At 65.2% G+C, this 55,956-nt stretch carries 51 protein-coding genes, 1 pseudogene and 1 riboswitch (2 of these 53 only partly in view); of the genes and pseudogenes, 19 read left to right on the top strand and 33 right to left on the bottom strand.

What is annotated here, in order from left to right; genetic code table 11:
• Together ACQ4MJ_RS00535 and ACQ4MJ_RS00530 are read left to right on the top strand one after the other, a co-directional pair.
• Positions 1-607: the 3' portion of a TetR/AcrR family transcriptional regulator gene (locus tag ACQ4MJ_RS00535; RefSeq protein ID WP_056743877.1), read on the top strand. 74 nt of this gene lie to the left of the window's left edge; the window shows 607 of its 681 coding nt (coding positions 75-681); its start codon lies beyond the left edge, outside the window; it ends in the stop codon at positions 605-607.
• The gene (locus tag ACQ4MJ_RS00530) at positions 604-792 is read left to right on the top strand and encodes a hypothetical protein (protein ID WP_146191287.1); all 189 of its coding nucleotides are present in this window, start codon (positions 604-606) and stop codon (positions 790-792) included. Before ACQ4MJ_RS00535 ends, ACQ4MJ_RS00530 begins: the two co-directional genes overlap by 4 nt.
• A gap of 268 nt (positions 793-1,060) precedes the next feature.
• Here ACQ4MJ_RS00530 and istB read toward each other — a convergent pair whose 3' ends face one another.
• From istB to ACQ4MJ_RS00515, 3 genes and pseudogenes are all read right to left on the bottom strand, one after another.
• Positions 1,061-1,846 carry an IS21-like element helper ATPase IstB gene (gene istB, locus ACQ4MJ_RS00525; RefSeq protein WP_024815605.1) on the bottom strand — a complete coding sequence of 262 codons (786 nt, stop codon included), beginning with the start codon at positions 1,844-1,846 and terminating at the stop codon, positions 1,061-1,063.
• Positions 1,839-3,365, bottom strand: coding sequence for an IS21 family transposase (gene istA / locus ACQ4MJ_RS00520; protein ID WP_056637686.1), 1,527 nt, complete (start codon positions 3,363-3,365; stop codon positions 1,839-1,841). The genes istB and istA overlap by 8 nt, the downstream gene beginning before the upstream one ends.
• 117 nt (positions 3,366-3,482) lie before the next feature.
• Positions 3,483-3,728 (bottom strand): annotated as a pseudogene (locus ACQ4MJ_RS00515) (transposase); the annotation flags it as partial.
• A 236-nt stretch (positions 3,729-3,964) separates the two neighbouring features.
• Here ACQ4MJ_RS00515 and ACQ4MJ_RS00510 point away from each other — a divergent pair.
• The gene (locus ACQ4MJ_RS00510; protein ID WP_056638830.1) at positions 3,965-4,249 is read left to right on the top strand and encodes an antitoxin; all 285 of its coding nucleotides are present in this window, start codon (positions 3,965-3,967) and stop codon (positions 4,247-4,249) included.
• 234 nt (positions 4,250-4,483) lie between these two features.
• Here the strand turns inward: ACQ4MJ_RS00510 and glmS are convergent, their stop codons facing one another.
• The gene (gene glmS, locus ACQ4MJ_RS00505) at positions 4,484-6,397 is read right to left on the bottom strand and encodes a glutamine--fructose-6-phosphate transaminase (isomerizing) (protein WP_431150771.1); all 1,914 of its coding nucleotides are present in this window, start codon (positions 6,395-6,397) and stop codon (positions 4,484-4,486) included.
• Positions 6,398-6,536: 139 nt separating this feature from the next.
• Here glmS and ACQ4MJ_RS00500 point away from each other — a divergent pair, with 139 nt between their 5' ends.
• From ACQ4MJ_RS00500 to ACQ4MJ_RS00480, 5 genes are all read left to right on the top strand, one after another.
• On the top strand, positions 6,537-7,046 hold the full coding sequence (locus tag ACQ4MJ_RS00500) for an Lrp/AsnC family transcriptional regulator (protein WP_431150772.1): 510 nt from the start codon (positions 6,537-6,539) through the stop codon (positions 7,044-7,046).
• A gap of 104 nt (positions 7,047-7,150) precedes the next feature.
• Positions 7,151-8,146, top strand: coding sequence for a DnaJ C-terminal domain-containing protein (locus tag ACQ4MJ_RS00495; RefSeq protein WP_431150773.1), 996 nt, complete (start codon positions 7,151-7,153; stop codon positions 8,144-8,146).
• Positions 8,143-8,469 carry a MerR family transcriptional regulator gene (locus ACQ4MJ_RS00490; RefSeq protein ID WP_431150774.1) on the top strand — a complete coding sequence of 109 codons (327 nt, stop codon included), beginning with the start codon at positions 8,143-8,145 and terminating at the stop codon, positions 8,467-8,469. Before ACQ4MJ_RS00495 ends, ACQ4MJ_RS00490 begins: the two co-directional genes overlap by 4 nt.
• A 156-nt stretch (positions 8,470-8,625) precedes the next feature.
• Positions 8,626-9,678, top strand: a complete 1,053-nt coding sequence (locus ACQ4MJ_RS00485; RefSeq protein WP_431150776.1) for a diguanylate cyclase — start codon at positions 8,626-8,628, stop codon at positions 9,676-9,678.
• A 48-nt stretch (positions 9,679-9,726) separates the two neighbouring features.
• Positions 9,727-10,857, top strand: coding sequence for a diguanylate cyclase (locus tag ACQ4MJ_RS00480; RefSeq protein ID WP_431150778.1), 1,131 nt, complete (start codon positions 9,727-9,729; stop codon positions 10,855-10,857).
• Between the two features lie 144 nt (positions 10,858-11,001).
• Here ACQ4MJ_RS00480 and ACQ4MJ_RS00475 read toward each other — a convergent pair whose 3' ends face one another.
• The 3 genes from ACQ4MJ_RS00475 to ACQ4MJ_RS00465 form a co-directional block, all read right to left on the bottom strand.
• Positions 11,002-11,796, bottom strand: coding sequence for a sensor histidine kinase (locus tag ACQ4MJ_RS00475; RefSeq protein WP_431150779.1), 795 nt, complete (start codon positions 11,794-11,796; stop codon positions 11,002-11,004).
• Complete coding sequence (glmU, locus tag ACQ4MJ_RS00470) at positions 11,793-13,223, bottom strand: bifunctional UDP-N-acetylglucosamine diphosphorylase/glucosamine-1-phosphate N-acetyltransferase GlmU (RefSeq protein WP_431150780.1); 1,431 nt, start codon at positions 13,221-13,223, stop codon at positions 11,793-11,795. Before glmU ends, ACQ4MJ_RS00475 begins: the two co-directional genes overlap by 4 nt.
• 167 nt (positions 13,224-13,390) lie before the next feature.
• Positions 13,391-14,146: a Crp/Fnr family transcriptional regulator gene (locus tag ACQ4MJ_RS00465; RefSeq protein ID WP_121421217.1), complete on the bottom strand. Its 756-nt coding sequence runs from the start codon at positions 14,144-14,146 to the stop codon at positions 13,391-13,393.
• Positions 14,147-14,272: 126 nt separating this feature from the next.
• On the opposite strand from ACQ4MJ_RS00465, the gene ACQ4MJ_RS00460 reads away from it, so the two are divergent.
• Positions 14,273-14,671, top strand: coding sequence for a BLUF domain-containing protein (locus tag ACQ4MJ_RS00460; RefSeq protein ID WP_055394662.1), 399 nt, complete (start codon positions 14,273-14,275; stop codon positions 14,669-14,671).
• 37 nt (positions 14,672-14,708) lie between these two features.
• Here the strand turns inward: ACQ4MJ_RS00460 and fabF are convergent, their stop codons facing one another.
• Positions 14,709-15,983: a beta-ketoacyl-ACP synthase II gene (fabF, locus tag ACQ4MJ_RS00455; RefSeq protein ID WP_431150781.1), complete on the bottom strand. Its 1,275-nt coding sequence runs from the start codon at positions 15,981-15,983 to the stop codon at positions 14,709-14,711.
• Positions 15,984-16,213: 230 nt separating this feature from the next.
• Between fabF and ACQ4MJ_RS00450 the strand changes: the two genes are divergently transcribed.
• Entirely contained in the window at positions 16,214-16,822 is a 609-nt protein-coding gene (locus ACQ4MJ_RS00450; RefSeq protein ID WP_431150782.1) for a TetR/AcrR family transcriptional regulator, read from the top strand.
• Between the two features lie 124 nt (positions 16,823-16,946).
• Here ACQ4MJ_RS00450 and ACQ4MJ_RS00445 read toward each other — a convergent pair whose 3' ends face one another.
• Positions 16,947-17,324: a DUF2917 domain-containing protein gene (locus ACQ4MJ_RS00445; RefSeq protein ID WP_121421219.1), complete on the bottom strand. Its 378-nt coding sequence runs from the start codon at positions 17,322-17,324 to the stop codon at positions 16,947-16,949.
• A 105-nt stretch (positions 17,325-17,429) separates the two neighbouring features.
• Positions 17,430-17,969 carry a DUF2917 domain-containing protein gene (locus ACQ4MJ_RS00440; protein WP_431150783.1) on the bottom strand — a complete coding sequence of 180 codons (540 nt, stop codon included), beginning with the start codon at positions 17,967-17,969 and terminating at the stop codon, positions 17,430-17,432.
• A gap of 134 nt (positions 17,970-18,103) precedes the next feature.
• Between ACQ4MJ_RS00440 and ACQ4MJ_RS00435 the strand changes: the two genes are divergently transcribed.
• Positions 18,104-19,102 (top strand): LysR substrate-binding domain-containing protein, encoded by a 999-nt coding sequence (locus ACQ4MJ_RS00435; RefSeq protein ID WP_431150784.1) that lies wholly within the window; start codon positions 18,104-18,106, stop codon positions 19,100-19,102.
• 95 nt (positions 19,103-19,197) lie between these two features.
• Here the strand turns inward: ACQ4MJ_RS00435 and tyrS are convergent, their stop codons facing one another.
• On the bottom strand, positions 19,198-20,430 hold the full coding sequence (gene tyrS / locus ACQ4MJ_RS00430; RefSeq protein ID WP_431150785.1) for a tyrosine--tRNA ligase: 1,233 nt from the start codon (positions 20,428-20,430) through the stop codon (positions 19,198-19,200).
• Positions 20,431-20,635: 205 nt separating this feature from the next.
• Between tyrS and ACQ4MJ_RS00425 the strand changes: the two genes are divergently transcribed.
• Together ACQ4MJ_RS00425 and ACQ4MJ_RS00420 are read left to right on the top strand one after the other, a co-directional pair.
• A complete protein-coding gene (locus ACQ4MJ_RS00425) occupies positions 20,636-21,997 on the top strand; it encodes a peptidoglycan DD-metalloendopeptidase family protein (RefSeq protein ID WP_431150787.1) in 1,362 nt (453 codons plus the stop codon).
• A 198-nt stretch (positions 21,998-22,195) separates the two neighbouring features.
• Positions 22,196-23,311 carry an anhydro-N-acetylmuramic acid kinase gene (locus ACQ4MJ_RS00420; RefSeq protein ID WP_431173687.1) on the top strand — a complete coding sequence of 372 codons (1,116 nt, stop codon included), beginning with the start codon at positions 22,196-22,198 and terminating at the stop codon, positions 23,309-23,311.
• Between the two features lie 88 nt (positions 23,312-23,399).
• Here ACQ4MJ_RS00420 and erpA read toward each other — a convergent pair whose 3' ends face one another.
• The 6 genes from erpA to ACQ4MJ_RS00390 form a co-directional block, all read right to left on the bottom strand.
• The gene (erpA, locus tag ACQ4MJ_RS00415; protein ID WP_008907234.1) at positions 23,400-23,765 is read right to left on the bottom strand and encodes an iron-sulfur cluster insertion protein ErpA; all 366 of its coding nucleotides are present in this window, start codon (positions 23,763-23,765) and stop codon (positions 23,400-23,402) included.
• A 60-nt stretch (positions 23,766-23,825) separates the two neighbouring features.
• On the bottom strand, positions 23,826-24,224 hold the full coding sequence (locus ACQ4MJ_RS00410) for a bactofilin family protein (protein ID WP_055394679.1): 399 nt from the start codon (positions 24,222-24,224) through the stop codon (positions 23,826-23,828).
• Positions 24,225-24,430: 206 nt separating this feature from the next.
• Positions 24,431-25,141 (bottom strand): DUF6776 family protein, encoded by a 711-nt coding sequence (locus tag ACQ4MJ_RS00405; protein WP_055394671.1) that lies wholly within the window; start codon positions 25,139-25,141, stop codon positions 24,431-24,433.
• A gap of 164 nt (positions 25,142-25,305) precedes the next feature.
• Positions 25,306-25,698 carry a 30S ribosomal protein S9 gene (rpsI, locus tag ACQ4MJ_RS00400; protein WP_005798582.1) on the bottom strand — a complete coding sequence of 131 codons (393 nt, stop codon included), beginning with the start codon at positions 25,696-25,698 and terminating at the stop codon, positions 25,306-25,308.
• A gap of 11 nt (positions 25,699-25,709) precedes the next feature.
• Positions 25,710-26,141: a 50S ribosomal protein L13 gene (rplM, locus tag ACQ4MJ_RS00395; RefSeq protein ID WP_008907237.1), complete on the bottom strand. Its 432-nt coding sequence runs from the start codon at positions 26,139-26,141 to the stop codon at positions 25,710-25,712.
• A 194-nt stretch (positions 26,142-26,335) separates the two neighbouring features.
• Entirely contained in the window at positions 26,336-28,285 is a 1,950-nt protein-coding gene (locus tag ACQ4MJ_RS00390; RefSeq protein WP_431150790.1) for a serine/threonine protein kinase, read from the bottom strand.
• A gap of 311 nt (positions 28,286-28,596) precedes the next feature.
• Here ACQ4MJ_RS00390 and ACQ4MJ_RS00385 point away from each other — a divergent pair, with 311 nt between their 5' ends.
• Positions 28,597-29,484, top strand: coding sequence for a 23S rRNA (adenine(2030)-N(6))-methyltransferase RlmJ (locus tag ACQ4MJ_RS00385; RefSeq protein WP_121508503.1), 888 nt, complete (start codon positions 28,597-28,599; stop codon positions 29,482-29,484).
• Between the two features lie 48 nt (positions 29,485-29,532).
• Here ACQ4MJ_RS00385 and ACQ4MJ_RS00380 read toward each other — a convergent pair whose 3' ends face one another.
• The 5 genes from ACQ4MJ_RS00380 to ahcY all read right to left on the bottom strand — a co-directional run bounded on the left by ACQ4MJ_RS00380 (position 29,533) and on the right by ahcY (position 34,176).
• Positions 29,533-29,964, bottom strand: coding sequence for a septal ring lytic transglycosylase RlpA family protein (locus tag ACQ4MJ_RS00380; protein WP_373692631.1), 432 nt, complete (start codon positions 29,962-29,964; stop codon positions 29,533-29,535).
• A gap of 109 nt (positions 29,965-30,073) precedes the next feature.
• Positions 30,074-30,637, bottom strand: coding sequence for a hypothetical protein (locus tag ACQ4MJ_RS00375; protein ID WP_121422876.1), 564 nt, complete (start codon positions 30,635-30,637; stop codon positions 30,074-30,076).
• A 110-nt stretch (positions 30,638-30,747) separates the two neighbouring features.
• Positions 30,748-31,599, bottom strand: coding sequence for a methylenetetrahydrofolate reductase [NAD(P)H] (gene metF / locus ACQ4MJ_RS00370; RefSeq protein WP_121421226.1), 852 nt, complete (start codon positions 31,597-31,599; stop codon positions 30,748-30,750).
• A complete protein-coding gene (locus ACQ4MJ_RS00365) occupies positions 31,596-32,594 on the bottom strand; it encodes a TlyA family RNA methyltransferase (protein WP_431150792.1) in 999 nt (332 codons plus the stop codon). Before ACQ4MJ_RS00365 ends, metF begins: the two co-directional genes overlap by 4 nt.
• 148 nt (positions 32,595-32,742) lie before the next feature.
• A complete protein-coding gene (ahcY, locus tag ACQ4MJ_RS00360) occupies positions 32,743-34,176 on the bottom strand; it encodes an adenosylhomocysteinase (RefSeq protein WP_121422878.1) in 1,434 nt (477 codons plus the stop codon).
• Between the two features lie 70 nt (positions 34,177-34,246).
• Positions 34,247-34,326: riboswitch (S-adenosyl-L-homocysteine riboswitch) on the bottom strand.
• 176 nt (positions 34,327-34,502) lie between these two features.
• Between ahcY and ACQ4MJ_RS00355 the strand changes: the two genes are divergently transcribed.
• From ACQ4MJ_RS00355 to ACQ4MJ_RS00345, 3 genes are all read left to right on the top strand, one after another.
• Positions 34,503-36,128, top strand: coding sequence for a peptide chain release factor 3 (locus ACQ4MJ_RS00355; protein WP_055393087.1), 1,626 nt, complete (start codon positions 34,503-34,505; stop codon positions 36,126-36,128).
• A 663-nt stretch (positions 36,129-36,791) separates the two neighbouring features.
• A complete protein-coding gene (locus ACQ4MJ_RS00350) occupies positions 36,792-37,961 on the top strand; it encodes a hypothetical protein (RefSeq protein ID WP_431173686.1) in 1,170 nt (389 codons plus the stop codon).
• Positions 37,962-38,068: 107 nt separating this feature from the next.
• Complete coding sequence (locus tag ACQ4MJ_RS00345; protein ID WP_431153134.1) at positions 38,069-38,872, top strand: HAD-IIB family hydrolase; 804 nt, start codon at positions 38,069-38,071, stop codon at positions 38,870-38,872.
• A 112-nt stretch (positions 38,873-38,984) separates the two neighbouring features.
• Here the strand turns inward: ACQ4MJ_RS00345 and ACQ4MJ_RS00340 are convergent, their stop codons facing one another.
• The 5 genes from ACQ4MJ_RS00340 to ACQ4MJ_RS00320 form a co-directional block, all read right to left on the bottom strand.
• Positions 38,985-40,226: an ROK family transcriptional regulator gene (locus ACQ4MJ_RS00340; RefSeq protein WP_431150795.1), complete on the bottom strand. Its 1,242-nt coding sequence runs from the start codon at positions 40,224-40,226 to the stop codon at positions 38,985-38,987.
• A gap of 13 nt (positions 40,227-40,239) precedes the next feature.
• Positions 40,240-40,692: an RbsD/FucU family protein gene (locus tag ACQ4MJ_RS00335; RefSeq protein ID WP_057270393.1), complete on the bottom strand. Its 453-nt coding sequence runs from the start codon at positions 40,690-40,692 to the stop codon at positions 40,240-40,242.
• Positions 40,693-40,695: 3 nt separating this feature from the next.
• A complete protein-coding gene (locus ACQ4MJ_RS00330) occupies positions 40,696-41,502 on the bottom strand; it encodes an ATP-binding cassette domain-containing protein (protein ID WP_055393072.1) in 807 nt (268 codons plus the stop codon).
• 2 nt (positions 41,503-41,504) lie between these two features.
• Complete coding sequence (locus ACQ4MJ_RS00325; RefSeq protein WP_057270395.1) at positions 41,505-42,464, bottom strand: ABC transporter permease; 960 nt, start codon at positions 42,462-42,464, stop codon at positions 41,505-41,507.
• Between the two features lie 81 nt (positions 42,465-42,545).
• Positions 42,546-43,559, bottom strand: coding sequence for a sugar ABC transporter substrate-binding protein (locus ACQ4MJ_RS00320; protein ID WP_431150796.1), 1,014 nt, complete (start codon positions 43,557-43,559; stop codon positions 42,546-42,548).
• Between the two features lie 136 nt (positions 43,560-43,695).
• Here ACQ4MJ_RS00320 and ACQ4MJ_RS00315 point away from each other — a divergent pair, with 136 nt between their 5' ends.
• Entirely contained in the window at positions 43,696-44,733 is a 1,038-nt protein-coding gene (locus ACQ4MJ_RS00315) for a PfkB family carbohydrate kinase (protein ID WP_431150798.1), read from the top strand.
• A 24-nt stretch (positions 44,734-44,757) separates the two neighbouring features.
• Here ACQ4MJ_RS00315 and ACQ4MJ_RS00310 read toward each other — a convergent pair whose 3' ends face one another.
• From ACQ4MJ_RS00310 to uvrA, 6 genes are all read right to left on the bottom strand, one after another.
• On the bottom strand, positions 44,758-46,239 hold the full coding sequence (locus tag ACQ4MJ_RS00310) for an NYN domain-containing protein (protein WP_431150799.1): 1,482 nt from the start codon (positions 46,237-46,239) through the stop codon (positions 44,758-44,760).
• Between the two features lie 71 nt (positions 46,240-46,310).
• Positions 46,311-47,273 (bottom strand): Bug family tripartite tricarboxylate transporter substrate binding protein, encoded by a 963-nt coding sequence (locus ACQ4MJ_RS00305; RefSeq protein WP_055393058.1) that lies wholly within the window; start codon positions 47,271-47,273, stop codon positions 46,311-46,313.
• Between the two features lie 165 nt (positions 47,274-47,438).
• Positions 47,439-47,870, bottom strand: coding sequence for an Lrp/AsnC family transcriptional regulator (locus ACQ4MJ_RS00300; RefSeq protein ID WP_055393104.1), 432 nt, complete (start codon positions 47,868-47,870; stop codon positions 47,439-47,441).
• Between the two features lie 178 nt (positions 47,871-48,048).
• Positions 48,049-48,405 carry a hypothetical protein gene (locus ACQ4MJ_RS00295; protein ID WP_121421235.1) on the bottom strand — a complete coding sequence of 119 codons (357 nt, stop codon included), beginning with the start codon at positions 48,403-48,405 and terminating at the stop codon, positions 48,049-48,051.
• A gap of 201 nt (positions 48,406-48,606) precedes the next feature.
• A complete protein-coding gene (locus ACQ4MJ_RS00290; RefSeq protein WP_055393055.1) occupies positions 48,607-49,113 on the bottom strand; it encodes a hypothetical protein in 507 nt (168 codons plus the stop codon).
• A gap of 194 nt (positions 49,114-49,307) precedes the next feature.
• Positions 49,308-55,181 carry an excinuclease ABC subunit UvrA gene (uvrA, locus tag ACQ4MJ_RS00285; protein WP_431150802.1) on the bottom strand — a complete coding sequence of 1,958 codons (5,874 nt, stop codon included), beginning with the start codon at positions 55,179-55,181 and terminating at the stop codon, positions 49,308-49,310.
• 183 nt (positions 55,182-55,364) lie between these two features.
• Between uvrA and ACQ4MJ_RS00280 the strand changes: the two genes are divergently transcribed.
• On the top strand, positions 55,365-55,956 hold the 5' portion of the coding sequence (locus ACQ4MJ_RS00280; protein WP_431150803.1) for an ABC transporter substrate-binding protein. The gene runs 524 nt beyond the window's last position; only the first 592 of its 1,116 coding nucleotides appear in the window; its start codon is at positions 55,365-55,367; its stop codon lies off the right edge, out of view.

Genomic DNA, 55,956 nt, shown 5'->3' with positions numbered 1-55,956 from the left:
ATGGAACAATGCGGTCAGCGGCGCGGATGAGCAGTACCAGCTCAAAAAGCAAGCTGTCATTGCGGAAGCTTCGCGCGCATTTGGCCGCCATGGGTACAAGAATGTGTCCTTGGACGAGATTGCAAAAACGCTCAACGTCACCAAGCCTGCCCTCTACTACTACTTCAAGAACAAGCAGGAACTTGTCTACGAATGCCACGAGCTCGCCATGCATTTGGGAGATCGCGTCTTGCAAGACGCGATCGCTTCGGAAAATACTGGTTTCGGTCGGATCTCGGTCTTCATTAAGAACTACATCTCGTTGCTAACGGATGAAATGGGCGCACCGGCGATCCTCCAGGATTTCTCCGGTATGACTGTGGCGGATCAGAAAAAAATCACTTTGCGTCGGCGAAAGTTTGATCAAGAGCTGCGCAAAGTGCTCGAGGGGGGTGTTCAGGATGGTTCCATTGCCCCGTGCAACGTGAAATTGGCGGTGTTCTGGTTCATGGGCGCTGTTAGCTCGATTACCCAATGGATGCATATCGATGGCAGCCTTGGAAGCGACGAAGTGGCCGATATTTTTATCGGTTTTCTTGCGCATGGTATTCGTCCCAGTCAAGCGTGAATCTGGCGCAACAGGCTTGGGCTTCCGGTTGTGTTCTTCGCAGTGAGGCAATTCTGGCGGACATCGTCGTGCATGGCGGAAACCGGTGCTGGAATCAGGTCTTCAGGCTTGATCAGGATGGCAAGGTGGTCGAGTTCTTCGAGGCAGCCAATGCGAGTCTTTCTGCTTCGACGATGGGATGCTGAGAAGCTGGTCGGCCCACACGGGAATCCAAGGCGGCTTTCAAGGCGTGTGCGATGGCCCAATGAATTAGTGTGTTGGCGCCGATTCAAAATTGAGCCACCGTGCCGATTGAATTTTGAGCCAGGGCTAATGGCCAACCTGTGAAGGTCGGCTGTGGATAAGTGTAGTGCCTTGGGTCGGTTTTGGTCTCCTTGGTGATCGAGCTCGGTGGTCGTCCGTTGAGGGTAAGCCGCGCAGGGCGAAGCCCGTAGCGGCTTGCCCTTGAGCCGCTCAGAACGGCTCAGCCTTCTTGGCCTGTTCGCGTGCCTTGATGCGTTTCTTGGCCACGGCTGTGCTGTGCATGAACCTGTGGGACTCGTTGCCCGTCTCGACGATGTGGCAGTGGTGCGTGAGTCGATCCAGCAGTGCCGTGGTCATCTTGGCATCGCCGAACACGCTGGACCATTCCTTGAAGTCCAGGTTGGTGGTGATCATCACGCTGGTCTGCTCGTAGAGCTTGCTCAGCAGGTGGAACAGCAAGGCGCCGCCTGCCTGGCTGAAGGGCAGGTAGCCCAGCTCATCAAGGATGACCAGGTCCATGCGCTGCAAGCTCGCTGCGATGCGGCCTGCCTTGCCTTGGGCCTTCTCCTGCTCCAGTGCGTTGACCAGGTCCACCGTGGAGTAAAACCGCACGCGTGAGCCATGGCGCGTGATGCCCGCCACGCCGATGGCCGTGGCCAGATGCGTCTTGCCCGTGCCGGGGCCACCCACCAGCACCACGTTGTGCGCCTGCTCGGTGAACGCCATGCTGGCCAACTGCTCGATGAGCTTTTTGTCCACGGGCGAGCATTCGAAGTCGAAGCCCGCCAGGTCGCGGTGCACGGGGAACTTCGCCGTGTGCATCTGGTAGCTCACTGAGCGCATGGCTCTGTCCGTGACTTCCGCTTGCAGCAGGTGCTCCAGCAGCCAGCGCGAGCTCTCCAGCGTGGCGTGGCCGCCTTGCTTGACCAGGTCCTCCCAGGCCCCGGCCATGCCGTACAGGCGCAGCTCTTTGAACTCCTTGTCCAGCTCACGCATGATCGGCCTCCTGCATGTCGCTGCCAGCGCGCAGGCTGTCATAGCGCGCCGTGTCGGCCAGGGGTGTCTGGCTCACTTGCAGGTTGGTCGCAACCGTCTCGGGCAGGGGCTGCGCTTGCAGGCGGCCGAGCACGTTGATGACGTGCTCGGTGCTCACCCGCCCCGATGGCGGCGCACTCTCCAGGGCCAACTCCACCGCCACCAGCACGGCGTCCAGCCCTTGCTTGGGCACCTCGGCCAGTACCTGCGCCATCACCCTGTCGCCCCCCTCCTGGTGCAGCAAGCCTTTGCGCATGCGCTGCAATGGCTCGGGCAGGTCTGCAAAGGGCGCGCCGTTGCGCAGCGCGCCCGGCTTGCGCTCGATCAGCGGCACGTAATGCTGCCAGTCGTAGCGGGTCTGGTTGCGATCGCTCAGGCGCTCGTGCGTGGCCACCATAGCATCGCCGGCCACCACCACGATCTGCGCCGGGTACAGGTGTGTGCTGACCATTTGCCCCGCCCATTCGCAGGGCACCGAGTAGCGGTTGCGCGCCACCGTCACCAGGCAGGTGCTGCTCACCTTGGCCGGGTTCTCAACATAGCCATCAAAGGCCACCGGCATCGGCATCAGGTGGCTTTGCTCCAGCTCCAGCATCTCGGCGATGCTGAACGCTTTGTGCTGCGGGTGGCGCAGCTCTCGCCACAGAGCCCGGCAGCGCTCGCCCAGCCACGCATTGAGCTCGGTAAAGCTGCCAAAGCGCCGTTGCCCCGCCTCCACCCAGATGCGACGGCGGCTGTCTTGCACATCCTTCTCCACGCGCCCCTTCTCCCAGCCGCTGGCACGGTTGCAAAAATCAGGGTCGAACAGATAGTGCGCGCACATGGCTGCAAAGCGCGCATTGACCACGCGGCCTTTGCCCTTCTTGACTTTGTCGACCGCCGTCTTCATGTTGTCGTAGATGCCACGGCGTGCCACGCCACCCAGCGCTGCAAAGCTGCGGGTGTGCGCATCGAACAGCATCTCGTGGCCTTGGCTGGGGTAGGCCACCAGCCAGAAGGCCCCACTGGCACACAGCTTCATGTGCGAGACCTGCATGCGGTAGTACACCCCGCCCACCAGCAAGCCGTCTTCGCTCCAGTCGAACTGGAAGGCCTCGCCAAGCTCGAAAGTCAATGGCACGAAGGCCTTGCAGGCCGCCTGTTGGCCTTCACCTTGGCGCCACTTGCGGATGAAGTCCGTCACCCGCGTGTAGCCACCTTCGTAGCCCGCTGCCTTGATCTGCGTGAACAAGGCCTTGGCCGTGCGCCGCTCCTTCTTGGGCCGCTTGGCATCGGCCTTCAAGGCTTGCTTGAGCTCCGCCTCGTGCGCCGACAGCTTGGTCGCCTTCGCCGCCTCCCGGCGGTACTTGGGCTCGACCGGCTGCGCCTCGTCCAGCCACTTGGCCACCGTGTTGCGCGACAGGCCCGTGGCCCTCGATATCTCCCGCTTCGTCTTCTTGTCCCGGCGGTGCATCCGCCGTATCTTGCCAATCATGTCCATGGTGATCACCCTCTTCATTCCCTTGCTGCACAAAACAGCAGGGTAGGTAAAACACCTGGCTCAGTTTTAGGTCGGCATCACACCAAAAAGTGGCTCAGTTTTCGGTCGGCGTCAACAGATCGGGGTGTCAAAGAGGGCTTCTTCCATCGCCAGATCCGACAAGGTAAACCACTGCTGCATGCAGTGGATGCGCAGCATGGTCTCCAGGGCAAAGGGTGGGCGGCCGTTCTTGCCCTCGGGGTAGTACGGGGCAATGACATCGATCAATGCAGCCCAGGGAACCACCCGATCCATCTGGACCAGCAGTTCCTGTTTGCGGGTCTTCTTGGTGCTCAGATTCAGGTCAAGGCTGCTTTGCTTCATGGCCTGTGAGGATGCCATTGCATGCTGACATGTACCAAACACTGCGGGGGGTTTTGCAGGATTTCCCTAGATGCTTGTTTACGACTTTAATTGCGTGTTTACGACTTTAATTACCCAGAATACCGACGATGGGCCGCTATCTCCTGCGCAGATATCGGTGCTTCAGGCAGTGGCCAATGAGGATCTGCCGAAGGGGGCAGTTGTTCGCATAAGCAGTCTTTTTGCTGGAGGATGACATGCCGAAAAAGCACACCACCAACCCTTTGCTGATAGCCCGCGTCGGCTGGAGCAATGGCTCCCAGACGGTAGTGTTGCCGCCCGGATTCAGGTTTGCCGATTCCGTCCGTGAGGTGTTCATCCGCCGCGATGGCGAGAGGCTGGTGTTGACCCCGCGTCCAACCGATTGGTCTGACTTCTTTGCTTCGGGGGTGAAGACCTCGGCCGACTTCATGGCGGTGCGCGAACGCTTGCCAAATTCAGGAACGTGTGGTTTGACGTCCAGCCTGTTGAGCCCGAGGTAGTGCGTGGATTCACGACTCCTTGTCGTTCATGCGTCCGTCCGAACCGCTTCCGGTGACAGGTACCCTTGGGGCTTTATCTACAGGCTGCAGAGCTATCTTTACGACCCACAGTGCATGAGTCAAATTTGTAGAAAATTCCCACAATCGAAAAATAATTGTTGAAATCTAATTTTTATACATGAAAAAGTCCATAACTTTAGTCAATTAAGGAAGGAGTCACCCCCAGCCAGCGTGTCACTCCACTGTGACACTCTTGGCCAGGTTCCTGGGCTTATCCACATCCGTCCCCCGCGCACACGCGGTGTGGTACGCCAGCAGCTGCAGCGGCACCACGTGCAGCAGCGGGCTCAAGGGGCCGTAGTGCTCGGGCATGCGGATGACATGGATGCCCTCGCTGCTTTCGATGCGGGTATCGGCGTCGGCCAGCACGTAGAGCACGCCAGCGCGCGCGCGCACTTCCTGCATGTTGCTCTTGAGCTTTTCGAGCAAGGTGTCATTGGGCGCCACGGTGACCACGGGCATGGCACTGGTCACCAGGGCCAGGGGACCGTGCTTGAGTTCACCGGCCGGGTAGGCCTCGGCGTGGATGTAGCTGATTTCCTTGAGCTTCAAGGCGCCTTCCAGCGCAATGGGGTAGTGCAGCCCCCGGCCCAAAAAGAGAGCGTTTTCCATCCGGGCAAAGTCTTCGGCCCAGCTGATGATTTGTGGCTCCAGCGCCAGCACGGCCTGCAAGGCCACGGGCAGGTGGCGCATGGTTTTGAGGTGGGCGGCTTCTTGCTCGTCGCTCAAACGGCCTTTGGATTGGGCCAGCGCCAGCGTCAGTAAAAACAAGCCTGCCAGCTGGGTGGTGAAGGCCTTGGTGCTGGCCACACCGATCTCGACACCGGCGCGCGTGATGTACGCCAGCTTGCATTCGCGCACCATGGCGCTGGTGGCCACATTGCAGATGGTCAGCGTGTGCTGCATGCCCAGGCTCTGCGCGTGGCGCAACGCGGCCAGGGTGTCAGCGGTCTCGCCAGACTGGCTGATGGTGACAACCAGGGTGCGTGGGTTGGGCACGCTGGTGCGGTAGCGGTATTCGCTGGCCACTTCGACTTGCGTGGGGATGCCCGCGATGTCTTCGAGCCAGTATTTGGCGGTGCAGCCGCTGTAGTAGCTGGTGCCGCAGGCCAGGATCAACACGCTGTCGATTTCCTTGAACACACGCCAGGCGGCGGCGTCAGGTTCGCCATGCTGGCCCGCGCCGTCGAACAGCTCGGGCACGATGCCTGCCAGACCTTCGAGCGTGTCGGCGATGGCACGCGGTTGCTCGAAGATTTCCTTTTGCATGTAGTGGCGGTAGGGGCCCAGCTCGGCCGCGCCGCTGTGGGCCAGCACGGTGCGCACGGGGCGCTGTTCGGGCGTGAGTGCGGCACCGTCCTTGCGCACGATCCAGTAGCGGCCCAGCTGCAGGTCCACCAGGTCACCCTCTTCCAGATAAACGATCTGGTCAGTGACGCCCGCCAGGGCCATGGCATCGCTGGCCAGAAAGTGCTCTGCGCCCCCGTTTCCAACCCCCAGGATCAGCGGCGAACCAGCGCGTGCACCCACCACGCGGTGCGGTTCGTCCTTGTGCATCACGGCGATGGCGTAGGCGCCGTGCAGTTCGGCCACGGTGGCCTGCACGGCTTCAAACAGGTCGCCGCTGTAGTGGCTGTCCACCAGGTGGGCGATGACTTCGGTGTCGGTCTGGCTCACAAACACATAGCCGCGTGCCTGCAGCGCCTTGCGCAGTTCTTCGTGGTTTTCAATGATGCCGTTGTGCACCAAGGCTACTCGGCCTGCGCTTTGGGCCTGCGCGTCTGCGCCAGTGCCGTGGCTGAAGTGCGGGTGGGCGTTGTGCACGGCGGGCGCGCCATGGGTGGCCCAGCGGGTGTGGGCAATGCCGGTGGCACCGTCGATGTGTTCGGTGGTCACCTGCTCCAGCAACTCAGCCACGCGGGCGGTGCTGCGGGCGCGCTGCAGGCCTGCCGGGCGCGCTGCATCGAGGCTGGAGGCATGTACCGCCACGCCGCAGGAGTCATAGCCCCGGTATTCAAGCCGCTGCAGGCCCTGGACGAGGATGGGAACGATGTTGCGCGTAGAGACCGCGCCGACGATGCCGCACATGGTGTTTGCCCTTGGGTTGGATTCGATGGGCGGATCGTACGCAGCGTCGAGAAAAATTATCGATTGATATTTCAATGAAATTGAACTTAAATTTCATCAAACGCAATGTATGAAATTTTTATTCAATTTATAGAAAATCATGGAATCCATATCACTCGACAGCACAGACTTGCAGCTGCTCAACCTGCTGCAAACCGACGCGGCGCAGAGCAACCAATCCCTGGCCGAACAGGTGCATGTCTCCCCGCCCACCTGTCTGCGCCGCGTCAAGCGCCTGCACGATGCCGGTCTGATCGAGCGCCAGGTGGCCATCCTGCAGCCCGACCGGCTGGCGGCCATTCAGGGCCACGGGCTGGCCTGCATCGTCGAGGTGTCGCTGGACCGCCAAGGCGCCGAACAGCTTGACGCGTTCGAAGCCCGCGCCGTGGCCGACGACGCCGTGCAGCAATGCTGGCGCGTATCGCCCGGGCCGGACTTTGTGCTGGTGGTGCACACACGGGACATGCCGGGATACCTGGCGCTGTCGCAGCGCCTGTTCACGGGCGATGCCAATGTGCGCAACGTGAAGGCCTTCTTTGCAACCCGCAGGGCGAAATTTGGCACAAAAGTGCCTCTAGCGCTTGATCAGAAAGCGCAAACAGCTATTTAATTTATAGCAAATGGTTGACAGCCCCTTTGCATGCCGTTGTCCCAGTCCTCTTGCCTTCCCGCCGCATCGGCATAGAGTGGTTGGACACACAGGAGCCACGCCGCATGGAGTTCAAGGACTACTACCAGACGCTGGGGGTCAGCCCCACCGCCACGGCCGACGAGATCAAGAAGGCCTACCGCAAGCTGGCGCGCAAATACCACCCCGACGTGAGCAAGGAGCCCGACGCCGTGGCGCGCATGACGGCGGTGAACGAGGCCAACGCCGTGCTCTCCGACCCGGAAAAACGCGCCGCCTACGACCGCCTTGCGCAAGAACCGCGCATGCAGCCGGGGCAGGACTTCCGCCCGCCCCCGCACTGGGATGCGGGGTTCGAGTTTTCGGACGGCGCGGGCACCCATGGCGGCCCAGGTGGTGCGCCGGGCGACTACAGCGACTTTTTTGAACAGCTGTTTGGCCGTGCCGCCCGGGCGCGTGGCGCCGGGCGCAGCGAACACACCAGCGGAAGACCGCCCCCCACCCAGCGCGGCGCAGACCACCACGCCCGCATCGAGCTGGACCTGACCGACGCCTACCAGGGCGCCGAACGCACCCTCACGCTGCAAAGCGCGCACCAGGCCGATGACGGATCGCTGGCACGCGACGAGCGCCACCTGGCCGTCAAGATCCCGCAGGGCGTGCGCGAAGGCCAGCTCATCCGCCTGGCTGGCCAGGGCAGCCCGGGCTGGGGTGGCGCACCGGCGGGCGATTTGTTTCTGGAGGTGCTGTTCAAGCCCGACCCGCGCTGGCGCGCGGAGGGCCGCGATGTCTACCAGCCGCTGGTAGTGGCCCCCTGGGAGGCAGCCCTGGGCGCCTCGGTCGAGGTGGGCACGCCGGGCGGCTCGGTCATCGAGGTGGCGGTGCCCGCAGGCTGGAAGGCGGGGCGCAAGCTGCGCCTCAAAGGCCGGGGCATCCCGGGCACACCACCGGGCGACCTCTATCTGGAACTGCACATGGCCCTGCCACCGGCCACCACCGATGCCGAACGCGCTGCGTACGCCGCGCTGGCCCAGGCCTTTCCCCACTACAACCCGCGCGCTGCGCAAGGAGCCCAGCCATGAGCGCCCACTCCCCCACGCCCCCCGCAGAACTCCTCGACGATAGCAACGCCGCCCTCACGCTGGACGCCCTGGCCCGCGCCTGCCGCATGGATGCCGACTGGGTGGCAGCGCGGCTGCAGGAGGGGCTGCTGCAGGCTGGCACCGAAGGCGAAGGCGACCGCTCGGCCTGGCGCTTCAGCGGGGCCACCGTGGTGCGCGCCCGGCGCATTGCCCACCTGGAACTCACCTTCGACGCCGATCCGCACCTGGCCGCGCTCACGGCCGACCTGATCGAAGAAGTCACCGCCCTGCGTCAGCAGCTGCGGCACCTGAAAGGCCATTGAACGCGGCTGAGCACGACGGAACACTGGGGGGCCACGCCGCAGCACCTGGTCATTTCATGCTGGCATCGCCCCACAGGGGCATGTAAGCTCCCCCCAGCCCTTTCGCGAGCCCGCCCCCACCAGAGCGCAGCACGAGCGGCATCACCCTATCCATCCATGCCCACACACCGCCGCCAGATGCCCCGCCGCATCTACCCCCTGCGCATTCTGGGCATGGGGCTCGGTGGCATGGTGGTGGGCGTGGTGCTGTGGGAGCGCCACGCCAGCGTCACCGCCTGGCTGGCCATGGTGCTGCCTGCTTTTGTGTGGCCCCATGTGGCCTACCTGATCACACGGCACAGCGCCGACCCCTACCGCGCTGAAACCCGCAACCTGCTCATTGACTCCGCACTGGCCGCCAGCTTTGTGCCGTTGATGCACTTCAACCTGCTGCCCAGCGTGTTGCTGCTGACACTGACCATGGTGGACAAGATCACCACCGGCATCCGCGGGCTGTGGGCGCGTGCGCTGCCCGCCATGCTGGTCGGAGGGCTGGCGGGCGTGGCGCTGGCCGGCCTGCACTGGGCGCCGGAAACCTCCATGCGGGTCATGGTTGCCTGCCTGCCGGTGATGGCGCTGCACACGCTGTCGGTCAGCATGGTCAGCTACCAGCTCATCCGCCAGTCGGCACGGCACAACCAGATGCTGGACGAACTGCGGCGCGTGGATGCGCTCACGGGCCTGTTCGGGCGCGGCCACTGGCAAGAGCAGGCCGAGGCGGCGCTGCGCCGCCACCACGCCAGCAACGAACCCGCCTGCATGCTGATGCTGGACATTGACCATTTCAAGGAAATCAACGACGCCCATGGCCACACCGTGGGTGACGAGGTGATCCGCGCGCTGGCCCATGTGGTGCGCGGCAACGTGCGCGCGGGCGACTGCGCGGGGCGCTACGGCGGCGATGAATTTGCCATCGTGCTGCCGGGCATGCTCGCCAAGGACGCGCTGGCCATTGCCCACCGCATCCGCGAGCAAACCGAAGGCGTGCGCCTGCGCAGCCTGCCCGGCGTGCGCATCACCAGCAGCATCGGCGTAGCCCCCGCCGACCACCGCCACAGCAACCTGCGCGCCTGGATCGACGCCGCCGACGCCGCGCTGTATGCCGCCAAAAACGGTGGGCGCAACCGCGTGGCGGGGTGCATGGAGCCAGCGCTGGCGCCTGCGGTGTAGCAGCCCAGAACCGGTTCCAGAACACCACATTCGCCGCCCCGTGCCAGCATGACCCCCGCGAACGATCCGCAGCCTGCTTCTTACCGCCGCCACGGTGGCATCGGCCCCGCGTCGGAGCGGCTGACCTACCGCCGCATCTACCCGTTGCGCATGCTGGGCATGGGCCTGGGTGCCGTGTTGCTGGGCAGTGTTCTGCACGACAACCAGTCTCCGGCGTGGATGTGGTGGTTGCTGGGGGTCACCGCGCTGGTCTGGCCCCAGCTGGCCTACCTGCTGGCCCGGCACAGCGCCGATCCCTACCGGGCCGAAGTGCGCAATCTGCTGATCGACTCGGCCATCGCTGGCATGTGGGTGCCGCTGCTGCACTTCAACCTGCTGCCCTGCGTGGTGATGGTCCTCATCACCACCTACGACAAGTTCAGCACCGGCATCAAACGCCTGTGGCTGCACTCCCTGCCCGGCATGGCGGGCATGTGCCTGCTGATGACCTTGCTGCTGCGGCCCGAGCCACGACTGGAAAGCTCACTGCTGGTGGTGGTGTGCACCCTGCCCCTGCTCATCGTGCATGGGTTGGCGGTCAGCACGTCCAGCTACCGGCTGATCCGCACGGTGGCGCGGCAAAACCGCGAGCTGGAGAGCCTGCGCCGCACCGACGCCCAGACCGGCCTGGTGGCCCGCAGCCACTGGCAGGACCAGGCCAAGCTCAGCCTGGAGCGGTTTCACGCCAGCGGCAGCCCCGCCTGCCTGCTGATGATCGACATCGACCACTTCAAGTCCATCAACGACCTGCACGGCCACACCGTGGGGGACGAAGTGATCCACGCCGTGGGCCAGGTGATCCTGGACTGCGTGCGCGCACACGACCACGCAGGCCGCTATGGCGGGGACGAATTTGCAGTGGTGCTCAGCGGCACCCGCGCAGCCGATGCGCTGGCCATCGCCGAGCGCATTCGCAGCCGCATCGCGGCCCTGCACCTGCGCGACCAGCCTGGTTTGCACCTCACCAGCAGCATCGGCCTGGCACAAGCCGCGCCCCACCAGGCGGGCCTGCGCGAGTGGATCAACGACGCCGACGCCGCCCTGTACCGCGCCAAAAACGCCGGGCGCAACCAGGTGGCAGACCATGAAGCGCAGACATCCCACGCGGCACCACCTACCCAGGTGGTGCAGACCCATTGAACCCGGAGGGGGTTTGCTGCACCTGCTGAGCCCGGGGCGCTGACAACGCCGCGGGCCCCAGGAATCAGCATAATAATTGCCGCCAGCGCTTACCCACCAAGCGCAAACAGCTATATTTTTAATAGCAAATCATCAAATCCTTGCTCACCCCGGCCAGCACACACGCACCGTGCAGCCACCGCCCGGCACCGCCGCGGCACTGATCTGCGCGCCATGGCGCTGCGCCACCGCGCGACACAGCGCCAGCCCCGCTCCCACGCCGTCAAACTCCGTCTCGCGGTGCAGGCGCTGGAACACGCCGAACAAGCTGCCCGCGCGCGCGGGGTCAAAGCCCACGCCGTTGTCTTGCACCGTAAAAGCCACCTGGCCTGCGGGTGCAGCATCCGCCGACACCGTGATGCACGCGTGCGCCACAGGGCGGGTGAACTTCAGGGCATTGCCCAACACTTGCACCAGCAGCTCCTGCAGCAGCGTGGGGTCGGCCTGCAGAGTGGGCAAATCCGACGCAATGCGCCACTCCACCGCCCGCCCGGCCTCCGCAGCGGCCAGCGCGGCGCGCGCCTGGGGGATGGCACCACCCAGCGGCACCGGCTGCAGGCGCAGCGGCGCGCGGCTGGCGCGCACCAGGGCTTGCAGGCCGTCGATCATCAGCCCCATGCGCCGGGCAGACTGGTCCATCGTGGCCAGAAAACCCAGCGCCTCCTGCACCTCGGCACCCTGCACCACCTCGGGCGGCAGGTCGCTCAGCACCTCGCGTACCAGCGTGCCGTACGACGTCACATGCCGCAGCGGCGCGCGCAGGTCGTGCGACACGGCACGCAAGAACTCCTCTTGCGCAGCGGCCATGTCGGCCACCTGCTGCTGGCTGCGGGCCAGCGCGGCGCGCAATCCCTGCAATTGCTGCAGCTCGTCCCCGGCGCTGGCGTCTGGCGCGCTCATGGCTTGGGTTGTTTGGCGGGCCTCGCCCAGTTGGCAATGCTCACCTGCTTGCCCCGCGCCACACTCAGCGCCCCCGGCGCCGTGCTCTTGGTAATCGTGCTGCCACCACCCACCGTGCCGCCCGCACCAATGGTCACGGGCGCCACCAGCACGCAGTTGCTGCCCACATGCACATCGGCCTCGATCACCGTGCGATGCTTGTTGGCGCCGTCGTAGTTGGCGGTGATGCTGCCTGCGCCGTAGTTCACGCGTTCGCCCACCGTGGCGTCCCCTAGGTAGGCCAGGTGGTTGGCCTTGGCACCATCAGCCAGGGTGGAATTCTTCACTTCCACAAAGTTGCCGATGTGCACCTCGCGGCCCAGTTGGGCGCCGGGGCGCAGGCGGGCAAACGGGCCGATCAGCGCGCCCTCGCCCACGGTGGCGCCCAGCTTTTCGCCGTCGATGTGGGTGTAGGGGTGGATCACCGCGCCTGCTGCGATGCGTGCGTTGGCAATGCAGCAGTTCGCGCCAATGCTCACGCCCTCGCCCAGCTCCACACGGCCGGTGAAGACGCAGTTCACATCAATCTCCACATCCTGCCCGCAGACCAGCTCGCCACGCACGCCGGTGCGGGTGTCGTCGCGCACATCGAACCGGGCCGGGTCGGCCAGGCGCACGCCCTGCTCCATCAGCGCCCGCGCCTGGCGCAGTTGGTGCGCACGCTCCAGCTCGGCCAGTTGCAGCGGACTGTTGACGCCTGCCACCTGCAGCGCATCGCTGATGCGGTGGGCCACCACCGGCACGCCGTCAGCCACGGCCATGGCGACGATGTCGGTGAGGTAGTACTCGCCCTGCGCGTTGTTGTTGGTCAGCCGCGCCAGCCAGGGCGTGAGCAACCGCGCGGGCACGGCCATGATGCCGCTGTAGATCTCGGTGATGGCGCGCTGGGCGTCGCTCGCGTCCTTGTGTTCGACGATGCCTTGCACGGCATCCGATGTATTGCGCACGATGCGGCCATAGCCCGTGGGATCGGGCAGGGTCACCGTGAGCAGCGCCAGCCGCTCGCCACCGCTGGCAGCCACCAGGGCGCGCAGGGTGTCGGCCTGGGTCAGGGGCACATCGCCCGAGAGCACCACCACCGTGCCGTCTTCGCGCAGGTGCGGCACGGCCTGCAACACGGCATGACCCGTGCCCAGTTGGGGTTCCTGGCGCACGAATTTGAGGTCAAAAGAGGCGCCATCGCCTGCTGCACCTGCGGTAGCCGCTTCTACTTCTGTAGCGCCATGGCCGGTGATGACGATGGCGCTGCGGGCCTGCAGGTGCGCGGCCTGGTCCAGCACATGGTGCAGCAGCGGGCGGCCAGCAAGGCGCTGCAGGACCTTGGGCAGGCGGCTTTTCATGCGCGTGCCTTTGCCGGCCGCCATGATGAGGATGTCGAGTGAGGTCATGAAAGGGGAGATGGGTGGGCGCTGCAAAAGCCCGGCGCGCGGGCATGGCGTGGATTATCGGCTGCAGCCAGCTGGGCGCAAAAAGCTATTAAAGCAATAGCTATTCGCGCTTATCTATCAAGCGCTAGAGGCCATTTCTCTCAGATTTCTGCCGCAGCGGACAGCGTTTACAGCAGCGGCATCAGCCGGGGCGGCGTGTCGTAGTACTCGGCGATGCGCGCAAGAGCCCGGGTGTTGAGCAGGCGCAGGCGGCCGTTCTTCAGCTCGTGCAGGCCCAGCAGCGACAGGCGCCGCAGCGTCTTGTTGGTGTGCACCAGCGACAGCCCCAGGGCGTCGGCAATGTGCTGCTGGTTGAGCGGGAACGCCACTGTGCCGTCCTCCACCAGCCCGATGCGGTCAAGCCGTCGGTACAGGTGCATGAGCAGCATGGCCACGCGCTCGGTGGCGTTGCGGCGGCCGGCGGTAAGCAGGTTGTCGTCCACATGGCCTTCTTCGTGAGCCGACAGCCAGGTGATGTCGTAGCCCAGGCGCGGGTGCTCGCGAAACAGCGCCCACAGGCTGTCGTTCTGGAACACACACAGCGAACAATCGGTCAGCGCCTCGATGCCATGGGTGGAGACATCGCCAAACTCCTGCTGCAGGCCCACCAAGTCGCCAGGCAACAAAAAATTGAGGATCTGGCGGCGCCCGTCGCTCATGGTCTTGTAGCGAAAGGCCCAGCCCGAATACAGCGTGAACAGCTTGGCGTTGGTCTGGTTTTCGCGCACCAGCGCGCCGCCTGCTTCCACGGCCAGGCTGTCGGTGCGAAAGCCTTCAATGAAGTCCAGCACCTCGGGCTTCACGGCGGTGAAGGCGCCGGTCTTGCGCAATCTGCAATCGTGGCACGTTGGGGGGCAGACATGGGCGGGCAGGGTGGCGTTCATGGTGGCGCAATTCTCATCGATTCACATTTGGCGACAGCACCACAACGCGCCGGGTGGCGCAGCAGTTACATCTATGTCTTTTGACATTGTGCAACCGCCGTGTGCCCCCTACATTGGGCCTCACTTATGAACGTATCCCCCGCCCTTTACGAGGTCCTCTACGTGAGCACCCTCGCCCCCGAGCAACCGCTGAGCGTGGTGGCCGAGATTGCCGGGCGAGCGCGCCAGGTCAACGCGGAGCTGGACGTGACGGGATTGCTGATTTTTGACGGCCAGCGTTTTTGCCAGCAGCTCGAAGGTCCGCAGAAGGCGGTGCTCAAACTCATCGAACGCATCCGCAACGACCCCCGCCATGTCAACGTCGAGGTGCTGCACCACGGCCCGCTGGCGGGCCGGCGTTTTCAACACTTCAGTCTGGCATTCAGCACCGTGGAAGACGAGGATGCACTCGCCCGCATGGAGAAATTGGATGGGGATGCAGCCCTGGCCGCCTTCGAAGCCGTGCGGGGCGAACTCGTCCACTGAGACCGCCCCCCCCACAGCACGGGGCAGACACCAGACGTCAAGCGGCTACCGGCCAGCGCCGCAGGACCAGCGTGGCGTTCACGCCGCCAAAACCAAACCCGTTGAGCATGGCGTGGGAGAGCGCCATGGGCCGGGGCCGCAGCGCCACCAGGTCCAGCCCCTCGGCCAACGCATCGGGCGTGTGCAGGTTCAGCGTGCCCGGCACCACCTGGTCGCGCAGCGCCAACGTCGTGAAGATGGCGGCCACCGCGCCCGCCGCCCCCAGCAGATGGCCCGTGGCCGACTTGGTGGAGCTGATGGCCACCTGTGACCCCGCGCCAAACACACGGCGAATGGCGGCCAGCTCGCCCCGGTCGCCCACCCCGGTGGACGTGGCGTGGGCGTTCAGATGCTGCACGTCCTGCGCCGTGAGGCCTGCCTGCGCCAGCGCTGCCAGCATGCTGCGCGCTGCGCCGTCACCGTCTTCGGGGCCGGAGGTGATGTGGTACGCGTCGGCCGACGTGCCGTAGCCCACCAGCTCGGCCAGCGGCGTGGCTCCGCGCGCGAGGGCATGGTCCAGCGCCTCGATCACCAGCATGCCCGCGCCCTCGCCCATCACAAAGCCGTCGCGCTGCGCATCGAAGGGGCGCGATGCCTGCTCGGGGGTGTCATTGAACGCCGTGCCGAGCGCCTTGGCCGCTGCAAAGCCGCCCAGGCTCACGCGGTCAATGGCCGCCTCGCTACCGCCGCACAGGGCCACATCGGCCTCGCCGCTGCGGATCAGGCGCGCGGCGTCGCCAATCGCCTGCACGCTGGCGGCGCAGGCGGTGACCGGCGCCCCCAGCGGCCCCTTGAGGCCATGGCGAATCGACACCTGCCCTGCGGCCAGATTGACGAGGAAGGAGGGCACCGTGAACGGCGACAGGCGCTGCGGGCCGCGCGTGTCGGTGGTGCGCACCGCCTCGGCAATCGCGCCAAAGCCGCCAATGCCCGAACCGATCACCGTGGCCGTGCGCTCGCGCGCACGCTCATCGGCGGGCGGCCAGCCGGCCTGCGCCAGCGCCTGCTGCGCCGCGCCCAGCGCAAAGGGAATGAAGCGGTCCATCTTGCGCTGGTCCTTGGACGAGACGATGGCGTCCACATCCCAGCCACCTTCGGGGTCTTGCGCCACATCCGGCACCTGCCCCGCCACCTTGGCGGCAATGCCGTCCGTGACCGCGTCCGGCAGGCGTGACAGGCCCGAGCGCCCGGCCAGCAGGCGCTGCCAGACCAGTTCCACGCCGCAGCCCAGCGGCGACACCAGGCCCATGCCCGTGACCACAACGCGCCGCATCAGGCCACCGCCTTGTCGCGGCACAAACCACTCCACACCTGGGCACCACGGCCGCCAGGGATCATTTTTTTCATGCATTCACCTCGTCAGACAAATTGGGCGCAGCACCAAGAACCGGTTCTGGGGCGCTGCAGCGATGCGCGGAAAGGGCCCGCGCCTTTATGATTGCAGTCATCATCATAAAGGCACAACCGCTTTTTGCGTACGCTCGCAATCAATAAGAGGCTCCCATGAAGGTTTCCAAAGCACAGGCCGCAGAGAACCGGCAGGGCATCCTGGATGCAGCCTCCCGCCTGTACCGCGAGCGGGGGCTGACCGGCGTGGGCGTGGCCGACATCACGCGCGACGCCGGGCTCACCCACGGCGGGCTGTACCGGCATTTCGCCTCCAAGGACGCGCTGGTGCAGGAGGCGTGTGCGCGGGCGTTTGACTGGTCGATGACCCCGCTGGAAGGCGCCACACCCCACACCACCGTGGGCGAGCGCATCCAGCGCTACCTCTCGCCCCAGCACCGCGACGCGCCGGGCACCGGCTGCCCCGTCGCCGCGCTGGCGGTGGACGCCGCACGGGCGGGCGGTGGGCTGTCGGAAGTGTTTGCCGAGGGCATCGAGCGCAACATCCAGCGGTTTGCCCAGTTGTTGGTCGACAGCAGGGCCGAGGCAGGCAGCGCAACCGTGCGGTCACAAGACCGGGAGCGCGCGATGCAAGTGCTGGCCACCATGGTCGGCGGGCTGGTGCTGGCCCGAGCCACCGCTGCGGCGCAGCCCGCGTTGTCGGATGAACTGCTGACGACGCTGCAGACCCAGCTGATTGGGCTGTTGGGCGAAGAGCCGCGCTGACGGTCTGGTGCTTGCCCCGTTCGCTATTAAAAAAAGAGCTGCTACCGCTTGATGGACAAGCGGTAGCAGCTCTTTTGACTCTAACCCCACACCCAACCGAGGCGACCGAGCGCCTCAGATCAGGTCAGGCGCAGCAGGCATCGCCCCAGGCGGGAGCCCCGTTGCCAACGGACGCACGGCGCCACCAGGATGCGGGGCGGGCACTGGCGGCATCGCCATCCACCCAGCGGTACTGCAGACGGCGGCCGTTCAGCGGCTCGACCACCACAGACTGGCCCGCAGCCACGGGCAGCGACTGCCCTGCGCACAGGAACACGTCGCTGCTGTCGCCCAGGCCCTTGCCCAGCGTGACCCAGGCCTGGCCTTCGGCAATGCGCAAAGTCATTGCAACCTTGGGTGCCAGCGTGACAGCAGCGCCCGCTGCCACGTTGCCGGTGCTACCAGCGACCGCGCCCAGCGCGCGGGAAGATGCAAACAGATGAAGAGCGTGAGAGGTTGTCATGGTGTTCTCCGGGTAAACCCTAATAAGACCGTATGGTGCGCGGCTTGCAGAACAACGTCCAATGAAAAGCACGGCACCTATTGATGCTTTTCCTGCATATACGCTTCAAGCGGGCTTGCGCTGTAGCGGTGCTGCTATCCGATGCAGAGCAAACCGGGCCAGACCGGCGGCGAACCGGCCGCCTGCACCCGTCACATCGGCCAGCGCCGCACCCAGGGCGCGCCCGCTTTGGCCCAGTGCCTGCACCAGGTCGCGCAGCGGCTGCACCACGCCACATTCCCAGTCGCGGGCGGCCAGGCTGGCGGGCTGCGCCGTGGCGGGTGCCACCACGCTGTCCCAACGGAAAGCCACGGCCTCAGCGTTGCCCCGGGGGTTCCAGGCTTCCATCACCACATGCTGGCCCGGCGCAATGGTCAATTGCTCCCCAGCCCGCAGCACATGATCGGCCGCCGCACCCGGCAAATCCGCCAAAGACCCGCTCAGGGTGAGCCAGACCTGCCCCTGCGCAATCTGCAATACACCATGGGTGTGCGGCCGCAGCGACAAGGCCCGGCCTGTGGCCAGTTTCCAGCAACCGGCCGCACGACGGCCAGCCAGGGCGGCGTGGACGGATTGTTGCGATTCCAGAACGTTGCGGGCGGACATGACAGGCTCCTTGGCTTCAGTAAAACGTGTTGAGGAGCCTGTATGGTGCGCCTTGCACCGTACACAGTCCAATGAAAACGCGGTACGCTATTCATTCCGTCAACGCATGAATCATCCTTTACGGGAATGCCACCATGACCGCCGAATACTCTCCCGCCGTCTTGCGCACCCGGCCCGTAGCCACCGGGCACTGGCGCGCCTTTCTGGCCGTGGCCAAACACCTCAACTTCCGCGCCGCCGCCGACGAACTGGCGCTCACTCAGTCGGCCGTTAGCCGCCAGATCCAGGCGCTGGAGGAAGAAGTGGGCGTGCCCCTGTTTCTGCGCCACACCCGCGCGGTGGAGCTGACCAGCGCGGGCGCGCAGTTGCAGCGCGCGGTGGGCCCGGCGCTGGAGCGCATGGACGCCGCCGTGCGCCTGGTGCGCCAGACCGCCGGGCGACGCAGTGTGGCCATCACCACGTGGGCCAGCTTTGCATCGATGTGGCTGATCCCGCGCATGGAGGAGTTCCAGCGCGACAACCCGGGCATCGACATCCGCATTGATGCAAGCGATGTGCAGGTGGACCTGGACACTTCGGACGTGGACCTGGCCCTGCGCTACGCCATGCCCGCCGGGGCCACGCAGGGCGGCATCCGCCTGTTTGGCGAACAACTGGCCGTGGTGGCCAGCCCCTGGCTGCTCAAAAGCGGCAAACCGCTGCGCACGCCGGCCGACGTGGCGCAGTTCACCCTGATCGAGGCGGGCGACGCCCACCGCACGCACCACCTGGAGTACCTGAGCTGGCGCCGCTGGTTCGACACGCGCGACCTGACCATGCTGCAACCCCAGCGTTGGCTGTACTTCAACTACGCCCACCAGATCGTGCAGGCCGCGCTGGCCGGCCAGGGCCTGGCGCTGGCACGCATGCCGCTGATTGCCGATGCGCTGGCCGCTGGCGACCTGGTGGAGGTGCTGCCCGGCCACCGCATCGACTCGCCGCTGGCCTATTGGCTCATGGTGGGGCCACGCAGCGCGCAGCGGCCGGAAATCAAGGCGTTTTGCGCCTGGCTGCAGGTGCAGGCCGAGGCCACCCGCCAGGCAATTGGCGATGTGCCCGACCCGGATTTAAACGACAACCTGGACGGGGCCTGATGAAGAAAGCGCTGGGCCTTGCGGCTTCAGCGCTTTTATTTTGATAGCTGCCAGCGCTTATTTGACAAGCGCTGGCGGCCAATCTGATATAAAAATCAGGACAAAGTCACTCTTGCGAACTTGCGCTTGCCCACCTGCACCACGTAGGTGCCCGCAGCCAGCTTCAAGCCCTTGTCGCTGACCACGCTGCCATCCACACGCACGCCGCCGCCGTCGATCAGGCGGTTGGCCTCGCTGCCCGAGGGCGCCAGGTTGGCCTGCTTGAGCAAGGCGCCGATGCCCAGCGGCGCACCGGAGAGCGCCACCTCGGGAATGTCTTCGGGCACGCCGCCCTTGCTGCGGTTGATGAAATCCTGCTCGGCCGCATCGGCCGCCGCCGCGCTGTGGAAGCGCGTGGTGATCTCCTTGGCCAGCATCACCTTGGCATCCTTGGGGTTGCGCCCGCCCTCCACCTCGGCCTTGAGTGCGGCGATCTCGGCCAGGCTCTTGAACGACAGCAGCGTGTACCAGTCCCACATCAGGGTGTCGCTGATGGACAGCACCTTGGCGAACATGGTGTTGGCGTCTTCGGCAATGCCGATGTAGTTGTTTTTGGACTTGGACATCTTGTCCACGCCATCGAGCCCCACCAGCAGCGGCATGGTGAGCACACACTGCGGCTCCTGGCCGTATTCCTGCTGTAGATGGCGGCCCATGAGCAGGTTGAACTTCTGGTCCGTGCCGCCCAGCTCCAGGTCGCTCTTGAGCGCCACCGAGTCGTAGCCCTGCATCAGCGGGTACAGGAACTCGTGCACCGCAATGGATTGGCCGGAGTTGAAGCGCTTGTGGAAGTCGTCGCGCTCCATCATGCGCGCCACGGTGTAGCGCGAGGCGAGCTGGATCATGCCGCTGGCGCCCAGGGGTTCGCTCCACTCGCTGTTGTAGCGAATCTCGGTCTTGGCCGGGTCCAGCACCATGCTGGCCTGCTTGTAATAAGTCTCGGCGTTTACCTTGATCTGCTCGGGCGTGAGCGGGGGGCGGGTGCTGTTGCGGCCCGAGGGGTCGCCGATCAGGCTGGTGAAGTCACCGATCAGGAAAATCACCTGGTGGCCCAGATCTTGCAATTGCCGCATCTTGTTCAACACCACGGTGTGACCGATGTGGATGTCTGGCGCCGTGGGGTCGAGCCCCAGTTTGATGCGCAGCGGCTGGCCAGTGGCCTCTGAACGCGCTAGTTTTTTGACCCATTCGTCCTGCGGCAGCAGCTCTTGCACGCCGCGCAGCGAGATTTCGAGGGCCTGTCTTACACCATCAGAGACCGGGGTTGTTGTAACAGCAGATTGATTCATAAGGGTTTTTTGGGATGTCTAGACAGCATGCACCGCTATACTTCAGCCCACATTGCTTGAGGCGGATTCTAGTGGGACCGCTGTTTCGACTTGTTTTTGACCATTCTGTCGAACGGCTGCAGCCTGACAGTCTGTGCTCCATGCCTTGCCCCGCGCCAGCGCCGGGGAAGTGTCACGGATTCACTCTCACCCTGGGGATAGACCATTGATTCACGGCTTGACCACCGCCAGCTCGGCTTTGCTTGACCGGCTGTCCCGCACGATCCAACAACATCCCAAACGCATCACCGCCACCGTCGCAGCCATCCTGCTGACGGGTGGTGGCGGCGCATTCGCTGTGGCGTCCTTTGCGCCGGACCCGGCCGAGCTGCCGGTGCGCATGGTGAGCTACCCCGTTGAATCGCTGGCAGAAAACCTCGTGCTGGGCGAGCTGGAAGCTCCGGGCTTTTCGCTGTTCCGCTCCGAACAGGTGCGCAGCAGCGACACCCCCGAGTCGCTGCTGCAGCGCATGGGCGTGGCCGACCCGGCCGCCGCTGCATTCATGCGTGGTGACACTCCTGTGCGACAAAATGTGCTGGGCCGCACCGGCCGCATCGTGTCGGCAGAAACCACGGACGACCACCGCCTGATTCGCCTGACGGTGCGCTGGGTGCCGGACGACAGTGGCAACTTCCGCCGCCTGATCGTCGAGCGCACGGGCGACAACAAGTTTGCGACGCGCATCGAAACCGCCAAGATGACGACCAACAGTCGGCTGGCGGGCGGCATCATCCACAGTTCGCTGTTTGCCGCCACCGATGCGTCCAACATCCCCGACGCCGTGGCCGTGCAGATGGCCGAGCTGTTCTCGGGCAACATCGACTTTCGCCGCTCCCTGCGCAAGGGCGACCGCTTCTCGGTGGTGTACGAAACGCTGGAAGCCGATGGCGAGCCCCTGTCCAGTGGCCGCGTTCTGAGCGCCGAGTTCGTGAATAACGGCAAGACCCATGAGGCCGTCTGGTTCCAGGAACCCGGTGCCGCCAAGGGCGCCTACTACACGCTGGACGGCGAAAGCATGCGCCGCGCGTACCTCACCTCGCCGGTGGAGTTCTCGCGCGTGACCAGTGGCTTCAAGATGCGCCTGCACCCCATCCTGAAGACCTGGCGCGCCCACCTGGGCACCGACTTCGCCGCGCCCACCGGCACCGCAGTGCGCACCGTGGGCGATGGCGTGGTGGAGTTTGCAGGCGTGCAGAACGGTTTTGGCAATGTGGTCTTCGTCAAGCACCGCAACCAGCACGTCACCGTGTATGCCCACCTGAGCCGCATCGACGTGCGCCAGGGACAGTCGGTCGAACAAGGCCAGACCCTGGGCGCCGTGGGTGCCACAGGCTGGGCCACCGGCCCGCACCTGCACTTTGAGTTCCGCGTCAACGGCGTACACCAGGATCCGCAGACCATCGTGGCCCAGAGCGAGGCCGCAGCGCCAGTCTCAGCGGCTTCGCGCCCTGCGTTTGACCGCCTGGCTGCCAACATGCGCATCCAGCTGTCGGCCGCTGCACAGATCGAACAAGCCAGCGCAGAGTGAAGTGAAGTCCCCCCTGAGTCGCTTCGCGCCGTCCCCCCACGGGGGGATGCCGCAAGCGCACGCAAGCGAAGCGCCGCATACGCGGCGCGGCGGCCCATGCGCGGCAGCCATTGGCCTCGGCCGCGCCGCTCGCCTGGGCCTTGGTGCCCCTGGACCTGAGGCTCTTCCGTCCACGCCTTCACAGTCCACACGGCTCCTGTGAGCGCATCCGAGCTGTACATCGGCCTGATGTCGGGCACCTCGCTCGATGGCATCGACGGGGTGCTGGCCGATTTTTCCGGCTCGCACTGCGTGGTCACCCACCATGCCAGCGCGCCCTTCGCGCCCGAACTGCGGGCAGAACTGATGGCCCTCAATACGTCGGGCACTGACGAACTGCACCGCGCCGCGCTGGCGGGCAACGCCCTGTCGCGGGCCTACGCGCAGATTGTGCAAACGCTGCTCAAGCGCAGCGGGCAGCCAGCATCCTCCATCCGCGCCATCGGCGCCCACGGGCAGACGGTGCGCCACCGCCCCCAGGAATTTGATGGCACGGGCTATACCCTGCAGCTGGGCAACCCAGCCCTGCTGGCGGAGCGCACCGGCATCACCGTGGTGGCCGATTTCCGCAGCCGCGATGTAGCGGCAGGTGGACAGGGTGCACCCCTGGTGCCAGCGTTTCACCAGGGGGTTTTTGGCCGCGCAGGTGAAACCGTGCTGGTGCTCAACATCGGCGGCATCTCCAACCTCAGCGTGCTGGGCGCCGACGGCAGTGTGCTGGGCTTTGACTGCGGCCCCGGCAACGCGCTGGTGGACTACTGGTGCCAACGGCACACCGGCCAGGCTTTCGACGCAGGAGGCGCGTGGGCTGCCAGCGGAAAGGTGCTGCCGGAGTTGCTGGCATCGTTGCTGGACGAACCCTTTTTGCGCAAGCCCCCCCCCAAGAGCACGGGGCGCGATCTGTTCAACCCCGCATGGCTCGCCCACCACCTGGCGCCGTTCGCACAGGCAAACCCTGCCGACGTACAGGCGACCCTGACCGAATACACCGCCCGCGCATGTGCAATAGGCGCAAACAGCTACAAAAAAAATAGCAAAACGATGGCAGTGTGCGGCGGTGGCGCACTCAATGCCTACTTGATGGCACGGCTGCAGGCAGCCTGCCCTGGCGTGCAGGTCACCGCCACCGATACCCTAGGCCTGCCCGCATTACAGGTGGAGGCGGCGGCCTTTGCCTGGCTGGCACGGCAGGCGCTGCACGGACGGCCCGGGAACCTGGCCAGTGTGACCGGCGCTGCGGGAGCCCGTGTGCTGGGCGCTGTTTACCCAGCCTGAAAAAACAAAAGCCGCCCATGCGGGCGGCTACGTGGTCAGAGGTCAGGTACAGAGCGGTGTGCACCACCTGACCCCTACCCTCTCCGTGTCAGGCAGAGAAGCTGGAGCCACAGCCGCAGGTGGTTGTGGCATTGGGGTTCTTGATAACGAACTGAGCCCCTTGCAGGTCTTCCTTGTAGTCGATCTCGGCGCCGACAAGGTATTGGTAGCTCATGGCATCGATCAACAGCGACACACCGTTCTTCGTCATGGTGGTGTCGTCTTCATTGGTGATTTCATCAAAGGTGAAGCCATACTGAAAACCCGAGCAACCGCCACCTTGCACAAAAACGCGCAGTTTCAGGTCAGGGTTGCCCTCTTCGGCAATCAGGTCCGCCACCTTGGCCGCCGCGCTGTCCGTAAACAGGATGGGGGCAGGCATTTCGGTCTGGATGTTTTCGGCAACAGCGCTCATTGGGTACTCCGGGTTCAAAGTTTGCGGTGAATAGTACTGCAGTCTTCTCGGGAATTCAGTTCACTGCCCGTTTGACGCTAACTTCAGTGGGGGCTTTTCCTCCACCAGCACAGCCACCGGGCACATCTGCCCGGCAATCACGGCGCCCTGGTGCATCTCCAGCGCCTTGTAGTGCACATTGCCGGTGATCTTCGCCTTGGGCTGCAGCTCCAGCAGTTCGGCAGCGTGCACAGGCCCCACCACCTGGCCATTGACGATCACATGGTCGGCATGCACCGCCCCCTCCACGCGCGCCGTCTCGGAAATCACCAGGATGCTGGGCTGCTCCGAACCCGCACGGATGTCCCCCACCACCTCGCCATCAATGCGCATGCCTTCGGCAAAGTGCACATCTCCCTCGATCCGGGTGCCCTGGGCGATCAGGCTTTTGATCGGCGGCTGCTTCTTGCGGGAAAACATGGGTGAAAACTCCTCAATGCGCATGCTCCAACCCGGAGCATACAAACGGAAAACGACGGGGCAGAAAGCCCACGGAAAACGGCTACGGCGCGAAGCCCCGCACACATCACCCCTGCCTGCCACAACGACCGGCGCAGGGCTGCATGGGGCCTTGCAGCAGGCTGGATGAGGCTCCCCGGAGGGGCCTTCCCAACCCTGCCGCCGGACTAGTCGATGGTCATCGCCTGCACGGCGCGAACCGCAGAGCCCTCCAGCACGCGCGCGGTCACGGTTTTTACCACGGCGCTGGGGGGCAGATCGAGCACACCCTCAATGCGCCGGTACTGCTTGACCTGCAGCGGCTGTCCCTGGGCTGGCTGGGTCTGGGTCCAGGGCTTGCCATCCTGGGTGCCCGTCAGCACCAGTTCCAGCCGGCCATTGAATTCGGGGGCATTGCGCGTCGCCTGGATCACCAGGACCTGCCAGCGCAGCTGCATTCCCCCCAGCACCTCGGCCTGCAGACTACGGATCGCCAGCCCTTCGGCCTTTGCGGCGGGAATCAGCTTTTCAAAGAACCCCAGGTCTTCGCGCAGCGTGCGGTTATCGGTCTCCAGCTGCCGAACCTGCGCCATCAGGCTTTCCTTGGCAGCCCGCTCGGCCACCAGAAGACTCTCGGCCGTATGGGCTACCGTCTGTTGCTCTTGCCCCTCAGCCCGCAGGCGATCCACTTCCGCCCGCAATTGCAGGAGTTCGTCACGGGAGACGGTATCTAGCCCTGCGATGGACTTTCCAAACTCAAAGGCCCAGAGGGCTACTGCCGCACAGAAACCAAAAACCACGGCCAGGGCCAGCCAGCGAAGGGGCCAGGGCAAGGCACTGCGGATGGCCACCCTTGGGGCGCTGATCGTCAGTCGGCGGCGCAGAAGGCGAAGGCGCATGGTGAGAAGGGGTGAAACATCAGGATGGCTCGGAGAAAAGAGCGCACCTTAAACGAAAAAACCGCCCGAAGGCGGTTTTTTGTTCTGTAAAGCAGTCCGAGGAAAGCTTCGCAGGGAGAAGGATGCCAGCCCGAAAGCCGCCATCCCTCCAGAGCCCAACCAGCTTAACGCTTGGAGAACTGCTTGGCGCGGCGTGCGGAATGCAGACCGACCTTCTTACGCTCGACTTCACGGGCATCACGCGTCACGAAGCCAGCTTGGCTCAGGACGGGCTTGAGGGATGCGTCGTAGTCGATCAAAGCACGGGTGATACCGTGGCGGGCAGCGCCAGCCTGGCCGGATTCACCACCACCGTGCACGTTGATCTGGATGTCGAAGGTTTCGACATGGTTGGTCAACGCCAGGGGTTGCTTGGCAATCATGATCGAGGTTTCGCGGCCGAAGTAGGACTGGATGTCCTTGCCGTTCACCGTGATCTTGCCGGAGCCTTTTTTCAGAAACACGCGGGCGACGCTGGACTTGCGACGGCCGGTGCCATTGTTCCATTCACCAATCATCTCAAGGCTCCTTAGATTTCCAGCACTTTGGGCTGCTGGGCGGTGTGGGGATGCTCAGCACCACCGTACACCTTGAGTTTCTTGATCATCGCGTAGCCAAGGGGGCCCTTGGGCAGCATGCCCTTGACAGCCTTTTCCAGCGCGCGGCCGGGGTGCTTGGCTTGCATGTCGCGGAAGTTCGTGGCCGTGATACCGCCGGGGTAACCCGAGTGGCGGTAGTACACCTTGTCCAGGGACTTGGTGCCGGTGACCTTGAGCTGGGCGGCGTTGATGATGACGATGAAGTCACCGGTATCGACGTGAGGCGTGTAAATGGCCTTGTGTTTGCCGCGCAAACGGAGAGCAACTTCGCTGGCTACTCGTCCGAGGACCTTGTCGGTCGCGTCAATCACAAACCACTCGTGCACAACCTCAGCGGGCTTTGCGCTGAAAGTAGTAGTCATGAGTTTTCTCTTCAAAAGAGGGTTTGGCGGGTCCTTTTCCACGGTCGGTGCTTCTCTGAAGGAAGCCTCTTAGGTGGCGTAAAGTCTTCGCCGCGGGACCACAAAAGCGCTGCGAAGCCTGCCATTATACGAATTTGCAGGCCTGTGGCGCAAGCCCGTGGCCGGAAAGCAGCCCACGGCCCCCTCGCCCACGGCTAATTGGGGGTCTGCCGGCGGCGCTGCTCGTCAGCTTCGTAGCGGCGGCGGTTCTCCACGCAGATGGGCTGGTTGGCCTGGGATGGCTTCTGGCATTCCTGGTGGATGCACATGGGGCGTGCGAGGAAATTGGCATCTGCACAGGCCTCTTGCGGGCTGGGCACACGCGGTGGTGGCGGGCGGGGCTTGGGCTCGGCCACCACGGGGGGCGGTGGCGGGGGCGGCTCCTCATGCACCACGATCGGGGTCGGAGCCGGCTCAGGGGCGGTCCGTCGCGCACGAGTGGGGGCGCGCGGAGCAGAAGCAGGGACAAGTGCTGGCGCAGGCATGGATGCAGCAGCCACCGTATCGCTCGCAGCGCCGTCCACAGCAGCAGAGGCCGCTGCGGCCGGGTCCTGCAGCGCCGTCTCCATCACTGCAGGCGGCGGCGCTACGGGCGGCTCTGCCATCTCGGTGATGATGTCGTCCTGCGGCGCCTTGCTGCTCTGGGCCCAGCGCAGGCCGGCGGCAGAAACCACCACGGCCACCACAGCCACCCCGAGCCACACCAGAACCGGCGAGCGCCGCGTGGTTTTCACCGCCTTGCCGTGGGGGCGGGCGATCTCCCGCTCCAATGGCTGTGGCCGATGGTCGGACGCATGGCGGGTGGTGTTCCCCGGCTTGTGGCTGCCCGCGGGATCGTCGTAGCGGGAGTCATCGACCACCACCGTGTCTCCTGCGTCGATGAAGACCGTATCACCCGCATCGGCAGCCACAGTGTCCGGGCCGCCCAGCATCACGGTGTCTCCGCCAACATTCGCTTCGCCCGCGGGAGTGGCACGCCCTCCGGCATCGTGGGCCACTCCGTTCCCGGTGGCGCGTTGCGCCTGGGCGTGCATCTCTGCCACGATGCTGGGTGCTGAGGTCACATCCACCGTAGGCGTTACCAAGCCCGGGCCCGGCTGATCGGCAGGCTCCACCCAGATATCCCCCAGGTCGTTCCGGAAGTCGAAGTGCTCGCTCCCCTCCGGCGCGGACGTCATCTCCATGAGCTGCAGGAACGCGTCGATGCTCTGCGGCCGGTCCTCCGGCTTGAGCGCCAGCGACTGCGCGATCGCCGCCACGAAAGGCGAGGAATACTCCACGCCAAACTGGCGCTTGACAGTTCTGGCCACGCGGGAGAACGACACCATGCGATCGCGGATGGAGCGCAACGTGGCAGGCAGCGGCGTGTCGTTGCACAAGCAGCCATGCACCACCGCAGCCAGGGAATACAGGTCGCTCCACGGGCCCTGGCGCAAATCCTCGTCGCCATCGGAATATTGCTCTATGGGCGCGTAGTTGACCTTGAGGACGGCGGTGTGTTTGCGGTCTTGGTCGTTGATCGCGTGCCGGGCAGCGCCCAGGTCGAGCAGCACCGGGGGGCCGATGTCCTGGAGAAAAATGTTGTCGGGCGAAATATCCCGATGCAGGGTCTTACCGTCATGGAGCACCCGCAGGGCACCCAGCACTGACCACAGCACCTTGCGCAGCCAGATCTCGGGCGGCGGGGTGCGCATCTGGGCACGGGCCTGCTTGAAGGTCATACCGCTGTAGAGGGGCATGACCATGTAGGCGGTGTTATTCGCCTCCCAGAAGCGGAACACCTTGACCAGCGAAGGGTGGTCAAACTGCGCCAGCAGGCGCGCCTCACCCACAAAAGAGGCCAGCCCGGCCTGGAACGTTTGCTGGTCCGACGAGGATCTCACCCAAAGCGACTGACCCTGCGCACGCCCCGCCAGCGCCGAAGGCATGTATTCCTTGATCGCCACGGCCCGGTGCAGGGAGTGGTCAAAGGCCTTGTAGACCATGCCAAACCCGCCAACCCCCAGGAGCGCAAGGATCTCGAACTCAGCGAGGCGGGTGCCTGGCGGCAGCGCATCCACATGGCTGACACCGCTGGCTGGGGCTTGGCTGGAACTTGCGATCATGGTGGAAAGGGTGTGGCGTGCGGGCTTGTTTCGACAGAGATTGTGGGTGAACGGGTGCCAACACCGCTCCAAACGCAATCATGAAGCATGCCAGCACGCGCTACAGAAACAAAAGGCTTCCCGTCTGCCAAAAAAGTTACACACCCTGGTCAGAGATACGCCGATTGTGCCGCGCCATGGTTCATTGCCGCCCCCAGCCCATGACAAATTCGCATGGAACCATGAACCGGCGTCTGGTGCCCGCCACCCAGTGCAGCCACCCCTCGACCCGGCCCAGTGAGGCGACAGGGCGCACTCGTTACCATAGAGCCATGTTCAGTTATCGCCACGCCTTCCACGCAGGCAACCATGCCGATGTGCTCAAGCACACGGTCTTGATCGCCGCCTTGCAACACCTTACCGAGAAAGACGCGGCCCTCACCGTGCTGGACACGCATGCGGGCGCGGGCCTCTACCGGCTCGATGGCGACTACGCCAGCACCAGCGGCGAAGCTGCAGACGGCATCGTCCGCCTGTTTGCCCCCACGGCCCCAACCCTCACGCCGGCCCTGCAGGCCTATGTGGACATGGTCCGTGCCTTCAACCAGGGCAACACGCTGCGGGTTTACCCAGGCTCCCCGTTCATCACCCAGCGCCTGTTGCGCGACCACGACAAGCTCAAGCTCTTTGAGCTGCATCCCACCGACCTGCGCGCCCTGGCGGGCAACGTGGCCCAGCTCGAAGCAGGCCGCCAAGTGGCCGTGCTGCACGAAGACGGGTTCGAAGGGATCAAGAAATTCCTGCCTCCACCGGCCCGCCGCGCTTTGGTGCTGTGCGATCCCAGCTATGAAATCAAGAGCGACTATGCCAAGGTGCTCGATATGGCGGCGGATTCGCTCAAGCGCTTTGCCACCGGCACGTACGCCTTTTGGTACCCCATCATCCCGCGCCCCGAGGCGCACGACCTGCCTCGCCGTCTCAAGACCCTGGCCACCAAGGCAGGCAAAAGCTGGCTGCATGCCACGCTGACCGTCAAGAACAGCAAGCTCACCGAAAACGCTGCTGGCGACGTCAAGCGCCCAGGCTTGCCAGCCAGTGGCATGTTTCTGATCAACCCGCCCTTCACCCTGAAAGCCGCGCTCAAAACCGCACTGCCACAAATGGTGGAATTGCTGGCCCAGGACAAACACGCCACGCACACCCTGGAATCAGGCGGCTGATGCGTCCAAGTGGCGGGTCGTCCTTACGGCCCATCCGCCCCCACGTCCTCACTCTTCAGGGCAGGTCGATTCTCCATTGGCCACAGGAAACACCTCCACCGGCTTGAGCCCCAGACCGTGTAGCCCCAGGGCAATGGCTGCAGCGCGGCTCAAGTCCACGATCCGGCCCCGCGCATGGGGCCCCCGGTCATTCACGCGCACCACAACCCCTCGGCCCGTGATCTGGCTGCGCACACAGATGAATGTGCCAAAGGCCAGGGTGGGGTGCGCAGCGGTCATTGCGTGCATGTCAAACCGCTCGCCACTGGCCGTCTTGCGCCGGTGAAACCCAGGCCCGTACCAGGACGCGAGTCCGGTCTCTGGCGCCACCTCGTACCGGCCAGACTCCCCCGAAGGCGCAGCCCATGGAGCGTCGACGGGCTCACCAAGAGGTTGCACCTCCTCATCCAGCAGCCCCGCCTCGGCCAACGCGGCATCCACGGCATTCGGGGTGGAGGGCTCTGCAGTGTTACCGGCCCCCTCTGCCTGCGCAGCAGGCAACCACGCACAGCAGACCGCAACCAGCAGGGGCAGCAGCCGCAGGTGGGCGCTAGCGCTTGCAGCGCTCCAGAAATGCTTCCTCAAACCGTCGCAGATCGTTTTTCTCTCCATCCGTCAAATCCGTTCTGGCGCGTTTGTTGGTAAGAATGCGGCGAGACTCGGCGCATTGCTGGGCGTGCCGCTCCTGCTGCTCCCTGGAAGCCTGTGCTGCGACCTGGGCAGACTTTTCGTCTTCCCGGCGCTGCTTGTCGCGGTGGCGGCGCTCCGCCGAAAGCCGTGAGTACGCATCCTGCTCCTCCTCCCGGCAATCGCGCCGGTATTCGCGCCGCATTCCTTCCACCACGTCGGCCTTGATGCCCCGGCCATACGCTCCCCGGATGTTTTCATCCAGGGCCCGGCAGCGCGCGCTCAAGTACTGATGGTGGTCCGGGGTTTCGGGCGATGACCGCACCGGCGAATAGCTGTCATAACGTGGCGATGAATATTGCGCCGGGGCAGGCCCCGCCACAGCGGCTGTGGTGCGGGCACCGTCAGGACACGGCCGCGACAGGACAAAGGTGTTCCCGCTATCGTCCCGGCAGTGGTAGCGGGTCTGCGCCTGAACGCCCGACATGCCCAACACCCACACACACAGCGCACACCATACCGCCACCCCAGCTCGTTCCATGACCACCATCCCCCTGCAAATGTTGCAAAGTGCTAATGGTAGCCACGCCGTGGCCGTCAGATCCCCAGGCGGCGGCAGATTTCCAGAGTGGCCGCACTCTGGTTCATGGTGTAGAAGTGCAGTGCGGGTACCCCCGCGCTGCGCAGCTGGTCACACAGGTCGGTCACCACATCCAGCCCAAAGGCCTTGATGCTGGCCGTGTCGTCGCCAAACGCCTGCAGGCGCAGGCGTATCCAACGAGGAATCTCGGCACCGCAGGCGTCCGAGAAACGCATCAGCTGCGTGGAGCTTCCGATGGGCATGATGCCCGGCACCACAGGCACGTTGGCGCCCAGGCGCTGTGTGTCTTCCACAAAGCGGAAATACGCATCGCTGTTGTAGAAATACTGGGTGATGGCCGAGTCCGCACCCGCCTGAACCTTGGCGATGTAGGCGTTCAGGTCTGCCTCGGGCGACTTGGCCTGGGGATGCACCTCGGGGTAGGCGGCCACTTCGATGTGGAAATCCCGGCCCGTCTCCGCGCGGATGAAGGCCACCAGGTCACTGGCGTACTGAAACTCGCCGCCCGCGCCGTAGCCGCTGGGCAGATCGCCACGCAATGCCACCAGGCGCTTGACGCCCATGGCCTTGAGCGTGGCGAGCTGCTCGCGCACGGACTGGCGTGTGGCACCAATGCACGAGAAGTGCGAGGCGGCGCTCACACCTTCGGCCAGGATTTCACGCACCGTGCCAAAAGTGCCTTCCTGCGTGGAGCCACCGGCGCCGTAGGTCACCGAGCAGAAATCCGGGTGCAGCGCATACAGCTGCTGGCGCGCAGCCCGCAGCTTGTCCGCACCTTCGGGCGTCTTGGGCGGAAAAAATTCGAAACTCACCGGAAAACCGGTGCCCTGGGCATTGGCAGCAATCATGGTGCCCTCCTCGCATAAACAAAAAATTCATGGTTGCCGTCGCCGCCCTGGATGGGGCTGTCGAGCCAGGCCTGCACGGCCAGACCCAGTTCGGCGCAGCAGTCTCGGATGCGTTTTTCCACCACGGCATACAGGGCGGCATCCCGCACCACACCGCCCTTGCCCACCTGGCCGGGCTGCAGTTCAAACTGCGGCTTGACCAGCATGAGCAGGTGGCCGTCAGGGCGCAGGAATGCGGCGATGGCGGGCAGCACCAGGGTCAGCGAGATGAAGGACAGGTCCCCCGTCACCAGGTCGAACGCCGGTGTCGTGTCCACCCCCGCGCATTCGGCGCGGCGTCTGCGCTGGACGGGCAGTGTGCCCTGCGCGCGGGCTTCGGCGCGCAGGGCGCGCTCGGACTTGAAGGCTTCGATGTCCTGGTCCTTGGCGTCGCCGCTATCGTCGTAGGCTTCGTCCACTAGGCCGCCGTTGCGCATCCAGCTGTAGGGCGCCTCGGGCTGGGTTTCGTTGTCTTCGTCGGCTTCGACGACTTCAGAGAGCGCCAGCTCGCAGGCTTCCTGCAGGGCCTGGGCGGTCAGCGAGCGCGCGTTCACGCCCTCCACGCAGACCACACGCAGATCGCTGCGCAGCCGCTCGTGGAGCTGGCCATGGCCCACGTCCACACCGATGACCTGCGCTGCGCCCTGCTGCAGCAGGCAATCGGTAAAGCCGCCGGTGCTCTGCCCCACATCCAGGCAGCGCAGCCCGGCCACGGACAGCCCCGTGGCCAACAAGGCGCCTTCCAGCTTGAGGCCACCGCGAGAGATGTACTTGGCCTCAGCATCGTCCAGCAGCTTCACCTCGGCCACGGACGGGATGTCATCGCCGTTCTTGGCCACCTTCTGCCAGGGCGCCAGGGGTGACAGACGCCACTCCACGCCCGCAGCAATCAGCCGCTGCGCTTGCGAGCGCGTGGCCGCATGGCCCGCTTCCACCAAAAATACATCTGCACGCATGGCGCTCATCCTTTAAGAGTCAAATCAGCCTCCAGCGCTTATCCATCAAGCGCAAGCAGCTATCACAATACTAGCAACCACGATGCAGTGATCCACCCGCGCACCGGCGGCATGCCGCCAAGGCGCGCAACGCGCCTGGGGCGCGGGATCAATAGCGGTAGGTGTCCGGCTTGTACGGGCCTTGCTTGGGCACGCCAATGTAGGCGGCCTGCTCGTCGGTCAGCTCCGTCAGCATGGCGCCCACCTTCTTGAGGTGCAGACGGGCCACCTTTTCGTCCAGGTGCTTGGGCAACACGTAGACCTTGCCGTTTTCGTAGTAGTCGCTATGGGTGAACAGCTCGATCTGGGCAATGGTCTGGTTGGCAAAGCTCGACGACATCACAAAGCTCGGGTGGCCCGTGCCGCAGCCCAGGTTCACCAGGCGGCCCTTGGCCAGCAGGATGATGCGCTTGCCGTCCGGGAAGATCACGTGGTCCACCTGGGGCTTGATCTCTTCCCACTCGTACTGCTCCAGCGACGCCACCTGGATCTCGTTGTCGAAGTGGCCGATGTTGCAGACGATGGCCTGGTCCTTCATGGCCAGCATGTGCTCGTGGCGGATCACGTCCTTGTTGCCGGTGGTGGTCACGAAGATATCGGCCTTGTCGGCAGCGTATTCCATGGTCACGACCTTGTAGCCTTCCATCGCGGCCTGCAGGGCGTTGATGGGGTCGATCTCGGTCACCCACACCTGGGCGCTCAGTGCACGCAGGGCCTGGGCGCTGCCCTTGCCCACGTCGCCGTAGCCGGCCACCACGGCCACCTTGCCAGCGATCATCACGTCGGTAGCGCGCTTGATGCCGTCCACCAGCGATTCACGGCAACCGTACAGGTTGTCGAACTTGCTCTTGGTTACCGAGTCGTTCACGTTGATGGCGCGGAACATCAGCGAGCCCTTGGCCGACATTTCCTTCAAGCGGTGCACGCCGGTGGTGGTTTCTTCGGTCACGCCGATGATCTGGGCGCTCTTGCGGCTGTACCAGGTCGGGTCCTCAGCCAGCTTGGCCTTGATGGAGGCGAACAGGCAGGTTTCTTCTTCGCTGGTGGGGTTGGCGATCAGCGAGGCGTCCTTTTCGGCGCGCTTGCCCAGGTGCATCAGCAGAGTGGCATCGCCGCCGTCGTCCAGGATCAGGTTGGGGCCTTCGCCTTCGGTGCCGGCGGGGCCAAAGTCAAAAATGCGGTGGGTGTAGTCCCAGTACTCGGCCAGGGTCTCGCCCTTGATGGCAAACACAGGCGTACCGGCGGCAGCAATGGCGGCGGCGGCGTGGTCTTGCGTGGAGAAGATGTTGCAAGAAGCCCAGCGCACCTCAGCGCCCAGGGCCTGCAGCGTCTCGATCAGCACGGCGGTCTGGATCGTCATGTGCAGCGAGCCCGTGATGCGGGCGCCCTTGAGCGACTGCTTGGGCGCGAACTCCTCGCGGATGGCCATCAGGCCGGGCATCTCGGTTTCGGCGATGCGGATTTCTTTGCGGCCCCATGCGGCCAGGCCGATGTCGGCAATGATGCAGTCGGTGTTGACCGGGGCGTTGACGCGTGCGTTCATGATGGTTTCTTGCTCCAAAGCATGTTGAAAAACCACTGGTCGCGGGAGTGAAAAAGCTCACCACACGAGAAGTGGATGAGCGTCGTTGCTAGATGACTCCGAGCCTCACGCCCCGCCTGTGCTGGGGACGCTGCAACGCTCCTCGGATCGGCGGATTATAAAAGCAAGTGCATTCCCCGCACCATGCCCCGGGATGAATCCGTCCTCGGCCTTGCACGGAACAGTAAAATCCCGCCACTGCCGCCCCTGCGTCCCACGCCGGTCCCGGCCCGAAGATTCTTGCGCAGGGCGCTCTGCCCCGCACCCATCCCATTCAGGAACCCCCTGTGTCCTACGCCCCAGAAACCCGGCGCCGCCGTACCTTTGCCATCATTTCCCACCCCGACGCGGGTAAGACAACGCTGACGGAAAAGCTACTGCTGTTCTCGGGCGCGATCCAGATCGCCGGTGCCGTGAAGGGCCGCAAAGCCAGCCGCCACGCCACCTCCGACTGGATGGAAATCGAAAAGCAGCGCGGCATCTCGGTGGCCAGCTCGGTGATGCAGATGCTGTACCGCGAGCACGTGATCAACCTGCTCGACACGCCCGGCCACAAGGACTTCTCGGAAGACACCTACCGCGTGCTCACCGCCGTCGATTCGGCGCTGATGGTGATCGACGCGGCCAACGGTGTGGAAGCACAGACCCGCCGCCTGATCGAGGTCTGCCGCCAGCGCGATACGCCCATCATCACCTTCGTCAACAAGATGGACCGCGAAGTGCGCGACCCACTGGACATCATGGACGAGGTGGAGCGCGAGCTGGGCATGCCCTGCTGCCCCATGACCTGGCCCGTGGGCCAGGGCAAGAGCTTTGGCGGCATCATCAACCTGCGCACCAAGACCATGACGGTGTTCGAGTCCGGCAGCGAGCGCCGCCCACAGGACTTCGAGGCCATCCCCTTGTCGGACGAGGCGACTCTGCGCGCACGCTTTGGCGCCGAGTTCGACGCCGCGCTGGAGAGCATGGAACTGGCCGTGGGCGCATCGCCCGCGTGGGACCATGAAGCCTTCCTGGCTGGCAAGCTCACCCCCGTGTTCTTCGGCTCCGGCGTGAACAACTTCGGGGTGATGGAAGTGCTCGATGCCCTGGTGGACATGGCCCCTCCCCCCGGCCCGCGCGTGAGCACGCTTGAAGTGAACAAGCAACCCGTGGTGAAGACCATCCAGCCCGAAGACGAAGGCTTTGCCGGGGTGGTGTTCAAGGTGCAGGCCAACATGGATGCCAACCACCGCGACCGCATCGCCTTTGTGCGCGTGGCCTCGGGCAAATACACGCCGGGCATGAAGCTCAAGGTGCAGCGCACCTCCAAGGAGCTGCGCCCCACCAGCGTGGTGACCTTCATGTCGCAACGCCGCGAGGCCGTCGAAGAAGCCTACGCAGGCGACATCATTGGCTTTACCACCCACGGCGGCGTGCAGCTGGGCGACACCATCACCGATGGTGCCAACCTGCAGTTCACCGGCCTGCCCTTCTTCGCGCCCGAAATGTTCATGACCGTGGTGCTCAAGAACCCACTGCGCACCAAACAGCTCCAGCAGGGCCTGGCCCAGCTGGGCGAGGAAGGCGCGATCCAGGTCTTCAAGCCCGACGCAGGCGGCAACATGCTGCTGGGCGCCGTGGGCCAGCTGCAGTTTGAAGTGGTGCAGCACCGCCTCAAGGCCGAGTACGACGCCGACGTGCGCCTGGAAGGCTGCCAGTACACCGGCGCGCGCTGGATCACCGCCGACAACGCGGCCGACCTGCGCGCGTTCACCGACGCCTACCCGCTGCGGCTGGCGCACGACGCGGCCGACACGCTGGCCTACCTGTGCACCAGCCCGTATGACGTGCGCCTGGCGCAAGAGCGGTTTCCGAAGATCCATTTCCACCCGCTGCGCGAGCATGCGGGGTTGGCGCTGCAGGGCGCATAGCCCGCACAAGAGGGGGAAATTCTTGCGCAGTCAGCCGATCAATTTCTCCATGGCGCCGCTTTGCACCAGGACTGGCATCGGCTCCACCATTTCCGCACTGGCCCTGGTCGGTGCGGACTTGCTGCTGCTGAAGACTTTGACCAGAGGGCGTGATGTGCCTGGGAGTGTGGGCGGCAGAAGGCATCGAAGCGAACCGTGCAAAAACCGAGGATCGCGTGGAGCTACCGACAAGCCCAGGGTGGGCCCCTGGGCGCAAGAGGTGGTACCGCGCGAGACCGGTTTATCGCGCGTTGCAGCCGATGCGCCTTCTGCCGCCCACACTCCTAGCCACTACACGCCTGCAGCGCTCAACTTCCTGCGTCATTGGCAATGGATGCTCCAGCATTGAAAGCCGCGCGCCTCGCGCTGCGCACACACATCGACCGCCACCCCTTGATCGAGTGTCTCAGCGCCACACTGCTTCTGTCTCTGCTCACCCTGCTGGTGCATGGCGCATCACTCCAGGGATCTTGGCGCTGGGATGACGGCGCTCACCTGAGCTACGCCGCCCAATACACACCCTGGCAATATTTCTTGGAGCCCCACATTGCCCAAGGGCACTCCAGTGCCAATGTCGCTCCATGGAACCTGCTGTTCTACGACATCAACCTGAGCTTGTTCGGCATGGCCGCCGCGGGCCACTACGCGCACTTGCTGCTGCTCGTGGGGCTGGGAGCCGCGTTGTTCTATGCCGTGTTGCGAGAGTGGGTGGAGCCCCTGCCCGCACTGATCGGCGCCGTTGCGCTGTTGCTTGGCAAGCCCACTGCCCACATCGCGGCGGGACTGATGCATGGGCACTATGCGACCGGCTTCGTGTTCGCCATGCTGTCGATACTGGGGTGGAATCGGTATCTCAAAGGCGGGCGCGGATACTGGCTGGGGCTGTCGACCCTGGCCTACCTGCTGGCGACTACCTGCAAGGAAGTCTATGTACCCCTGGTCGTCCTCTTGCCCTTCCTGCCCGTGGGCACGCGGCAGCAACGGGTGCGTGCTCTGATACCGTTTGTGCTGATTGCACTGCTCTACATAGGGTGGCGCTACCTGCTACTTGGGCGCCTCGTGGGCGGCTACAGCCAAGGGGTTTTCGATGCCAGCGAGGCCCTGCGCCAGTTGCTCCGGGTTCCCAAATTGCTCCTCGGCTCCAAACCGCCCGGCAACATCCTTGCCGTTGTATTTCTCGGCCTTCTGTGCCTTGCGGCCGTGAAGCGCCGCCTCCATGCGCCTGTTTTCTTCATGTCCTTGGGCATCGTCCTGCTGCCGCTGATACCGCTGACGGCCTTTCCGGGAATTCACAGTCCGGACCGTTACCTGTTCGTGCCGTGGGTGGCGTTTTCAGCCTGCCTGGCGGTCGTCTGGCCGCGAGAGACGCGCCCGGTTTTTGCCCTTGTCGGAGGCGCAGCGCTTGTTGCGGCCCTGGCAGGTGTGCACGCGCAGGAGAAACAGGCGCTCAGGCCCAACCTGGCGTATTGGGACACGCTGTACCGCTTTGCCCTGTCGCTCGACAAAGAGCGGCAGGCCATATTCGTAGTCCCAGAGTTCGGAGGCACCGATGATGGATACAAACGCTCTGTACTGATCCGCGCCAGAAACACCGCCGACCTGTTTGCGCCAAAGCCGCAGCCAGGCGATTTGCACGTCGTGGACGAAAAGGGCCGTGGCCTGGAACAGGTCCCATTGGCCACCCTGCAGCTATTCGAGTTCCGTGGCGGGGACATGGTGCCCATGCCCCCCGAAAGGGTCGCCGAGAAACTCCCGAGCCTGGCGCGTGGGCAACCAGCCCAAAGTGTCCGTTAGAAGCAGCCATCTCTTCGTCCACAGAAAAAGGGGCAAGCCCGAGCGACAGCCTCCGCGACTTTCACCAACGCCCCCTCTTCGCCATCCCTATGCCTTCTCGTTCCCCCATGCTTCCGTTGAGTACCTGGAATCCTCCCGCCCGCCTCGTCGGCCTGCTCACTGACATCGACGACACGCTGACCACGGAGGGGGTTGTGCCTGCGTACGTGGTGCAGGCGATGGAGTCGCTCAAGGCCCGGGGACTGGCCGTGATCCCCATCACGGGTCGCCCCGTAGGCTGGAGCGAGCCCTTTGCGGCCGCCTGGCCTGTGGATGCCATCGTGGCCGAGAATGGTGCTGTGGCCCTGCAGCGCTCTCTGGACAAGCGCGATGCGCTGTTAAAACGATATCAACAGGATGCAGCCACGCGCTCAGCCCATTTCGCCCGCATGCAGCAAGTGCTGGCTGACATCGAAGCCAGGGTGCCCGGCGCCCGCCGCGCGACCGACTCGCCCGGACGCGAAACGGACATCGCCATCGACCACAGCGAGTTCACACACCTGCCCCAAGAGCGGATCGACCAATGCGTGGCGATCCTGCGCGCCGCAGGCATGAACGCCACCGTGAGCAGCATCCACATCAACGGCTGGTTCGGGGCGCACAACAAGCTGGAGGGCGCGCGCTGGATCGTGCGCGAGTTGCTGGGACGCGACCTCGACGCGGAGATCGACCGCTGGGTGTATGTGGGCGACTCGACCAACGACCAGCTCATGTTCGAGCACTTCCCCCACAGCGTGGGGGTGGCCAACATCGCGCGCTTTGTGCCACAACTGCAGCACCTGCCGCGTTATGTGACCGAGGGCGAGCGGGGCGCGGGGTTTGCCGAAGTGGCACGGGCGATCCTGGCGGGTCTGGATCGCAGCGGGAGCTGAGCCTGAAGCAGCCTTGGCCGAGAAATATGAATAAAAATACGGCCTAGCGCTTGATGGATATGCGCAAATAGCTATATTTTTAATAGCAAAACTTCACAAACCCACGCCCTTCTCAGGCCTTGAGGAAGATGTCCGTGTCCGGCGCAAAACACGCATGCAGCGGCAGCAGCGCCCCACCCAGCGCGCGGGCGTCCGAGCCCATGGTGCCCAGCTCCAGCCGGGGCGGCTGGTGCAGGCCTTCCCAGTTGTAGTCGGCCAGCGCGTGGCGGGCGCTCTCGCACAGGGCCTGCAGCAGCTCGGGGGCGGCGGCACCATCGACCACCACGGCGTCCAGATCCAAAAACGCGGTGGCCGAGACGATGCAGTGCGCCAAGCCCGCAGCCGCGCGTGCGATCCAGCCCCGGCTGTGTTCCAGCCACGGGGCCTGCAGCACGCGCTTGTCGTAGGCGGCCATGGGGTCGAGACCGTGTTCGCGAAAGCGCTGCTCCAGCTCCCACAGGGAGGCCTGGCTGATGAGCTGCGCGGGCGCCTGGCCCGGCTGGGCAGGTGACAGCGGCAGCGAGGCCACCGCACCTGCGTTGCCATGCAGACCGCGATGCAGGTGCGAATTGATGACCAGCCCGCCACCCACAAAGGTGTCCATGAACAGGTACAGAAAACTCGGGATGTCGCGCCCGCGCCCCTGCAGCAGCTCGGCCACGCAGGCGGCGGAGGTGTCCTTGGCAAAACTCACGGGCAGCTCGGTCATCTGCTGCACCTGCACGGCCAGGTCGATGTTGTTCCAGGCCTCGGACTGCGCCTCGGTCAGCCCCAGCATGCGGTGCCAGCCGCCGAGCTGGAACGGCGCGGCCACGCCCACCCCTACCACGCGCGAGCGCAGCGGGCCCAGGCCGTCGAGCAGCTGGTTCAGGTGCGTGCGGATCGCAGGCAACAGCACGTCGATGTCAGGGAAGGCGTAGTCGAGCACGATGCGCTCGCGCACATGGCCGGTGAAGTCCACCAGCAGCCAGTCGGCACTGCGGCGGCCGATCTTGATGCCGATGGCAAAGGCGCCGTCGGGGTTGAGACCAATGGGCACCGAAGGCTGGCCCACACGGCCGCGCACCGGGGCTTCGCGGCGCAGCAGCTGGTCTTCATCGAGCCGCGCAGTGATGAGCCCGATGGTCTGCGCCGTGAGGCCCGTGACCCGCGCCATCTCAGCCTTGGCCAGGCTGCCGTGTGTGCGCAGGGCCTGCAGCACCACGCGCTCGTTGAACTGGCGCAGCCCCACATGGTTGGAGCCACGCTGGCGCAGCAGCGCGGGGCTGGCGGCAGCGTTGTCAACGGCGGGTAGGGATGCGTCGGCGTCCAGCATGGTGATGAAACGATCAGGCGTTCAGAGTGTCGCCGATGACGCCCTTGCGCAGCAGGAAGTTGCCCCAGGGCTGCAGCTCTCCCGTCACAACGATGGCATAGGCCTTTTTGACGCGCTCGTAGAACGCAAAACGCTCCACGCCTTCGGCCTGCTCACTGGCCACGCCCTCGCGCGCCAGCACGTCCATGGTTTCGCGCTGCAGGGCTGAGCGGTAGGGCACCTCGGTACCGCCCACCTGCATGTAGGCCACGGGGTGCGGCACGTCCTGCGCCAGGGGCAGCACGCTGGCCACCGCTTGAACGGCACGTGCCATCCCAATGCCCGGCAGGCGCAGCACGGGCTTGCCCGCGCCCAGGCTCATGGCGGTGAAGTTTGCGTCGGCCAGCACGATGGCGTCGTCATGGCCCATTTCCGCCAGCACCTTGAGCAGGTCGGGGGTCAGCAGGGGGTCGATGTTTTTCAGCATGGTTCAGGCCAGGCATTCAGCGGGCAGGTCGGACGCAGCCATGGCACCCGTCATCACGGCCACGGTGTCGCTCATGCTGATCTTCTTGGGGTTGACCACGGCGGCGCGCTTGCCCAGGCGGGCGATGTGGATGCGGTCGGCAATCTCGAACACATGGGGCATGTTGTGGCTGATGAGGATGACGGGCAGGCCCTTGTCGCGCACGCGGCGGATGAGCTCCAGCACCATGTTGCCCTCCTTCACGCCGAGGGCGGCGGTGGGCTCGTCCATGATGACGACGTGGCGCGCAAACGCTGCCGCCCGCGCCACGGCCACGCACTGGCGCTGGCCGCCGGAGAGCGTTTCCACCGCCTGCGTCATGGAGCGGATGCCGACCTTCAGCTCGGCCATGCGGGCCACGCTTTCTTCGAGCATCTTCTTCTTGTCGAGCATGCGCAGTGCGCTGCCCAGCAGTCCGGGGCGGCGCAGTTCGCGCCCCAGGAACAAATTCTCGGCAATCGTCATGGCCGGGGCCACGGCCAGGTCTTGGTACACGGTTTCGATGCCCGCGCGGCGTGCGTCGATGGGGCTCTTGAACTGGATGCGCTGGCCGTCGAGCAGGATCTCGCCTTCGTCGGGCACGGTGGCGCCCGACAGCGCCTTGATGAGACTCGACTTGCCCGCGCCGTTGTCGCCGATCACGGCCAGGATTTCACCGGCGCGCAGTTCAAAGTCGGCACCATCCAACGCCGTGACCTGCCCATAGCGCTTGACCAGCCCCTTGGCCTGCATGACCAGCGGGGCGTTCGTGGTGTGTGGGGAGGTGGTCATGATCAACGCACTCCTTTGCGCGAGAGTTGGTCGGTGGCCACGGCCAGGATCACGAGGATGCCGGTGACCAAGATCTGGTAGACCGACGACACGCCCATGAGCGTGAGCCCGTTGCGGAACACGCCCACAATCAGCGCCCCCACCAGCGTGCCCAAAATCATGCCGCGCCCGCCAAACAGGCTGGTGCCGCCCAGCACCACGGCGCTGATGGCGTCCAGGTTTTCGGTTTGGCCCGCGTTCGGGTCGCCCGCGCCGGTGCGGGCCACCGACAGCACCGACGCGATGCCGTAGAACAGGCCCGCCAGCACATACACGCCCAGCAGCACCTTGTCGGTGGCAATACCGGTGAGGCGCGTGGCCTCGGGGCTGTTGCCCACGGCGTAGACATGGCGGCCCGGCGCGGTCTCGCGCAGCGCAAACCAGGTGACGAGGTACAGCGCCAGCATGAGCACCGCGCCCCAGACGATGGCGGTCTGCCCCAGCTGGAAGGTGTTGCCCAGTGCGGTCATGCCAGCCGGGATGTCGGTGATGGTCTGCGCGCCCGAGTACAGCTGCGTGGCGGCAAACGCGATGTTGAGCGTACCCAGCGTGACGATGAAGGGTGGCAGCTTGATCTTGGTGACCAGCAGGCCGTTGATCAGGCCGAACAGCATGGTCACCGCCATGCCGCAGGCAATCGCCACGGGGGCCGAGAGGCCGTAGTCCGCCGCCATCTTGGTCATCACAATGCCGCCCAGCGCCATGACCATGCCACACGACAAATCGATGCCTGCGGTGAGGATGACCAGCGTCTGGCCAATGGCGATGACCGCCACCACCATGACCTGCTGCAGGATGAGCGCGAAGTTCTGCGCCGACAGGAAACGCTCGCTCTGCGTGGCAAAAAAGGCGCACGCCAGGATCAGCGCGATGAACGGCCCCAGCGTGGCCAGCGGCGGTAGTTTGGAAGCGGTCGAGGACATGGCGGCTCCGTGCGGGTGGACAAAGGGGGCGCGCAGGCAGGCCCGTTGCGGCTTGCCTGGCGCCAATTCAGCAGAGGCGGCTTACTTGGCGCCCCAGCACAGGTCGGTTCCGGTCTTCACATCCTTGCTGTCCACGCCCGCCATGGACTTGGCAGCGATCAGCGTCACGCCGGTGTCGGTGTAGCCGCTGACCTTCTTGCCGGTCTTGGCGTATTCCACGCCTGCCGCCACGCCCATGGCGGCCATGCGCAGTGGGTACTGCTGGCTGGTGGCGGCGATCACACCCTTGCCCACGTCGGCAATGCCCGCACAGCCACCGTCCACCGAGACGACGAGCACGTTCTTCTCCTTGCCTGCGGCCTTGAGCGCGTTGTAGGCACCGGCGGCAGCGGGCTCGTTGATGGTGTAGACGATGTTGATGTCAGGGTTCTTCTGCAAGCAGTTTTCCATGCCGGTCTGGCCCTTGGCGCGGTCGCCAAAGCTGTCGGCCATGCAGACCACTTCGGCGGGGCGCGACAACTCATTGCTCTTGGCATCGTTGGCCTGCAGACCAAAGCCCTTCAGGAAGCCGTTGTGCCGCTGTGCTCCCACGGGGTGGCCGGGGAACAGGTCCAGCGTGGCAATCACAGGCTTCTTGCCTGCAGCGGCGGCCTTGGCGTACTGGCCGATCAGCTCGCCCGCCTTGTAGTTGTCGGTGGCAAACAGCGCGTCCGTCGCATCCATGGGCTCGGTGGGGCTGTCGAGCGCAATCACCATCACGCCGCGCGCCTGCGCCTTCTTGATCGCGGGCACGATGGCCTTGGCGTCGCTGGGGGTGATGAGGATGGTCTTGGCACCTGCGGCGATCAGGTTCTCCATGGCCGTGACCTGGCCCGCGTTGTCGCCATCGGTCTTGCCTGCGGCCGACACCAGCTTGGCACCCAGCTTCTTGGCCTCGGCCGTGGCGCCCTCTTTCATCTTCACGAAGAAGGGGTTGGTCTCGGTCTTGGTGATGAGGCCGATGACGGGCTCGGATGTCTGCGCCTGGGCCAGGCCACAGGCCAGGGCGCCGGTGAGGGCAAGGGCAGAAAGCGCGAAGGCGGGGGTGCGTTGCATGGTGTTGTCTCCGGGTTTTGGGATGGCAGATTCCTGTCGGCCCCGTGCTGCGCGGCTGGCAGGTGAACCACTCTTGTCGGGTGGATGGGATCGAACTATAGTTGCCGACGAGTTAATAAATCAAGTGGATTTACTTATGGTTTTCCCTATCCAGTCCGCCGACTCCAGCCCCGCCCACACCGCACCGCCGCTGCGGGTGGCCACGGCGGGCGAGGCCTTGTTTGACCTGATCGAAGAGCCCGATGGCCGCCTCAAGCCCTGCGCGGGCGGCGCGGTCTACAACCTCACGCGTGCGCTGGGCCTGCAGGGCGTGGGCACGCTCTACCTCAACCCGCTGTCGGGCGACCTGCTGGGCCGCCAACTGGCCCACGGCTTGCAGGAGGCGGGCGTGGCCCTGGCCGCCCCAGCGCCGGTGCGTGCGCCCAGTGCGCTGGCACTGGCCGCACTGGATACCGAGGGCAAGGCCAGCTACAGCTTCTACCGCGATGGGGTGGCCGACCGCCAGGTGACGGCCGATGCGCTCATTGCCGCGTGCGCCGCCCAGCCCCACCTGCAGGTGGTGGCCACGGGCTGCCTGGCGCTGGTGGCGCAGGACGCAGCCATCTACCAGCCCTGGCTGGCAGCGCAGCGCGCAGCAGGCCACATGGTGGTGGTGGATGCCAACCTGCGCCTGTCGGCCGTGGACGATGCCGACGCCTACCGCGCCAACGTGATGGCCGCCCTGCAGCACTCCCACCTCATCAAGGTGAGCGACGATGACCTGGAGGCGCTGGCTGTTCCGGGCGCCAACGCATTGGAACGCGCCCACTATTTGCAGCAGCAAACACAGGCGCAATGGCTCGCCCTGACCCTGGGGCCGGAAGGTGCCTGGCTGCTGCAACGCGACGGCCTGGCCGTGCATGCGCGCGAAGAAGTACCGATCACGGTGGTGGACACCGTGGGTGCGGGTGACTGTTTTCTGGCGGGGTTGATCACCGCCTGGCTGGCAGGGCCTGAGCGTGGGGAGGAAGCGCGGGCCCGTGGTGCGGAGGGCTTGACGGCTCCGGTCACCGAAGCCCGGTTGCGCGCCATGCTGCTCCACGCGCTGGCCAGTGCCGGCCACTGCGTGGAGCGCGCGGGCTGCACGCCGCCGCGTTACGAGGAAGTGCGCGAAAGGCTGGCGTTGCGGCGCTGAGCGACCGCAGCGGGCCGATAGCCCTTACTCAGCCGGCTTGGCTGCCGGTTTACGAGCTTGGCTGCGAGGACGGGCAGCGGGTGCCATGGGGAGTGTGGCGCCTTCTGCCTCGGCGGCGGAGGCCTCGGGAGCGGCAGTAGAGGACTCGGCACTTACCTCCCTCCCTCCAGCACGCGCGCTGCGCGCACGGGGCGTGGCGGCCTTGCGGGGGCTAGCGCCGGGCTTTGCGCCGTCTCCACTGCGCGCGCGGCTGCGGCGAGGGGTGACGGCTTCGGGGCCATCGTCCTCGGTGGATGCACCGCCTTCCGGCGTGTCCGCACCCTCTTCCACTTCGGAGCGCATTTCTTGCAGCGTGGTGGAGTCGATCACCGGCTCTGGCGGCGCAGCCTCGGGGGCAACGGACTGGCTGAAGTAGCGGCTGGCCGGACGCTCTGCAGGGGTATCAGCCTGTTCGGCCTCAAGGTGTTCGTGGCGCTGCGGGGAGCGCGTGTCTGCCCGGTCCGGGCCCTCACCGCGACGCCCTCGGCTGCGGCCCGATGGGCCCTGCTCTTCGCCGCCGTCCGAACGCAGGTCAGGCGCCGTCGCCACCGCATGGAAGTCGTGCCGCGTGGCGCCGCCCTGGCTGGCTCGCTCACCGGCTCCTTCAGGCCGCGCGGGCGCGGCGGCGGCGCTCGGCCCACCATGGCTGCGGTACACATACGCGCCCGATTTTTCATCGCGCCCAAACTCCAGCAGCCCGCGCGCCTGCGCTTCCTCCAGCAGGTTGCCAAAGGTGCGGAAGCCATACCGGCCTTCGCTGAAATCGGGCTTGCGGCGCTTGATGGCCTCCTTGAGCACCGAGGCCCAGATCTTGCCGGTGTCGCCGCGCTCGGACAGCAGGGCTTCAAACGTCTCGGCCGCCAGCTCCACGCCCTGGGTCCGGCGCGCGTCCTGGCTTTCCTTGCGGCTGCGCTCCTCCTCGGGGCTGCGGCGGGGCGCGGGCGGTGGGTTGCTGCCTGGGGCCTGGCGGCGGGCCTGCGCACGCTGGTTCTCGCGGACCAGGTCGTCGTAAAAGATGAACTCGTCGCAGTTGGCGATGAGCAGGTCCGACGTGGACTGCTTCACGCCCACACCGATCACCTGCTTGTTGTTCTCGCGCAGCTTGGACACCAGCGGCGAGAAGTCCGAGTCGCCGCTGATGATGACGAAGGTGTTGACGTGCGACTTGGTGTAGCAGAGGTCCAGCGCGTCCACCACCAGGCGGATGTCGGCCGAATTTTTGCCGGACTGGCGCACATGGGGGATTTCGATCAGCTCGAAATTCGCCTCGTGCATGGTGGCCTTGAAGCCCTTGTAGCGCTCCCAGTCGCAATAGGCCTTCTTGACCACGATGGAGCCCTTGAGCAGCAGGCGCTCCAGGATGGGCTTGATGTCGAACTTTTCGTACTGCGCATCGCGCACGCCCAGGGCGACGTTTTCAAAGTCGCAGAACAGGGCCATGCTGATGCTGTCGGAGGGGGATGCCATATCGTGTGTGAGTTCCGTTCAATGCTGCGGATCATCACACGGAACGCATTGCGCCCTCCGAAGGGATGGCCTCAGGTGGGTTTGGCCAAGCCCAGTTTCTCTACCAGCGCCTTCTCGCGCGTGAACGTGTCCTGCGCAAACTTCTTGTACGCCGCCGTGCTCATGTACATCGGCACCATGTCATAGCGCGCCAGGGCCGTGCGATAGCTCTCCTGCTCCATGGCCTGCTTGAAGGCATCGTGCAGGCGCTTGACCACCGCATCGGGTGTGCCCTTGGGTGCGCCGATGCCAAAGGGCGAGTTCTGCACCAGGTTCAGGCCCAGCTCCTTGAGCGTGGGCGCGTCGGGGAACTTGGCCAAGCGCTCGGCGCCCCAGGTGTTGAGCACGCGCAGCTTGCCCGCTTCCACCTGCGGCGCAAAGCCGGTGGAGTCGGCCGCCGCCATGATCTGCCCGCCCAGGATGGATTGCATCAGGTCGGCACTCCCCTTGTAGGGCACGTGCAGCAGCTCCAGGCCCAGCTGCTGGGCGATGAGTTCCATCGTCAGGTGCGGGCTGGTCATGGTGCCTGTGGAGCCATAGCTGAGCTTGCCAGGGTTGGCCTTGGCCCAGGCCACGAAGTGCGTCCAGGTCTTGAGGGGCGAGTCGGCGGGCACCACCAGGCCAAACGCGTAGCCGGTGACGTTGAGCACGTAGCTGATGTCTTTGACCGGGTCCCAGTTGATCTTGGTGGTGTAAGGGAGGCGGAACACGCCCAGCGGAATCTGCGCGACGGTGTAACCGTCAGCAGGCGAGGTCTGCAGCGCCTGGGCAGGCAAGGTGCCGCCCGCGCCGGGCTTGTTTTCGACAATCACGGTCTGCCCGAGGATCTTGCTGGCGTTGTCAGCCAACGCGCGCATGGTGATGTCGGTGGGGCCGCCGGCCGGGAAGGCGATGATCAGCTTGATGGGTTTGTTGGGAAAGCTCTGGGCCTGCGCCAGGAACGCAGGGGCGGCGAGGCTGGCGGCTCCCCATTGGATGATCTGGCGACGTTGCATGGCGAAGCTCCTCAAAACGAAAGACAAAAGATTCGCTCATTGGACTGCAGCCCCTCGCGCGGGGCATGCAGGAAACCCCCTAGCCTCTGTCACCAAGGCGGCAGCGCGGCTGGGGCAGGATGGTTCCCGCAACGCGCCGGTAGCGCGCAACACCGCAGGCGTTTGTCACACTTTGTACGTGGACAGCAGCAGGCTGGTTTCCGTGTTGGCAATGCCCGGCGTGAGGCGGATGCGGCCCAGCGCCGCATCGAATGCCTCCAGGCTTTCGGCGCGCACCTCGGCCACGATGTCCCAGCGGCCGTTGGTGGTGTGCAGGGTGCCCACCGTGGGCTCACCGCGCAGCGCATGGATGACAGCGGGCGCCGCATTGCCCTCGACCGCGATGCTCATCCACGCACGGATGCGCTGGGGCTCCGAATCGGGCCGCAGCCGCACGGTATAGCCGACGATGACACCGCCCTCCTCCATCTTGTGCAAGCGGTTCTGAACGGTGCCGCGCGATACACGCAGCTTCTGCGCCAGCGTGGCCACGGGGGTGCGCGCGTCGGCGCGCAGGATGCTGAGGATTTCGCGGTCGGTGTCGTCCAGTTTGGTCATGGCAGGCTCTATAGCTGGCAGTTCGGCAATTTTCTGTGCATTGTGGCCCTGCAAGCTGGCACGGGCATTTCTTCCGCCCGGCGCAACGCGGACGACTTCTCACGCTGAATCTGGATCAGGAAGGCCGGCAGCGCCCGTCTAGAAAGCATCAAACGCTATCAAACTCATAGCACCTGCATCACAACGAATCCGTGGGATGCGGGGCCTGCGCATCCAGCCGCGCATCGCAACCCACGCCCGATGCAATCCAGCGCCGGGCCAGCGCAGACAGTGCGCGCACAGCCCAGGGATGGGACAGGCCGGTGACACCACCGGGGTCGGCCACCATGCCACACCAATAGCGCTGGTCGGCATCGCTCCAGCGCAGGGCCGTGCAGGCCCCCTTGCGGCGCCGTGACACCAGCATCCCCAGCGGGCAGGGCTCCGCCAGGCAGCACAGCCCACAGCCGTTGCAGGGTGCGCCTTCTGCGGGCTTGGCGGGTGCTGCGGGATGCAACCACACCACGGTGGGGTGAGCAGGCAGTTGTTCGGGCATGGGGGTGCAAAGGGAACATGCGCGAGCGGCAAATGCCCCCGCGCTCCACGGTGCATTGTGCGGCCCTATTACCGCCGCGCGACTGGCTGCACGACCGCAGGCCCCAACAAAAAAGCCCCCGCTGCGATCACAGCGGGGGCCAAACCGGTCGAAGGGACCGGGGAGGGAGACAAGTAAAGAGGGAATGAAACTGCCGCCGGATCAGCAGCCCAACGGCCGGTTCGGGCGCATGGGCACGATGCCGGTGACGCGCAAGGTGGCGTTCGAGCCATCCGTGGCTGTCAGCGTTTTTCCGCTGAAGCGCACCTGGTCGCTCTCGCGTACCACCGCCGTGTCAGTCGGCTCGCCGCTGGCGTATTCCTTGCCATCAAAGGTCAGGAAGACCTGGTGCAGGCCCGTCGCATCGGGGCGATAACGGATGTCGCCAAAGGCGGTGGCCGAAGAACCCACCTTGTTGGCCCCGTCAAAGCGGAAAGCACACAATTCGGGCACCGAGCCGATGGGGTTTTCCTTGTCCACGCCGGTGAGGTTCAACGTGCCGTTGCCGTACACACCGTTAAGACCGTCCACCGTAGCGCTGGTCACGGTCAGCACACCGGGTTCGTTGCTGGGTGTTGGGTCATCGTCATTGCCGCCGCCGCAGGCGACCAGCAGCACAGAAGCAGCCGCAAGGGCAGTACAGGTCTTGAGGAAATGAAAAGCGTTCATGGTGATGGGCGTCCGTAGATGTGGATGGAAGGTGGGGAGCCGATCCCCTGCAACCCATCGTAGGAAGCCCACCCCGCGCAGCGCGTGCGCCATGTTCCGCGTTGTGCGTAGGACATGTGCCGACAGGGGTGTGCGCCAAACCAATGGCTGGCATGGCGCCACCCTGCCCCTGCCGCCCGCACCGCTCACGTATCTCAGCGCGCCAGCACCGCCGCCAGCGCCTTTCCAGTATGTGTGCCCGCCGCCACCACATCCTCGGGCGTAGCGGCTGCCACGATGCGCCCGCCTGCGTTGCCACCTTCAGGGCCCAGGTCCAGGATCCAGTCAGCCTCGGCGATCACATCCAGGTCGTGCTCGATCACGATCACGCTGTGGCCGCCATCGACCAGGCGGTGCAGCACGCGGATGAGCTTGTCCACATCAGCCATGTGCAGGCCCACGGTGGGCTCGTCCAGCACATACAGCGTGTGCGGCGCCTTCTGGCCTCGGCGGCCCACCTCGTCGCGCACCTTGGTGAGTTCGGTGACGAGCTTGATGCGCTGCGCCTCGCCACCGCTCAAGGTCGGCGACGGTTGGCCCAGCGTGAGGTAGCCCAGGCCCACGTCCTGCAAGAGCTGCAGCGGGTGCGCAATGCTGGGCATGGTGGCGAAGAAGCCCACGGCCTCGTCCACTTCCATCTGCAGCACATCGCCAATGCTCTTGCCGCGCCAGGTCACGGCCAGCGTTTCGGGGTTGAAGCGCGCGCCGTGGCAGGTTTCGCAGGGCACCTTCACATCGGGCAAGAAGCTCATCTCGATGGTGCGCACACCTGCACCTTCACAGCTGGGGCAGCGGCCTTCGCCGGTGTTGAAGCTGAAGCGCCCGGCGGCATAGCCGCGTGCCTTGGCCTCCAGCGTCTCGGCAAACAGCTTGCGGATGGTGTCCCAGAAGCCGATGTAGGTAGCTGGACATGAACGCGGCGTCTTGCCGATGGGTGTCTGGTCTACTTCGAGCACGCGGTCGATGCTCTCAAAGCCCGACAGGCCGGTGCAACCGACCAGTGGCGGCGCCTTGCCCGCGTCCATGGCATCGCGCCCGGCCTTGGTACTGCGCTGCTGCACCCAGGCCTGCACATTGGCCAGCAGCACATCGCGCGCCAGGGTGGACTTGCCCGATCCGCTCACGCCCGTCACTGCCACCAGGCGGTGCAGTGGCACGGTGGCCGTCACGTTCTGCAAGTTGTGCAACTGCGCGCCATGCACGGTGAGCCAGCGCATGGCAGCGCGCTCCTTGGCTTCATTGAGGGCGTCAGCGGCCAGCGATGCCGCCTGCGCCGCACGCTTCTTGACGGCCGCACTCTGCCGACCGGTAGGCGCCGCAGCTTCGGCACGGGCAAAGGCGGCCGTGGCCTCGGCACTGACCTTGCTGGCCGACATGCTGCGGCGCAGCTGCAGCGGATGCTTCATGGCGTGCAGCAGGTAACGGCCGGTTTGCGAATCTTCGGCGCCCGTGATGTCGGACACGCTGCCCTGCGCCACCAGGCGCCCGCCGCGTTTGCCCGCGCTGGGGCCAATGTCGATGATGTGGTCGGCGCGGCGGATGGTGTCTTCGTCGTGCTCCACCACCACCAGCGTGTTGCCCTTGTCACCCAGCTTGTGCAGGGCGTTGAGCAGGATCTGGTTGTCGCGCGCATGCAGGCCAATGGTGGGCTCGTCGAGCACGTAGCAAACCCCCTGCAGGTTGCTGCCCAGCTGCGCGGCCAGGCGGATGCGCTGCGCCTCGCCACCGCTGAGCGTGGGCGCGCCCCGGTCGAGCGTGAGGTAGCCCAGGCCCACTTCTTCGAGGAATTCGAGGCGGCTCTGGATCTCGGGCACCAGATCGCGGGCGATGTCGCCTTCACGCTGGGTCATGCCGCCTTCGATGCGCAGGGTCTCGATCCATCGGCGCACATCGGTGACTGACAAAGCTGCGATGTCGGTAATGCCCACTCCCGCAAACTTCACCGCGCGGGCCGTGGCGTTCAGACGCGTGCCGTGGCATGTGGGGCAAGCGGTGTCCTGCAAATCTTCCACCTCGGGCTCGGCAAAGGTCTGCTCGCGGCCCTTTTCCTTGTCGTCTTGTACCGAGTCGTCGAACACCTTGCGCTGGTCTTTGGTGAGCTTGACGCCGGTGCCCACGCAGTCGGGGCACCAGCCATGCTTGCTGTTGTACGAGAACAGGCGCGGGTCCAGCTCGGCATAGCTGGTGGCGCACACCGGGCAGGCACGCTTGGTCGAAAAGGCTTGCAGATGGCCAATACCGGCCGTGGGCAAGCCGCCCTCCATGGCCGCAGCCAGCGTGTCGATGCTGCTCAGCACATGCACCACGCCCTTGCCGTGCGTGAGCGCGTCGGCCAGCGCCTTGCGGAGCTGGGCTTCGTTCTCGGGCGACACATCCAGGCTGGCAACAGGCAGCTCAATAGTGTGCTCCTTGAAGCGGTCAATGCGCGGGAAGTTGGTGGTGGGCAGGAAGTTGCCATCCACGCGCAGATGCGTAAAGCCGCGCGGGCGCGCCCAGTCGGCCAGCTCGGTATAGACGCCCTTGCGGTTCATCACCAGCGGCGCGAGCAGTCCGATGTGCTGGCCACGGAACTGCGTGAGCAACTGCGCGGCGATGCTCTCGGGCGTTTGCGGCTGCACGGCTGCGCCGTCTTTGGTGCAGTGCTGGGTGCCCAGCTTGACGTACAGCAGGCGCAGAAAGTGCCACACCTCGGTGGTGGTGCCCACGGTGGACTTGCGACCGCCGCGCGAGAGGCGCTGCTCGATGGCGACAGTGGGCGGGATGCCGTACACGGCATCCACCTCGGGCCGACCGGCTGGCTGCACGATGCTGCGGGCATAGGCGTTGAGCGATTCGAGGTAACGCCGCTGGCCTTCGTTGAACAGGATGTCAAACGCGAGCGTGGACTTGCCCGAGCCGCTCACGCCCGTCACCACGTTGAACTTGCCACGCGGAATGTCCACGCTCAGGTTCTTGAGGTTGTGCTCCTTGGCGTTGACGATTTGTATAGCGTTTTTGGCCGCTGGCGCTTGATCCATATGCGCGAGGCGCTCTGATTTTCGTAGCGCCGCAGCCTTTTCGTGCACCGAGTGGCCGCCCACGCCCAGCGCCAGTTCGTAGTCGCGCAGCGCCTGGCCTGTGTGCGAGGTGGCGTGAGCACGCACGTCCTCGGGCGTGCCCTCGGCCACGATGAGGCCGCCCGCGTAGCCGCCTTCGGGGCCCAGGTCGATGAGCCAGTCGCTGGCGCGGATCACGTCCAGGTTGTGCTCGATGACAATGAGCGAGTGCCCCGCATCGATGAGCTTGCGCAGCGCGCGCATCAACTTGGCAATGTCGTCAAAGTGCAGGCCCGTGGTGGGCTCGTCAAACAAGAACAGCGTGCCTTTGCGGGCGACGGACTGGCGCGATTTGGATGCGCTGCGCGCAGCCTCCGCCAGAAAGCCTGCAAGCTTGAGGCGCTGCGCCTCGCCGCCTGACAAGGTCGGCACGGGCTGGCCCAACGCCACGTATTCGAGCCCTACATCCACGATGGGCTGCAGCGCGCGGATCACATCACGGTCATTGGCAAACAGGTCGGCCGCCTCGGCCACCGTGAGAGCCAGCACATCGGCCACATTCAACGTCCGACCACCACGCTCGATGGTGATCTCCAGGATCTCGGGCCGGTAGCGCTTGCCATCGCAGTCCGGGCAGCGCAGGTATACGTCGCTCAGGAACTGCATCTCCACATGCTCAAAGCCCGAGCCGCCGCAGGTCGGGCAGCGCCCATCGCCGCTGTTGAAGCTGAACTTGCTGGCCGTGTAGCTGCGCTGCTTCGACAGCGGCGCCACGGCAAACAGTTCGCGGATGCTGTCCCACGCGCCCACGTAGCTCACGGGGTTGGATCGGGCGGTTTTTCCGATGGGGGATTGATCGACAAACACAACATCCGACAGATGGTCGGCGCCCAGCATGCGGTCGTGCGCGCCCGGCGTGTCGGTGGCCTTGCCAAAGTGGCGCAGCAGCGCGGGGGCCAGGACGTCCTGGATCAGGCTGGACTTGCCCGAGCCACTGACGCCGGTCACGGTGACCAGGCGCTGCAGCGGGAACTCCACCGTCACATCCTGCAGGTTGTGCTCGCGCGCGCCTTCGAGGATGAGGCGCGGCGTGGATTCGGTGACCATGCGCTTGAAGCCAAAACCCACGTGCTTGCGCCCACCCAGGTAGGCGCCGGTCAGCGTGTCGGCGTTGCGCAAATCGGCCGTGGTGCCGTCAAACACGATCTGCCCGCCCAGGCGGCCGGGGCCAGGGCCCATGTCGATCATGCGGTCGGCCGCCAGCATCACGGCCGGGTCGTGCTCCACCACCACCAGCGTGTTGCCCGCGTCGCGCAGGCGCAGCATGGCCTCGGTGATGCGGTGCATGTCGCGCGGGTGCAGGCCGATGCTGGGCTCGTCCAGCACGAACAGCGTGTTGACCAGGCTGGTACCCAGCGCCGTGGTGAGGTTGATGCGCTGCACCTCGCCGCCACTCAGTGTGCGGCTTTGCCGGTCGAGCGTGAGGTAGCCAATGCCCACGTCGCACAGGTACCTCAGGCGGGTCGTGATTTCTTCGTGCAGCAGCTTGAGCGCTTGCGCGTCGCCGCCCTTGGCGTCGTCGCCCACCGGTAGCTGCATGCGATCAAAGAACTGGCGCAGTCGATCAACGGGCAGCAGCATCAGATCGTGCAGGCACAGGCCGGGCAAGGCCTCCAGTTGCTCGCGCGACCATTGCACGCCTTCGGGCATGAAGCGTTTGCCAGGCTCCAGCACCGCATCGGCATCCTCCTTGCGGCCGATGCGCCAGAGCAGGCTTTCGGTCTTGAGCCGCGCACCCGCGCAGGTGGGGCATGGCGTGTAGCTGCGGTACTTGGACAAGAGCACGCGGATGTGCATCTTGTAGGCCTTGCTCTCCAGGTACTCAAAAAAGCGCTTGATGCCGTACCACTGCTTGCTCCATTGCCCGTCCTTGTAGCCGGGGGCGCCGCCGATCACCCACTTTTTCTGGTCGTCGGTCAGCTTGTACCAGGGCGTGTCGCGCGGGATGCCGGCTGTTTCGGCATGGCGCATGAGGTCGTCCTGCGCTTCTTTCCACGCGGGGGTCTGGATGGTCTTGATGGCGCCCGCGCGCAGCGTGAGCTTGTCGTTGGGGATGACCAGGCCGTAGTCCACGCCGATTACCCGGCCAAAGCCCCGGCAGCTGTCGCACGCGCCCACGGCGGAGTTGAACGAGAAGGCCGACGGGATAGGGTCGCTGTAGCGCAGGTCGCTGTCGGGGCAGTGCAGGCCGGTGGAGAAGCGCCAGAGTTCTGGTTCGCTCTCGTCCAAGAGCCGATAGACATTCAAGCGCCCCGTGCCGCGTTTGAGCGCGACCTCGATGGCCTCGATCACCCGCACCTTCTCGGCATTGCCCAGACGGAACCGGTCTGCCACCACATCCAGCACCTTGCGCGGGCCGGTGGGCGTGGCCACCTCGCGCTCGGCCTGCACCTTGGTGAAGCCACTGGCGGACAGCCACTGCTCCACCTGCTCCGCGCTGGTGTTGGCAGGCAACTCGACCGGGAAAGTCAACACGATGCGGGGGTCACTGGCGGCAGCGCAGCGCGCGGCCAACTCCGCGTAGATGGTCTCGGGCGTGTCATGCCGCACCGGCTGCGCGGTCTGCTTGTCGAACAACTGGCCCGCACGGGCGAACAGCAGCTTCAGGTGGTCGTTCAGCTCCGTCATCGTGCCCACGGTGGAGCGGCTGGAGCGCACGGGGTTGGTCTGGTCGATAGCGATGGCCGGCGGCACGCCCTCGACCTTGTCCACGGCAGGCTTGTCCATGCGGTCGAGGAACTGGCGGGCGTAGGCGCTGAAGGTCTCCACGTAGCGGCGCTGGCCCTCGGCATAGAGCGTGTCAAACACCAGGCTGGATTTGCCCGAGCCGCTGGGCCCCGTGACCACCGTGAGTTCGCCGGTGCGGATGTCCAGATCCAGGTTCTTGAGGTTGTGCTGGCGTGCGCCGCGGATACGGATCAGTCCCTGGGTCATGGAGGCAGTCTTTTTCGAGGGTGAGGCGGAACATTCTAGGCACCGCAGTGGCGCCCGTCCGGCCTTGCCGCAATACCCTTTGATTGCGGGTCTGCTGACAGGTGCTGTCACAACATCGGGTTATGCCGGTTCGCAAACAGGGAACATTTGTCTAGAGTAGCCAGTCAATCCAAGGAGACGACCATGTACAAATGGACACAATGGGGAGCCGCAGTCGCTCTGGCCGCCGCGCTGTGCGGCGCGAGCAATGCCCAGATCCTGATCGGGCAAACCGCCGGCTTCTCCGGACAGGTGGCGGCAGGCGTGAAGGAAACCACCGACGGCGCCTTGCTCTATATCGATGCGGTCAACGCCAAGGGCGGCGTCAACGGCCAGAAGATCGAACTGACCTCGCTGGACGACAAGTTCGACCCCAAGCTGGCCGCAGAAAACGCGCGCAAGCTGATCGAAGAAAACAATGTGTCAGCGCTGTTCCTCACACGCGGCACGCCCCACACCGAGGCCATCGTTCCCCTGCTGGAAAAGCACGGCGTGGCACTGGTCGGCCCTTCCACGGGCGCCATGGTGCTGCACCAGCCCGTGCGCAAATACGTCTTCAACGTGCGCGCCACCTACCAGCGCGAGGCAGAAAAGGCCATGACCCACCTGGCCTCCATGGGCATTACCCGCATTGCCGTGGTGTATGCCGACGACAGCTTTGGCGCCGATGGCGTGGCGGGGGCACAAAAAGGCCTGGCGGCGGCCAAGCTCACACCCGTGGTGCTGGAGAAGTTTG

Origin of the sequence: Acidovorax facilis, assembly GCF_050626955.1 — a bacterium.
Classification (GTDB): Bacteria; Pseudomonadota; Gammaproteobacteria; order Burkholderiales; family Burkholderiaceae_C; genus Acidovorax; species Acidovorax facilis.
Note: the sequence above shows the minus strand (reverse complement) of the source record. Positions and strands in the feature narration are given on the sequence as shown.

Coding starts and splice junctions, on each gene's coding strand:
- istB (WP_024815605.1), bottom strand. CDS start 1,846: ATGCGTGAGCTGGACAAGGAGTTCAAAGAGCTGCGCCTGTACGGCATG.
- istA (WP_056637686.1), bottom strand. CDS start 3,365: ATGGACATGATTGGCAAGATACGGCGGATGCACCGCCGGGACAAGAAG.
- ACQ4MJ_RS00510 (WP_056638830.1), top strand. CDS start 3,965: ATGCCGAAAAAGCACACCACCAACCCTTTGCTGATAGCCCGCGTCGGC.
- glmS (WP_431150771.1), bottom strand. CDS start 6,397: ATGTGCGGCATCGTCGGCGCGGTCTCTACGCGCAACATCGTTCCCATC.
- ACQ4MJ_RS00500 (WP_431150772.1), top strand. CDS start 6,537: ATGGAATCCATATCACTCGACAGCACAGACTTGCAGCTGCTCAACCTG.
- ACQ4MJ_RS00495 (WP_431150773.1), top strand. CDS start 7,151: ATGGAGTTCAAGGACTACTACCAGACGCTGGGGGTCAGCCCCACCGCC.
- ACQ4MJ_RS00490 (WP_431150774.1), top strand. CDS start 8,143: ATGAGCGCCCACTCCCCCACGCCCCCCGCAGAACTCCTCGACGATAGC.
- ACQ4MJ_RS00485 (WP_431150776.1), top strand. CDS start 8,626: ATGCCCACACACCGCCGCCAGATGCCCCGCCGCATCTACCCCCTGCGC.
- ACQ4MJ_RS00480 (WP_431150778.1), top strand. CDS start 9,727: ATGACCCCCGCGAACGATCCGCAGCCTGCTTCTTACCGCCGCCACGGT.
- ACQ4MJ_RS00475 (WP_431150779.1), bottom strand. CDS start 11,796: ATGAGCGCGCCAGACGCCAGCGCCGGGGACGAGCTGCAGCAATTGCAG.
- glmU (WP_431150780.1), bottom strand. CDS start 13,223: ATGACCTCACTCGACATCCTCATCATGGCGGCCGGCAAAGGCACGCGC.
- ACQ4MJ_RS00465 (WP_121421217.1), bottom strand. CDS start 14,146: ATGAACGCCACCCTGCCCGCCCATGTCTGCCCCCCAACGTGCCACGAT.
- ACQ4MJ_RS00460 (WP_055394662.1), top strand. CDS start 14,273: ATGAACGTATCCCCCGCCCTTTACGAGGTCCTCTACGTGAGCACCCTC.
- fabF (WP_431150781.1), bottom strand. CDS start 15,983: ATGCGGCGCGTTGTGGTCACGGGCATGGGCCTGGTGTCGCCGCTGGGC.
- ACQ4MJ_RS00450 (WP_431150782.1), top strand. CDS start 16,214: ATGAAGGTTTCCAAAGCACAGGCCGCAGAGAACCGGCAGGGCATCCTG.
- ACQ4MJ_RS00445 (WP_121421219.1), bottom strand. CDS start 17,324: ATGACAACCTCTCACGCTCTTCATCTGTTTGCATCTTCCCGCGCGCTG.
- ACQ4MJ_RS00440 (WP_431150783.1), bottom strand. CDS start 17,969: ATGTCCGCCCGCAACGTTCTGGAATCGCAACAATCCGTCCACGCCGCC.
- ACQ4MJ_RS00435 (WP_431150784.1), top strand. CDS start 18,104: ATGACCGCCGAATACTCTCCCGCCGTCTTGCGCACCCGGCCCGTAGCC.
- tyrS (WP_431150785.1), bottom strand. CDS start 20,430: ATGAATCAATCTGCTGTTACAACAACCCCGGTCTCTGATGGTGTAAGA.
- erpA (WP_008907234.1), bottom strand. CDS start 23,765: ATGAGCGCTGTTGCCGAAAACATCCAGACCGAAATGCCTGCCCCCATC.
- ACQ4MJ_RS00410 (WP_055394679.1), bottom strand. CDS start 24,224: ATGTTTTCCCGCAAGAAGCAGCCGCCGATCAAAAGCCTGATCGCCCAG.
- ACQ4MJ_RS00405 (WP_055394671.1), bottom strand. CDS start 25,141: ATGCGCCTTCGCCTTCTGCGCCGCCGACTGACGATCAGCGCCCCAAGG.
- rpsI (WP_005798582.1), bottom strand. CDS start 25,698: ATGATTGGTGAATGGAACAATGGCACCGGCCGTCGCAAGTCCAGCGTC.
- rplM (WP_008907237.1), bottom strand. CDS start 26,141: ATGACTACTACTTTCAGCGCAAAGCCCGCTGAGGTTGTGCACGAGTGG.
- ACQ4MJ_RS00390 (WP_431150790.1), bottom strand. CDS start 28,285: ATGATCGCAAGTTCCAGCCAAGCCCCAGCCAGCGGTGTCAGCCATGTG.
- ACQ4MJ_RS00385 (WP_121508503.1), top strand. CDS start 28,597: ATGTTCAGTTATCGCCACGCCTTCCACGCAGGCAACCATGCCGATGTG.
- ACQ4MJ_RS00375 (WP_121422876.1), bottom strand. CDS start 30,637: ATGTCGGGCGTTCAGGCGCAGACCCGCTACCACTGCCGGGACGATAGC.
- metF (WP_121421226.1), bottom strand. CDS start 31,599: ATGATTGCTGCCAATGCCCAGGGCACCGGTTTTCCGGTGAGTTTCGAA.
- ACQ4MJ_RS00365 (WP_431150792.1), bottom strand. CDS start 32,594: ATGCGTGCAGATGTATTTTTGGTGGAAGCGGGCCATGCGGCCACGCGC.
- ahcY (WP_121422878.1), bottom strand. CDS start 34,176: ATGAACGCACGCGTCAACGCCCCGGTCAACACCGACTGCATCATTGCC.
- ACQ4MJ_RS00350 (WP_431173686.1), top strand. CDS start 36,792: ATGGCCGCCGCGGGCCACTACGCGCACTTGCTGCTGCTCGTGGGGCTG.
- ACQ4MJ_RS00345 (WP_431153134.1), top strand. CDS start 38,069: ATGCTTCCGTTGAGTACCTGGAATCCTCCCGCCCGCCTCGTCGGCCTG.
- ACQ4MJ_RS00340 (WP_431150795.1), bottom strand. CDS start 40,226: ATGCTGGACGCCGACGCATCCCTACCCGCCGTTGACAACGCTGCCGCC.
- ACQ4MJ_RS00335 (WP_057270393.1), bottom strand. CDS start 40,692: ATGCTGAAAAACATCGACCCCCTGCTGACCCCCGACCTGCTCAAGGTG.
- ACQ4MJ_RS00330 (WP_055393072.1), bottom strand. CDS start 41,502: ATGACCACCTCCCCACACACCACGAACGCCCCGCTGGTCATGCAGGCC.
- ACQ4MJ_RS00325 (WP_057270395.1), bottom strand. CDS start 42,464: ATGTCCTCGACCGCTTCCAAACTACCGCCGCTGGCCACGCTGGGGCCG.
- ACQ4MJ_RS00320 (WP_431150796.1), bottom strand. CDS start 43,559: ATGCAACGCACCCCCGCCTTCGCGCTTTCTGCCCTTGCCCTCACCGGC.
- ACQ4MJ_RS00315 (WP_431150798.1), top strand. CDS start 43,696: ATGGTTTTCCCTATCCAGTCCGCCGACTCCAGCCCCGCCCACACCGCA.
- ACQ4MJ_RS00310 (WP_431150799.1), bottom strand. CDS start 46,239: ATGGCATCCCCCTCCGACAGCATCAGCATGGCCCTGTTCTGCGACTTT.
- ACQ4MJ_RS00305 (WP_055393058.1), bottom strand. CDS start 47,273: ATGCAACGTCGCCAGATCATCCAATGGGGAGCCGCCAGCCTCGCCGCC.
- ACQ4MJ_RS00300 (WP_055393104.1), bottom strand. CDS start 47,870: ATGACCAAACTGGACGACACCGACCGCGAAATCCTCAGCATCCTGCGC.
- ACQ4MJ_RS00295 (WP_121421235.1), bottom strand. CDS start 48,405: ATGCCCGAACAACTGCCTGCTCACCCCACCGTGGTGTGGTTGCATCCC.
- ACQ4MJ_RS00290 (WP_055393055.1), bottom strand. CDS start 49,113: ATGAACGCTTTTCATTTCCTCAAGACCTGTACTGCCCTTGCGGCTGCT.
- uvrA (WP_431150802.1), bottom strand. CDS start 55,181: ATGACCCAGGGACTGATCCGTATCCGCGGCGCACGCCAGCACAACCTC.